At 29.7% G+C, this 57671-nt stretch carries 52 protein-coding genes and 1 other annotated feature (1 of these 53 running past the window's edge); of the genes, 48 read left to right on the forward strand and 4 right to left on the reverse strand.

Annotated features, from left to right (window positions below; translation table 11 throughout):
- On the reverse strand, positions 1 to 102 hold a 102-nt coding region (locus tag H8S10_RS08435; protein ID WP_347707662.1), incomplete at its 3' end, for an IS1 family transposase.
- Between the two features lie 125 nt (positions 103 to 227).
- Here H8S10_RS08435 and H8S10_RS08440 point away from each other — a divergent pair.
- Genes H8S10_RS08440 through H8S10_RS08450 form a run of 3 tightly spaced genes read left to right on the forward strand, consistent with a single transcriptional unit; the run spans position 228 to position 3054 of the window.
- Positions 228 to 1256 (forward strand): C4-dicarboxylate TRAP transporter substrate-binding protein, encoded by a 1029-nt coding sequence (locus H8S10_RS08440; RefSeq protein WP_055264520.1) that lies wholly within the window; start codon positions 228 to 230, stop codon positions 1254 to 1256.
- Between the two features lie 10 nt (positions 1257 to 1266).
- Positions 1267 to 1758, forward strand: coding sequence for a TRAP transporter small permease (locus tag H8S10_RS08445; protein WP_186838566.1), 492 nt, complete (start codon positions 1267 to 1269; stop codon positions 1756 to 1758).
- A gap of 12 nt (positions 1759 to 1770) precedes the next feature.
- Positions 1771 to 3054: a TRAP transporter large permease gene (locus H8S10_RS08450; protein WP_186838567.1), complete on the forward strand. Its 1284-nt coding sequence runs from the start codon at positions 1771 to 1773 to the stop codon at positions 3052 to 3054.
- Between the two features lie 169 nt (positions 3055 to 3223).
- On the opposite strand, the gene H8S10_RS08455 is transcribed toward H8S10_RS08450, so the two are convergent.
- Entirely contained in the window at positions 3224 to 4102 is an 879-nt protein-coding gene (locus H8S10_RS08455) for a LysR family transcriptional regulator (RefSeq protein WP_055264515.1), read from the reverse strand.
- A gap of 184 nt (positions 4103 to 4286) precedes the next feature.
- On the opposite strand from H8S10_RS08455, the gene H8S10_RS08460 reads away from it, so the two are divergent.
- The 4 genes from H8S10_RS08460 to H8S10_RS08475 are packed head-to-tail and all read left to right on the forward strand — an operon-like array spanning position 4287 to position 9043.
- Positions 4287 to 5756, forward strand: a complete 1470-nt coding sequence (locus H8S10_RS08460) for a DASS family sodium-coupled anion symporter (protein WP_186838568.1) — start codon at positions 4287 to 4289, stop codon at positions 5754 to 5756.
- A gap of 35 nt (positions 5757 to 5791) precedes the next feature.
- Positions 5792 to 6517, forward strand: coding sequence for a hypothetical protein (locus H8S10_RS08465; protein ID WP_186838569.1), 726 nt, complete (start codon positions 5792 to 5794; stop codon positions 6515 to 6517).
- Position 6518: 1 nt separating this feature from the next.
- Positions 6519 to 7763, forward strand: coding sequence for a 2,3-bisphosphoglycerate-independent phosphoglycerate mutase (apgM, locus tag H8S10_RS08470; protein WP_055264511.1), 1245 nt, complete (start codon positions 6519 to 6521; stop codon positions 7761 to 7763).
- Positions 7764 to 7786: 23 nt separating this feature from the next.
- Entirely contained in the window at positions 7787 to 9043 is a 1257-nt protein-coding gene (locus H8S10_RS08475) for an MBL fold metallo-hydrolase (RefSeq protein WP_186838570.1), read from the forward strand.
- 101 nt (positions 9044 to 9144) lie between these two features.
- Here the strand turns inward: H8S10_RS08475 and H8S10_RS08480 are convergent, their stop codons facing one another.
- Positions 9145 to 10077 carry a helix-turn-helix domain-containing protein gene (locus H8S10_RS08480; protein WP_055264507.1) on the reverse strand — a complete coding sequence of 311 codons (933 nt, stop codon included), beginning with the start codon at positions 10075 to 10077 and terminating at the stop codon, positions 9145 to 9147.
- A 189-nt stretch (positions 10078 to 10266) separates the two neighbouring features.
- Here H8S10_RS08480 and H8S10_RS08485 point away from each other — a divergent pair, with 189 nt between their 5' ends.
- From H8S10_RS08485 to H8S10_RS08535, 11 genes are all read left to right on the forward strand, one after another.
- Complete coding sequence (locus tag H8S10_RS08485) at positions 10267 to 12081, forward strand: sugar-binding domain-containing protein (RefSeq protein ID WP_186838571.1); 1815 nt, start codon at positions 10267 to 10269, stop codon at positions 12079 to 12081.
- Positions 12082 to 12118: 37 nt separating this feature from the next.
- A complete protein-coding gene (locus H8S10_RS08490; protein ID WP_186838572.1) occupies positions 12119 to 13159 on the forward strand; it encodes an aldose epimerase family protein in 1041 nt (346 codons plus the stop codon).
- A gap of 215 nt (positions 13160 to 13374) precedes the next feature.
- On the forward strand, positions 13375 to 14019 hold the full coding sequence (locus H8S10_RS08495; RefSeq protein WP_186838573.1) for a pentapeptide repeat-containing protein: 645 nt from the start codon (positions 13375 to 13377) through the stop codon (positions 14017 to 14019).
- A 150-nt stretch (positions 14020 to 14169) separates the two neighbouring features.
- A complete protein-coding gene (gene recQ / locus H8S10_RS08500) occupies positions 14170 to 15936 on the forward strand; it encodes a DNA helicase RecQ (RefSeq protein WP_186838574.1) in 1767 nt (588 codons plus the stop codon).
- A gap of 162 nt (positions 15937 to 16098) precedes the next feature.
- A complete protein-coding gene (locus tag H8S10_RS08505) occupies positions 16099 to 18021 on the forward strand; it encodes a PrkA family serine protein kinase (RefSeq protein ID WP_055264497.1) in 1923 nt (640 codons plus the stop codon).
- 5 nt (positions 18022 to 18026) lie between these two features.
- Positions 18027 to 19211: a sporulation protein YhbH gene (gene yhbH / locus H8S10_RS08510; RefSeq protein WP_055264550.1), complete on the forward strand. Its 1185-nt coding sequence runs from the start codon at positions 18027 to 18029 to the stop codon at positions 19209 to 19211.
- Positions 19201 to 20571, forward strand: a complete 1371-nt coding sequence (locus H8S10_RS08515) for a SpoVR family protein (RefSeq protein WP_186838575.1) — start codon at positions 19201 to 19203, stop codon at positions 20569 to 20571. Before yhbH ends, H8S10_RS08515 begins: the two co-directional genes overlap by 11 nt.
- A 138-nt stretch (positions 20572 to 20709) precedes the next feature.
- On the forward strand, positions 20710 to 21252 hold the full coding sequence (locus H8S10_RS08520; protein WP_186838576.1) for a rubrerythrin family protein: 543 nt from the start codon (positions 20710 to 20712) through the stop codon (positions 21250 to 21252).
- 11 nt (positions 21253 to 21263) lie between these two features.
- Positions 21264 to 21686: a hypothetical protein gene (locus H8S10_RS08525; protein WP_055264491.1), complete on the forward strand. Its 423-nt coding sequence runs from the start codon at positions 21264 to 21266 to the stop codon at positions 21684 to 21686.
- Positions 21655 to 22740 carry a calcium/proton exchanger gene (gene cax, locus H8S10_RS08530; protein ID WP_186838577.1) on the forward strand — a complete coding sequence of 362 codons (1086 nt, stop codon included), beginning with the start codon at positions 21655 to 21657 and terminating at the stop codon, positions 22738 to 22740. Before H8S10_RS08525 ends, cax begins: the two co-directional genes overlap by 32 nt.
- Before the next feature lie 10 nt (positions 22741 to 22750).
- Positions 22751 to 23173, forward strand: coding sequence for a hypothetical protein (locus H8S10_RS08535; RefSeq protein ID WP_070205651.1), 423 nt, complete (start codon positions 22751 to 22753; stop codon positions 23171 to 23173).
- A 95-nt stretch (positions 23174 to 23268) separates the two neighbouring features.
- Here the strand turns inward: H8S10_RS08535 and pssA are convergent, their stop codons facing one another.
- On the reverse strand, positions 23269 to 23790 hold the full coding sequence (gene pssA / locus H8S10_RS08540) for a CDP-diacylglycerol--serine O-phosphatidyltransferase (RefSeq protein WP_055264487.1): 522 nt from the start codon (positions 23788 to 23790) through the stop codon (positions 23269 to 23271).
- A gap of 216 nt (positions 23791 to 24006) precedes the next feature.
- Between pssA and H8S10_RS08545 the strand changes: the two genes are divergently transcribed.
- The 30 genes from H8S10_RS08545 to H8S10_RS08690 form a co-directional block, all read left to right on the forward strand.
- Positions 24007 to 24888, forward strand: a complete 882-nt coding sequence (locus H8S10_RS08545) for a YegS/Rv2252/BmrU family lipid kinase (protein WP_186838578.1) — start codon at positions 24007 to 24009, stop codon at positions 24886 to 24888.
- Positions 24889 to 24956: 68 nt separating this feature from the next.
- Positions 24957 to 25598, forward strand: coding sequence for a hypothetical protein (locus H8S10_RS08550; protein ID WP_186838579.1), 642 nt, complete (start codon positions 24957 to 24959; stop codon positions 25596 to 25598).
- A 494-nt stretch (positions 25599 to 26092) separates the two neighbouring features.
- Positions 26093 to 27349, forward strand: a complete 1257-nt coding sequence (locus H8S10_RS08555) for a CBS domain-containing protein (protein ID WP_055264481.1) — start codon at positions 26093 to 26095, stop codon at positions 27347 to 27349.
- 65 nt (positions 27350 to 27414) lie between these two features.
- Positions 27415 to 27652, forward strand: a binding site (T-box leader).
- A gap of 112 nt (positions 27653 to 27764) precedes the next feature.
- Positions 27765 to 28673, forward strand: a complete 909-nt coding sequence (gene cysK, locus H8S10_RS08560; protein WP_055264479.1) for a cysteine synthase A — start codon at positions 27765 to 27767, stop codon at positions 28671 to 28673.
- 218 nt (positions 28674 to 28891) lie between these two features.
- Entirely contained in the window at positions 28892 to 29482 is a 591-nt protein-coding gene (gene epsC, locus H8S10_RS08565) for a serine O-acetyltransferase EpsC (RefSeq protein WP_186838580.1), read from the forward strand.
- A 2-nt stretch (positions 29483 to 29484) separates the two neighbouring features.
- A complete protein-coding gene (queG, locus tag H8S10_RS08570; RefSeq protein ID WP_186838581.1) occupies positions 29485 to 30471 on the forward strand; it encodes a tRNA epoxyqueuosine(34) reductase QueG in 987 nt (328 codons plus the stop codon).
- Between the two features lie 52 nt (positions 30472 to 30523).
- On the forward strand, positions 30524 to 31168 hold the full coding sequence (gene nth, locus H8S10_RS08575) for an endonuclease III (RefSeq protein ID WP_055264473.1): 645 nt from the start codon (positions 30524 to 30526) through the stop codon (positions 31166 to 31168).
- Between the two features lie 211 nt (positions 31169 to 31379).
- On the forward strand, positions 31380 to 32978 hold the full coding sequence (locus H8S10_RS08580) for an amidohydrolase (RefSeq protein ID WP_186838582.1): 1599 nt from the start codon (positions 31380 to 31382) through the stop codon (positions 32976 to 32978).
- A gap of 257 nt (positions 32979 to 33235) precedes the next feature.
- Positions 33236 to 33742: a ferritin gene (locus H8S10_RS08585; RefSeq protein ID WP_055264469.1), complete on the forward strand. Its 507-nt coding sequence runs from the start codon at positions 33236 to 33238 to the stop codon at positions 33740 to 33742.
- Between the two features lie 128 nt (positions 33743 to 33870).
- Positions 33871 to 34788: a D-alanine--D-alanine ligase gene (locus H8S10_RS08590; RefSeq protein ID WP_186838592.1), complete on the forward strand. Its 918-nt coding sequence runs from the start codon at positions 33871 to 33873 to the stop codon at positions 34786 to 34788.
- A gap of 169 nt (positions 34789 to 34957) precedes the next feature.
- On the forward strand, positions 34958 to 35677 hold the full coding sequence (locus H8S10_RS08595; RefSeq protein WP_186838583.1) for an ABC transporter ATP-binding protein: 720 nt from the start codon (positions 34958 to 34960) through the stop codon (positions 35675 to 35677).
- A complete protein-coding gene (locus tag H8S10_RS08600; protein ID WP_055264465.1) occupies positions 35677 to 36699 on the forward strand; it encodes an ABC transporter permease subunit in 1023 nt (340 codons plus the stop codon). The genes H8S10_RS08595 and H8S10_RS08600 overlap by 1 nt, the downstream gene beginning before the upstream one ends.
- A gap of 168 nt (positions 36700 to 36867) precedes the next feature.
- Positions 36868 to 37332: a GNAT family N-acetyltransferase gene (locus H8S10_RS08605; protein ID WP_055264548.1), complete on the forward strand. Its 465-nt coding sequence runs from the start codon at positions 36868 to 36870 to the stop codon at positions 37330 to 37332.
- 208 nt (positions 37333 to 37540) lie between these two features.
- Positions 37541 to 38107 carry a methyltransferase domain-containing protein gene (locus H8S10_RS08610; RefSeq protein ID WP_186838584.1) on the forward strand — a complete coding sequence of 189 codons (567 nt, stop codon included), beginning with the start codon at positions 37541 to 37543 and terminating at the stop codon, positions 38105 to 38107.
- Positions 38108 to 38401: 294 nt separating this feature from the next.
- Positions 38402 to 39814, forward strand: coding sequence for a PTS system trehalose-specific EIIBC component (gene treP, locus H8S10_RS08615; RefSeq protein ID WP_186838585.1), 1413 nt, complete (start codon positions 38402 to 38404; stop codon positions 39812 to 39814).
- 101 nt (positions 39815 to 39915) lie between these two features.
- Positions 39916 to 41580, forward strand: coding sequence for an alpha,alpha-phosphotrehalase (gene treC / locus H8S10_RS08620; RefSeq protein ID WP_055264459.1), 1665 nt, complete (start codon positions 39916 to 39918; stop codon positions 41578 to 41580).
- A 34-nt stretch (positions 41581 to 41614) separates the two neighbouring features.
- On the forward strand, positions 41615 to 42322 hold the full coding sequence (gene treR / locus H8S10_RS08625; RefSeq protein WP_186838586.1) for a trehalose operon repressor: 708 nt from the start codon (positions 41615 to 41617) through the stop codon (positions 42320 to 42322).
- A gap of 271 nt (positions 42323 to 42593) precedes the next feature.
- Positions 42594 to 43535 carry a glycoside hydrolase family 25 protein gene (locus H8S10_RS08630; RefSeq protein WP_186838587.1) on the forward strand — a complete coding sequence of 314 codons (942 nt, stop codon included), beginning with the start codon at positions 42594 to 42596 and terminating at the stop codon, positions 43533 to 43535.
- A 334-nt stretch (positions 43536 to 43869) separates the two neighbouring features.
- A complete protein-coding gene (locus tag H8S10_RS08635; RefSeq protein WP_243175854.1) occupies positions 43870 to 45339 on the forward strand; it encodes a VanW family protein in 1470 nt (489 codons plus the stop codon).
- A 137-nt stretch (positions 45340 to 45476) separates the two neighbouring features.
- Complete coding sequence (locus tag H8S10_RS08640) at positions 45477 to 46319, forward strand: Cof-type HAD-IIB family hydrolase (protein WP_186838589.1); 843 nt, start codon at positions 45477 to 45479, stop codon at positions 46317 to 46319.
- A 65-nt stretch (positions 46320 to 46384) separates the two neighbouring features.
- Complete coding sequence (gene splB, locus H8S10_RS08645; protein ID WP_055264449.1) at positions 46385 to 47410, forward strand: spore photoproduct lyase; 1026 nt, start codon at positions 46385 to 46387, stop codon at positions 47408 to 47410.
- A gap of 111 nt (positions 47411 to 47521) precedes the next feature.
- Positions 47522 to 47983 carry a tRNA (cytidine(34)-2'-O)-methyltransferase gene (locus H8S10_RS08650; protein WP_055264447.1) on the forward strand — a complete coding sequence of 154 codons (462 nt, stop codon included), beginning with the start codon at positions 47522 to 47524 and terminating at the stop codon, positions 47981 to 47983.
- 19 nt (positions 47984 to 48002) lie between these two features.
- Positions 48003 to 48839 (forward strand): DegV family protein, encoded by an 837-nt coding sequence (locus H8S10_RS08655; RefSeq protein ID WP_055264445.1) that lies wholly within the window; start codon positions 48003 to 48005, stop codon positions 48837 to 48839.
- A 139-nt stretch (positions 48840 to 48978) separates the two neighbouring features.
- Positions 48979 to 50352: an RNA polymerase factor sigma-54 gene (gene rpoN / locus H8S10_RS08660; RefSeq protein ID WP_186838590.1), complete on the forward strand. Its 1374-nt coding sequence runs from the start codon at positions 48979 to 48981 to the stop codon at positions 50350 to 50352.
- Between the two features lie 182 nt (positions 50353 to 50534).
- Positions 50535 to 51581, forward strand: coding sequence for a sugar-binding domain-containing protein (locus H8S10_RS08665; RefSeq protein WP_055264441.1), 1047 nt, complete (start codon positions 50535 to 50537; stop codon positions 51579 to 51581).
- A gap of 45 nt (positions 51582 to 51626) precedes the next feature.
- Positions 51627 to 52646, forward strand: coding sequence for a type I glyceraldehyde-3-phosphate dehydrogenase (gene gap, locus H8S10_RS08670; protein WP_055264439.1), 1020 nt, complete (start codon positions 51627 to 51629; stop codon positions 52644 to 52646).
- A gap of 153 nt (positions 52647 to 52799) precedes the next feature.
- Positions 52800 to 53978 carry a phosphoglycerate kinase gene (locus H8S10_RS08675; protein ID WP_055264437.1) on the forward strand — a complete coding sequence of 393 codons (1179 nt, stop codon included), beginning with the start codon at positions 52800 to 52802 and terminating at the stop codon, positions 53976 to 53978.
- A gap of 325 nt (positions 53979 to 54303) precedes the next feature.
- The gene (gene tpiA / locus H8S10_RS08680; protein ID WP_055264435.1) at positions 54304 to 55050 is read left to right on the forward strand and encodes a triose-phosphate isomerase; all 747 of its coding nucleotides are present in this window, start codon (positions 54304 to 54306) and stop codon (positions 55048 to 55050) included.
- A gap of 496 nt (positions 55051 to 55546) precedes the next feature.
- A complete protein-coding gene (gpmI, locus tag H8S10_RS08685) occupies positions 55547 to 57085 on the forward strand; it encodes a 2,3-bisphosphoglycerate-independent phosphoglycerate mutase (RefSeq protein WP_055264433.1) in 1539 nt (512 codons plus the stop codon).
- Positions 57086 to 57358: 273 nt separating this feature from the next.
- Positions 57359 to 57671, forward strand: the 5' portion of a protein-coding gene (locus tag H8S10_RS08690) for an alpha-galactosidase (RefSeq protein ID WP_186838591.1). 1877 nt of this gene lie beyond the right edge of the window; the window shows 313 of its 2190 coding nt (coding positions 1-313); the start codon lies at positions 57359 to 57361; its stop codon lies beyond the right edge, outside the window.

The raw sequence follows: 57671 nt of genomic DNA on the forward strand, positions 1-57671 counted from the left end.
ACACTGCTTACATTGATACTTTTGTTTAGCCTGCTTATTCATACCAAACTTGTATAGTTTATCAGAATTACAGCGTGGGCATTTTATATTAGTTTTGCTCATTGTTCTTCTCTCCTTTTCGAAGGGGGTATTATTTAGTCTTGCAAACCTATTGTATTTCCTTGGGTTGAGAAGAGCAATGTTCATATAACTTAACAGATCGAATTATTAGCTTAGGGGGAAACAAAATGAAAAAATGGGGGAGCATAGGGAGACGGGTTGTATTATCAAGCATCTCAGTATTGATGATGTTAAATCTAGCTGCTTGTGGAAACAAAAACATTAATGATGAAGACTACAAATTAACTTTAAGACTAAGCCACGTATTCTCACCAGATGAACAGTTAACAAAAACTATGGATTTGATAGCTGAAAGAATTTATGAGAAGACAGATGGAGCTATTGAAATTTTAACATTTCCACAAGGGCAATTAGCTACATATAAAGATGGCCTTGAATATGTTGTCCGTGGAGCACATTTTATATCTGTTGAAGATCCATCATATTTAGGAGATTATGTTCCAGACTTTAAAGCTTTAGTAGGACCTATGCTTTATACTTCTTTTGAGGAATATAGTGAGATGATACAAACAGAGCTTGTGCAAGATATGATAAAAAAGGCTGAAGAAAAGGGGATAAAGATATTAGGTCTTGATTATATTTTTGGTTTTAGAAACTTAATGACTAATAAAGTTATTGAAACTCCAGCAGACCTTAAGGGAGTTAAGCTTCGTACACCTGGAAGTAAGTTATTTATTGATTCAATAAATGCCATGGGAGCAACTGCAACATCCCTAACTTTCGGGGAAACAATATCAGCAGTACAACAAGGGGTTGTTGATGGATTAGAAGGCTCAGAGTTTTCTAATATAGGAACTAAATGTTATGAGGTTGTAAAGAATGTTGCATTAACTAAGCATTTTCTAGGAACTTGTGGAGCTTATATAAACTTAGATCTTTTTAATAGTATTCCAGAAAAATACCGTAATATTATAGAAGAAGAGTTTGCTTATGGAGCACAGGAAATGATAGAGATAATGAATGAATCATATGAGCAGACCGTAGCAGATCTTGAATCTTTTGGCGTTCAATTTAATGAAGTGGATACTGAAGCATTTTCAGAAGTAACTAAGGTCGTTTATGAAAATATGGATGGAGTAACTCCTGGTATTTACGATATGCTTCAAGAAGAATTAAAAAAGATGAGAGATAACTAAGGGGGAAACTATGAAAGAACAATCTTTATTCAAACGTATATTGAGTAATTTTGAAGAAATTATTGCTGGTACTTTTATAATGATAACAACTGTGCTTGTTGTTATAAATGTATTTTTGAGATACTTTATGAAAACAGGTTTATATTGGTCTGAAGAGGTAGCAACTATATGTTTTGTATGGAGCGTATTCATTGGTGCAGCAGCTTCATATAAAAGAGGGCAACATATAGGTGTAGATATAATTGTAAACAAGCTACCAAAGACAATTAGAAATATAGTCATAATTTTAGTAGATTTAATATTAATACTTTTAAATGGATATATTACTTACATTGGAATTATTTATATAAGTCGTTCGTATATTAAACCTACAGCAGTACTTGGAATTTCGTCTGCATATGTTTCTTCATCATTAGTTATTGGATTTGCATTGATGACAATGTACTCGATAATCTTTTTGGTAAGAGATTTTAAAAAGATTAAAGAAGAAAATAATTCATAGGAGGAAAGTATTATGGCATTTTTACCGATATTAATAGTATTCTTATTATATTTCACAGGAATACCAATAGCTTATGCTTTATTTGGAGCAACTCTTAGTTATTTTACATTCCTAGACCACGGAGCACCTGTTGATTTAATATTACAAAAGTTTATAACTAGTGCACAGTCATTTCCATTGTTAGCAATTCCCTTCTTTATATTAGCTGGGTCTATAATGAACTATGCTGGAATCAGTGGAAAGCTTATGAAGTTTGCTGAAGTTTTAACTGGGCATATGAAAGGTGGATTAGGACAAGTTAATGTTCTTTTGAGCGTATTAATGGGAGGGGTATCTGGTTCAGCAAATGCTGATGCAGCTATGCAGTGTAAGATGCTTGTTCCAGAAATGGAGAAGAGAGGGTATAAAAAAGCTACTGCAGCTGCTATCACAGCGGCATCATCAGCGGTAACTCCAGTAATACCTCCGGGAATAAACTTAATAGTTTATGCTTTAATAGCAAGTGTATCAGTTGGTAAGATGTTTATGGCTGGATACATTCCAGGAATTTTAATGGCTGTAGCATTAATGATTACAGTTAATATAATTGCAAAAAAGAGAGGGTACATGCCAACCCGTGAAAAGTGTGCTACTCTTGGAGAAATAGCAAGACAAGCCTTAGATTCTATATGGGCTTTATTATTTCCTTTTGGAATTATAGCTGGACTTAGAATGGGAGTATTTACTCCATCAGAAGCAGGGGCTGTAGCTGTAGTTTACTGTATTATAGTAGGAGTATTTATTTATAGGAATTTAAAGGTTTCTCATATTCCAGCAATAATAAAGGAAACAGTTTATGGAACAAGTACGGTTGTATTAATAATTATTGCAGCATCTGTATTTGGGTACTATATGACATGGCAAATGATTCCTCAACAATTGACAGGTTTATTATTAGGAATAACAAGTAATAAATATTTAATGTTACTTTTAATCAATATATTATTATTACTTTTAGGTATGTTCCTAGAAGGTGGAGCAGCATTAATAATAATTGCACCTCTTTTAGTGCCGGTAGTTACTAAGCTAGGGGTAGACCCAATACACTTTGGTCTTATAGCTATAGTTAATATCATGATTGGAGGAATCACACCACCATTCGGCTCTATGATGTTCACCTGCTGTTCAATGACAGATTGTAAGTTAGAAGATTTCATACGGGAGTCCATACCATTTATTATAGCAATGCTGATATCGTTGCTATTAATAACATATATACCGCAGATATCATTGTTACTACCTAATTTATTGTATTAAAACTAAGTATATTAATTTAAGAAATTTGGCTGCTGATAGTATTTATGAGTAAATTTAATTAATCTTATATTTAAAGTTTCATGATGTGATTTCAGAAAATGATAGTATAGTAAGCTATAAAATTTAATAATAAAAAGAGTATTGATGGAATGTCAATACTCTTTTGTTTTTATAGCGACTGTATGAAATTTCTCTCCATTGAAGTGAAACGCTTATTTTTTTTGTAAGCAATAAACAATTTTCTAGTAAAGGTTAAATCTTTTATAGGGACTTCCACTAATAATTTATGATTGAGTTCAGTAATAATTGCCTCTTTAGGAATTATAGAAATACCATGACCACTTAGGATAGACTGTTTTATCCCTTCAATATTATACAAATTATTGATATTAGTAAGAACTATACCTTTTGAATAAAGTTGCTTTTCTATAAAGTTTCTAACAGCAGAATTAGGTTGGGATACTAAAAAGGTTTCATTCTTTAACTCATCTAAATTAATGTATTGTCTTTTAGCCCAAGGATGATTATATGGTACTGCAAGTATAAGTTCATCATCTCTAAAAAATTCCGTTTCTATATCGGGATAATCATTAAGTAAATTAGATTCAGATATAAAAGCAAATGAGAATTTATTAAATTGAAGCATTTTTAAAATATTAGGTATAAAATCAATTGTAAAAGAAAGTGATGCTTCAGCATTAGCTTCTTTAAATCTACTTATTTTAGGCGTTATTATATGTACTCCAATAAAATTAGTTGCCCCAAAGGAAATCACAGGAGAAAGAGAACTGTTGATTTCTATAATTTCTCTATTCATTTCAGCAATTTCATCTAAAATTCTTTGTGCATATTTATAGACTATTTGTCCATTTGAATTTAATGTTATCTTTTTACCATCACGATCAAAGAGTGAGAAACCGATTTCTTTTTCGAGAGATTTAATCTGTTTTGAGATGGCAGGCTGACTACAGAATAATTCTTCAGATGCTTTAGAGAAACTGTCATATTCTACTACCTTACAGAAACTTTTTAGTTTTTCTATGTTCATAAATATATCTCCTAAATTCATTAATAATTATTTATTATAACAAAAAGTTATAAGGTGAGTAAATAATGGAATTAGACTAGAATACGATTTCTTAATATAATCTTAAAGGAATAATATTAAATTTTACATTTAAATTTAAATTAATTCCATAACTAAAAAGTTATATAAAATTTGGGAGGATATTATGAAGACTACATCTGTATCGAAATCATCTAGTACAAAACGTGACTGGATGAAAATTTTAGGGATTCCAGTGGCGTTACTTGTTTTTGGTTTAATAATAACAATGAAGACGCCTGTTGGAATGACTTTCCAAGGGAAGACTGCTTTAGCAACATTCCTTATGGCACTAGTACTTTGGGTTTCACAAGCAATTCCTACATATGCTTCAGCTTTATTAGTTGTTGTTATATTAGCACTTACTGGTGGCTGGGATCAAAGTTCAATATTTAGTGTTTTAGGTTATGACGTTATTTGGTTAATGTTATCGGCATTTGTTATCACTTCAGGGATGGAAAAGTCAGGATTTGCAAAGCGTTTAGCATTATTCGTAGTTTCTAAATTTGGTAAAACTGCAAAAGGTGCACTTTTATCATTAATATTTGTTAATTTCTTATTAGCATTTGTAATTCCATCAACTACAGCTCGTGCTGCATTATTATTACCAATCACTATGATGATTTGTAAAATATACAATGCTGTACCAGGTGAAAGTAATTTTGGACGTCAAATGATGCTTCAAGAAATACATGTTAACAATATAGCTACTTCTGGTATATTAACTGCAACAGCAGCTCAAATAATGGCGGCTGGATACATAAAGGATTTAGCAGGAATAGAAGTAACATGGGGTAAATGGTTTATAGCAGGTATGCCTATAGCTATTTTAACTATGATTGCTTCATTCGTAATAGCTCAAGTTTTATTCCCATTAGAAATAAAAAAACCATCTTTAAGTACAGAAAGCGGACAAGAAAAATCTCTTGCTGAGCAATATAAAGATCTAGGTAAAATGTCTAAGAATGAAATAAAAGCACTTATTATATTCGCTATTACAGTATTCTTATGGTGTACTGATGGATACCATGCAAACATATTTGGAGTTCAAATAAGCTTAGCAATGGTAGCTGTTGTTTCAGCAGTATTATTCTACTTACCATATATAGGATTCCTTAACTGGAAAGAGACTAAGATTCCATGGGAATTAATGATATTTTCTTGTGGAGCTTATGCTGGTGGACTAGCATTAGATAAATCAGGTGTTGCGGCATTCTTATTAAATAAGGTATTTGGTACTCTTGATTTATCAGGAATGAATCCATTTATTTTATTCATGATAGTTATGTTTGTAGCGAGTTTCAGCCATATGGTATTTACAAGTAAAACAGTTAGAACAGTTATATTAATTCCAACTACTATTACTTTAGCAACTGCGGCTGGTGTTAATCCATTATTATTTGCACTTCCTGCATCATTAACTATTTGTGATAGTATAACTCTTCCACCACACTGTAAACCAAACTTAATATTCTATAGTACAAATTACTTTACTATCAGTAATCAATTAGTATATGGATTATTAGTTTTAACAGCTAAGTGGTTAATTATGGGAGTATGTTACTTCACATGGTTCCGTATTATAGGTCTTGTTTAATAAAAAAACAAAGAAATGAGATAAGGAGAACATTTATGAATAAATATATTAGCAAATTCATGGTAACGCTTGCTGTAGCTGTAGCAGCTATATCATATCCAGTTGTTGCGGAAGCTTCAGTTGAAACTTTCACTATTAGTAAATATAGCGAGTCATTTGTACCAGCAGAAAATAGTGATGCTATTTTAAATATAGAAATGACTGCTAAAACTTCTGATGAAGGTATAGTGTATATTCCAGTAAGTGTAGAAGATTCAGAACTAATAAATGCTTCTATAGATGGACAAGCAGTTGATGGAGAACTTACTAAAGTAGGTAGTGTTTCATACTTTACATTAAACTCAGAAATGCCAGAAACAGAAGTAAATGTTATAGCTGAAGTTATCTGTAAGGATTTTTATGCAGTTGAGAATGATGATCCAGAAACCGGTATACCAACAGCTTTAATGGAATACAAGTTTACTAACAAGAGCTCAAATAAAATAGAATCTTATAATTTAACTATAGCCCTTCCTAATGGAATGGAGCCAATAAGTGTTATGACTCCAAGTAATGTAACAAAGTATACATTAAGTGAGAATGAAGCAGGACAAAGAACACTTTCTTTAAATGGCGGAGTTGCAGTAGCTGGAAGCTCAACTTTTAAGTTTACTTTTGGGAAACCATTTACAAATAGCACAGTAGCAGTAGTTGCTATATGGGTAGTTGTAATAGGAATTTCAGCATTCGTAATAAAGGAAAGATTAAAGGAGGCGAAGTAAAATGGGGAAGGCTAAAGGAATTTATCTTATAGCTGACGGTTTAGGAGATCGCCCTATAGCAGAATTAAATGGATTAACACCATTAGAGTATGCTAATACGCCAACTATGGATTTATTATGTAAAGAAGGTATGACAGGACTGGTACATCCATACCGTCCAGGGTGCCGTGTAGGAACAGACTGGGGGCACATATGTCTTTTTGGATATAATCCAGATGAACATTATACTGGCCGTGGAGCTGTTGAAGCTTATAGTGCTGGATTAGAAATGAAAAAAGGTGATGTTGCTTTCCGTGGAAATTTAGGAACTGTAGATGATGATTTAGTAGTTATAGACAGAAGAGCAGGACGTATTAAAGATAAAGAAGATATAAAAGCATTAATAGAAGCTGTTGATGGATATGAAGTTGATGGATGTACGTTTAAGATTCTTTCACTTACAGAACATAGAGTAGCTGTAGTTATGAGTGGAGAAGACTTAGATTGGCATATAGTTGATACTGATCCAGGAACAGCTTGTGAAGGAAGCAAGATGATATGTCCTATACAAGAAAATAACTATCAAAAGAGTGCAGAAGCGCTTTGGAAGTTCCAACTACACGTAAAAGAGGTTTGGGATAAACATCCTGTAAATATAGAAAGAGAAAAGAAGGGCTTACACAAAGCAAACTTTATAATAACAAGAGGAGCAGCTGCTGCAATGGTACTGCCTCCGATTGAAAGTATATTCCCTAAAGTAAAGGTTAGTGTAATTGCTGGAGATGAAACTATAACTGGTATAGGAAAGATGTGTAACTTCGACTATGCAACAGATGAAAGCTTTACTGGAGGATTTGATACAAATTACTTAGGAAAAGCACAGAAGGTTCTTGATGAACTTGAAAATCATGATTTAGTTATAGTTCATATTAAGGGAACAGACCTTTGCGGGCATGATAATGAACCATTAAAGAAAGCTAAAATAGTTGAACAGATAGATGCTATGTTTACTTATTGGTTAACTAAAATAGATAAGGATAATACTTATTTAGCTTTAGCAGCAGACCATTCAACACCATGTCATGTTAGAGATCACAGTGCAGATCCAGTACCTGCATTTTTATGGGGACCTAATGTTAGGGTTGATGAATGTACTTCATGTGGTGAAAGAGCAATAGCAAAAGGTATCATAAATGGATATACTGGTGCACAATTTATGAGTACAATAATGGATTACTTAGGGCATACAAAGAAATATGGAGCTTAAGTTGAGAAAAGCGGGAGGAAACGATGATTAAATTATATTCATTAGGCGGTAGTGGTGAAAATGGACGTAACTGCTATGCTATTGAATGGTCAGAAGGTGTCATTTTATTAGACTGTGGTGTAAAAAGAGAGATTAATGAAAATGGTGTAGGTGATTATCCTGTTTTAACAAAGGAATTAGTATCTAAACTAAGATTTGTATTATTATCTCATGCACATGAAGATCATAGTGCTTCACTGCCTTTAATATATAGTATGGGATATAGAGGTAAAGTATATGCTTCGAGCCCAACAGCAAATTCAACACCAAACTTTATGAATAAGTGGAAAAACTTTGTTAAAGAAAATAATGGAGTAATTCCATTTAGTGAAGAAGATATAACAAAGGTTGAATTTGAAACACTTAATATAGGATTAAATAATATTGACGGCGTAGAGATAACAGTTGGACGTAGTGGGCACGTTGTAGGTGGGATATGGTTTATAGTAAATGTCGAAGGAAAGAAGATATTCTATTCTGGAGACATAGTATCAGAACCTATGCTTCTACATAATGATAAACCACATGAAGTTGATGCAGCAATTCTTAATTGTGCCTATGCAGGAAAGATACTTAAGCAATCTCAGCAGTATGAAATATTATTAAATTCAGTTAAAGAAACTTTATCAATAGGGGGAAAGGCTGTGTTACCATTACCTCCAAATGGACGTGGATGTGATATATATAAATTCCTTTGTGAAAATATAAAAGACATGCCATTATATGTTGATAAAGAAATAATAGATAATTATAAAAAATTATCAGATATGACAGATTGGGTTAAGAATATAGAGGGAAGCTTAGACTCTGGAAATGTTGTATGTATTGATACAATGGAAGATAGAGAAGAAGTATGTTTAAAAGATGAGCCATCTGTGATATTAACTCAAGACGGAATGCTTACAGCAGTTCAGGGAAAATACTATTTTGAACGTCTTAAAGAAGACAGTAGAAATAAAGTTATAATTACAGGACATGCAGCAAAGGGAACTATAGGTGCTGAAATATTTAATGATGAATATTGTAAAAACAATTTAGTAAAATTACAAAAAGGCCATGTAATTTTTAAAGTTCACTTTGATGATGTAGATGTAGTTGAGTTTAATGAATATCTAAAAGCTAAAACAATAATCCTTTTCCATTCAAATAAAGATAAAACAGTTAATGTTATATCAAATTTAGCTAATACTGGAGTTAGTGCGATGTGTCTTTCTCCTGGTGAAAGTTATAATTTAAACTAACTTGAGAAAATATACTATAGAATTATTTTATTATTACTACACCCTAGTAAGAGTTTACTAGGGTGTATATTTTTGAAAATATTATGTAAAAAACAATAGGGTTACTTGTTATAATGACATTTAACTTTAATATTTTGATCAAAATTACCAAAGTTTTTTCCAAAGATATTTATACCACCCGGATTATGGGTATCAGCAGGGCATTCTATTTTAAATAATAGGGCATCATTATCTTCTTTTAAAAATTCACTTAAAGGTGTTGAAGAAAGTTTAATACCATCTAGATATACTCCAGTATTATTTATTTTAATTGTTTTTAGTAAACCATATTCACTTCCAAGATTCCACCAATTAGGTGTAAACACACCTTTTCTATCACCAAAATCACCAGGACTTATCCATTTTCCTAAAGGAATGTTATTTAAGTAAAAATAAATATCCGACTTAAAAGAGTTGTTATATCCAGGGAATTCAGAACAAATCTCTAGAGAAATTTCCATCTCAACTAAGTTGTTGAAATTAATATCATAAGTAGGTATAGGATATTCTAAATATCCAGATGTAAACCATATTAAAGATAAGTCAATTCTATTAGGTGCAGCAAAATATCTAGGATCATCTAAAACTCCAAATAATTTATCTTTTAATGATAAGCCACAAGGTGGAGATATTTTGAAAGAAGAATAAGCTCCAATAGGAATATCTATTTCAATAAAGTTTTTATTAATCTCTTCATAATTATTATTTAATATAATTTGGACTTCATTAGTTTTTATTTTACATAATTTAAGTAATCCTCTTACTCCAGGTTGAGAGTATGACTCTATAATATCAACTTCTTCTAATATGTTTATATGTTTTGTAACTACAGCAGATGAAATATTAAGAGCAGAGCTTAATTCTTTAATTGACATTTCTTTATTTTGAAGTAAAGATATAATTTTTAACCTTGTATCACTAGCAAGTGCTTGGAAAAAAGGTAAGTTTTTATTTAAAGCTTTAATGTATTTTTTTTCAACATAGCGATTATCCATGCAAACAGTCCTCCATTTCATATAGTTATTATAGCATAAAGATTTATCTGTATTATTAAATAAAGCAGCATTAGAAAACGTTGACAAAAGATAGTAAATTAAATATATTTATATTATAAAAAGTAACTAAAAAGTTAATAGAATAACTAAAAGATTAATTAAATATGTGTAAGAATTCATAGTTGATTAATGTTTAAGCTAATCTTATTGGGATGGGAGAGGATTATTATTTTAGATAAGCTACATTATCCAAGACCTCAATTTGTAAGAGAAAATTGGATTGATTTAAATGGAGAATGGAAATTTGCATTTGATGATGAAAACGTAGGTGAGTTAGATGAACGTTTCATGGATGATACATTTTATAGTATGAAAATTAAAGTACCATATAGTTATCATACTAAGAATTCAGGAATTGAATTAAATGAAGATCATCAAATTGTATGGTATAAAAAAGAGTTAAAAATAGATATAAAAGCAAATAAGAGATATATATTAAATTTTGGAGCAGTAGATTATAAATGCGATATATGGATAAATAGAAATCATATGGCCACACATGTAGGAGGACATACTCCTTTTAGTTTGGATATTACAAGATATATTAAAGAAAATAACTCAGTAATTATAAGAGTTGAAGATAGAAATGAGTGCACTCAACCTATAGGTAAACAATCATGGAAAAAAGAAAATTTCTTATGTTGGTATACAAGAACAGTAGGTATATGGCAGCCAGTATGGATTGAAGAAGTAGGAGATACATATTTAACTGATGTTAAAATGACTCCACAGATAGATAATGCATCATTAGATTTAGATATAAGAATAAATCAAGATGATAAAACTGTAGATCTTTTTGGAGAAGTTTATTTTAAAGGAGAGTTTATAACTAGATTTGCGACTGCATTTAAATCCAAGAGAGCAAGATTAACTATAGATGTAAGTTCTGAAGATCCAGATTTTAGATTGAACTTCTGGACCCCAAATACGCCAAATCTTTATGATATAAAATTTAAATTATGTAGAAAAGAAGAAACACTGGATAAGATAGATAGTTATTTTGGTATGAGAAAAGTTGAATCTATAGGAAGAAAGATATACTTAAATAATCAAGAATTTTACCAAAAACTAATATTAGATCAAGGGTATTTTAAAGATGGTGGATTAACTGCTACACCAGAAGAATTAAAGGATGATGTATTAAAGATTAAAGAAATGGGCTTTAATGGAGCTAGAAAGCACCAGAAGATAGAAGATAATAGATATATGTACCTATGTGATACATTAGGTCTTGTTATGTGGGCAGAAATGCCAAGTACATTTGAATATAGTAATATAACAAATGAAAATGTGACAAAGGAATTATATTCTTTTATAGACAAGCATTATAATAATCCTTCAGTTATAGTCTATACACTTTTAAATGAATCATGGGGAATAAACGAAGTATATAGTGATAGAAAACAACAAAACTTTGTAAATGCCTTAGTTTACTTAATAAAATCTTTAGATAATAGTAGATTAGTAGTTGGTAATGATGGATGGGAACATACTATATCAGATATATTAACTATTCATGATTATAATTCAGATAAGGACACTATGGCCGAAAGTTACAAAAATATAGAGGAAGCAGCAAATGGTTCACCATCTAAGACTAGTACAAGAAAATGTTATAGTGAGGGCTATAAGTATAATAATGGGCCAATAATTATAAGTGAATATGGTGGGATTGCATACGATATTGATGAAAGTAATTCAGATAAATCGTGGGGATATGGAGAAAGATTACAAGATCAGAATTCTGTAATAAATAAGATAAATGAGCTAACTCAAGTTGTTATGGATATAGAAGACGTATGTGGGTTCTGTTATACACAACTTACTGATGTAGAACAAGAAGTAAATGGATTATTAGATCATAATCATAAATATAAGTTTGAACCTGATAAAATTAGAGAAATATTAGAGTATAAACACAACTTAGGATTTATTTTTAAGTAGAAATATTAGAAACAACATAATTTAGTGGGGGATAGTAATGAGAATAACAAAAAGAGAGTTTGGAATAACTAAAGAAGGTATCGCAGTACATGAGTTTAAGATTGAAAATCAAATAGGAGAGTATATTACAATATTAGATTATGGATGTACATTAACATCAATAAATGTATTAGACAAAAATGAAAATTTAGTAGATGTATGTCTAGGATATAAAACTTTAGAAGAATATGAAAATAATATATCGTATTTAGGAGCTATTATAGGAAGACATGCAAATAGAATAAAAGAAGGTAAATTTATTTTAAATGACACTAAATATGAATTAGCTATTAATAATGGACCTAATCATCTTCATGGAGGAAAAAAGGGATTTGATAGATATATTTGGGATCATATTATTAATGGAAATAGTATAACTTTTTTTAGAGTTTCAAAGCATTTAGAAGAGGGGTATCCAGGGAACCTTAGTATAGAAGTAAAATATGAATTTAATGATGAAGGTGAACTAATAATAAGCTATTATGCAACTACTGATAGAGAGACTATAGTTAACTTAACAAATCATTGTTATTTTAATTTAAATGGTGAAAATAAAGGTAATATATTAGGACATAAGTTAAAATTAAATGCAAGTAAGTATACTGAAAATGATGAGCATTGCTTACCAACAGGAAATATATTAAATGTAGAAGAATCTCCATTTGATTTTAGAGAAGGTAAAAAAATAGGAAGAGATATAAACGATGAAGACATTCAATTAAAGAATGGATTAGGATATGACCATAACTTTATATTAGACTCCGAAGAAAATATGAAGTATGTAGGAGAGCTTGAAGGAGATGAGAGTGGTATAGAAATGAAAATATATACTACATGTCCTGGAGTTCAGTTTTATAGTGGAAATGTATTAGATGGAGAGAACGGAAAGAGTAATACTGTTTATAATAAGAGAGCTGGATTATGTCTTGAAACTCAATATTTCCCAAACTCACTAGAGTGTTCAAATTTCCCATCAGTAATATTAAAAGAAGGAGAAAGTTTTAAAGAAAAGACTATATATAAATTTTCGACTAAATAAATCTAAAAAACTTACTAGATAAAAAAGTTAATACTAAAATTTAAAAAATATAAACTACCTCTTAAATAATTTTAAAATGTTTAATGGGTAGTTTATTTATTTAGAAGTATAAAAATAGTTATAATTTATATAATAAATATATTTTTAAAGAAAATTATAGATATTTGTTGTATTATTAATTTAATAAATATTTTGGTATTAAAGAGGAGAGTATTATGGCTAAGTTAATAAAAGTTCAAAAGCCTAAGTTTATAGATGATTTTGAAGAAATTGAAGATATATACGATGAAATGATTTATGAAGAAAAGATTCAAAATAAAATTATTGAAGATAGAGATATAAGAGAAAAAAATGATGTTGGAATTACTATTGATTCGTGTATATTTAGAAATGTAGCATTTGAAGATTGCGATTTTACTAGAATAGATTTATTAGATTCGAGATTTGAAAATTGTGATTTATCTAATGTATCTTTTTCTGGTGGAGGTTTACATAGAGTTGAATTTGTAAATTGCAAGCTTATGGGTGCTAATTTTTCAGAGTGTTCTATTAAAGATGCAACTTTCCAAAATGTAATGGGAGGTTATGCAACATTCTCTTTTAGTAAAATAAAGAATGTAAACTTTATTGAATCTAATTTAAAAGAAGCAGTATTTCAAGAAGTAAAACTGGATAAAGTAGTTTTTGAAGAATGTGATTTAACTAATGGATATTTTAATAAAACATTCTTAGGAAAACAAGATTTTACAAGTTGTGATATTGAAGGAATAGATGTCGATATAGAAAATATATATGGAGCTACAGTAACAGCAATGCAAGGATTAGACTTAACAAGATTAATGGGACTTAAAATCAAGTAATAAATATCATTTCAACTATAATAATTTATTACTTAATTTGAGGTGATTCTATACTAAAGGAAAAAAATCTGTTGAACAGATTTTAAAATATAAAGTAAGAAACTATTAACTATAAACTTTTAACTCTTAACTAAAGAAAGGGGTGATGATATGAATGTTGTATTTGAGGCTTTAAAAAGGTATTACGGTTATAGTTCTTTTAGGGAAGGGCAGTATGAGATAATTACTAATATTTTAAAGGGTAGAGATAGTTTTGGGGTTTTACCTACTGGTGGAGGAAAATCAATATGCTATCAGATACCAGCAGTTATATTTAAGGGTATGACAATAGTTATTTCACCTCTTATTGCACTTATGAAAGACCAAGTTGATAGTTTAGATTATAATGGAATACCGGCACAGTACATAAATAGTAGTCAAAGTTTAGAAGAGATAGATAACATAATTTTAAAGTGTAAAAGTGGAGAGGTAAAATTATTATATATAGCACCAGAGCGATTAGAAAATGATTTTTTTAAAAAGCAATTAAGAAGATTGAAGATAAGTCAAATAGCTATAGATGAAGCACATTGTGTATCTTTATGGGGGCATGATTTTAGAAAGAGCTATAGGGAAATAGCGCCATTTATAAATAGTTTACCTAATAGACCGGTAATAACGGCTTTTACAGCAACTGCAACAGAAGTAGTTAGAGAAGATATAATAAAGCTTTTAGATTTAAGAAATCCATATAAATATCTTGGTAGTTTTGATAGAGATAATCTTATTATAAGTGTACATATTGAAGAGGATAAATTAGAGTTTGTAAAAGATATTATACGAGAAAATGAAGATAATGCAGGGATAATTTATTGTGCTACAAGAAAAGAGGTAGATAATCTTTATTATTATCTTAAAGATTTAGGATATGAGGTAGGTAAATATCATGGAGGATTAAAAGATAATGAAAAGGTATATTATCAAGAGGAATTTCTTAAAGAAAATATAAATGTAATGATAGCTACTAATGCTTTTGGAATGGGAATAGATAAACCTAATGTAAGATATATCGTGCATTTTACTATTCCTAAAAATATAGAAAGTTATTATCAAGAAATAGGAAGAGCAGGAAGAGATGGTGATATTTCTAAATGTTATTTATTATTTAATAGAAGTGATATAAGAACTTTAGAATATTTAATTTATACTACAGCGTCTCTTAATAGAAAGGAAGTTGAGATATCGAAACTTCAAAGAATGATAGACCTTTGTGAAAGTAAAGAATGCTATAGGGCTTTTGTACTGAATTATTTTGGTGAGAAAAATGTAAGAGGTTATTGTAATAGCTGTAGTAATTGTTTAAATAATGAGGAGCTTAGAGATTATACAATAGAAGCTCAAAAGATACTTTCTTGTGTTTATAGAAGTAGGGAGAAGTATGGTATTTCTGTCTTAGTAGATGTATTAAGAGGAATGAGTGGGCCTAAAATAGCTAGTGATGGATTAAATAAATTAACTACTTATGGAATAATGAAAGATTATAGCAGTAAATTTATAAGAGATTTGATAAAAACTCTTTTAGAACTTGGCTATGTTGACTTAAAAGAAGGAACATATTCTATGCTAAAGCTTAACGATAAATCTTATAAGGTATTAAAATCAGGATTAAAGGTAATATGCAAACTAAGTGATGATTTAGAGGTTAAGATTTTAAACAAAGAATTATTTGATAGTCTTAGACTATGGAGAAAAGATAGAGCTATGAAAGAAGGAATTAAGCCATATATAATTTTTTCTGATTCAACATTAATAGAAATTACTAACAAACATCCTAAAAATAAAGAAGAGTTATTATCTATAAGAGGTATGGGTGAGAAGAAGTTTGAAAAGTATGGTGAAGAATTGTTAGATTTGATGAGGCACGAAAAGGTGCAATAAAATATTTTAAAAGAATTAAATAATAGATAAAAAAAGGTTAGGAATTGAGAAAATAATTCCTAACCTTTTTTTATTTAAATAATATGTAGTCATTTTAATATAAAAAATAGTCATATATATATTCAAGACAATAATATACTAAATTATAAAGGGGGAGTAGTTATGGATTTTAAGGAATTTATTCGTACAGATAGAGAAAGCAGAAATGGAGATAAGTTTGAAGGCACATTTCTAGATTACTTGGAAATACTAAGAGAAAATCCTGATGTAGCTAAGCTTGCTCATAAGAGAATATATGACACTATTATGAGTAAAGGAGTTGAAACTTTAAAGGGAGAAGAGAACCCTAGAATAAAGAAAATATACGGAAACGAAACCATAAAGAAATATGGATTCTTTAGAGATGAATTTTTTGGTATTGATAATGTAATTATGAAGATAGTAAATTACCTACATTCTGCATCAATGAAAGGTGAAGAATCTAGACAAGTATTATATCTTGTAGGTCCTGTTGGAGCAGGTAAATCTTCATTAGTAGAAGCTTTGAAAAATGCATTAGTTCAATGTGAACCTATATATGCAATCAAAGGTTGTCCAATGCATGAAGAACCTTTACACCTAGTGCCAAATCATTTAAGACCAAAATTTAACGAATTATTAGGTGTTCAAATTGAAGGAGACTTATGTCCAATATGTAAGTATAAATTATTGAATGAATATAATGGTGAATATGAGAATGTTCCAGTAGAAACAACAGGATTTTCTATTCGTTCAAGAAAAGGTATAGGGGTAGTACCACCTGTAGACCCTAATAACCAAGATACTTCAATACTTACTGGAGCTATAGATATCTCTAAGATGGATATTTATCCAGAAGATGACCCTAGAATATTCTCATTAAACGGTGCATTTAACGTTGGTAATAGAGGATTAGTTGAATTTATAGAAGTATTTAAAAATGATGTTGAATATCTTCATACTATAATAACAGCTACTCAAGAAAAATCTATACCATCACCTGGTAAAGGATCAATGATTTATTTTGATGGTCTTATAATAGCTCACTCTAATGAAGCTGAGTGGAATAGGTTTAAATCAGACCATACTAATGAAGCTATTTTAGACAGAATAGTTAAGGTAGAAGTACCTTACTGCTTAGAGCTTGCAGAAGAAGTGAAAATATATGAAAAGATATTAAATAAGAGTAACTTTAAAGCTCATATTGCACCACACACTATTGAAATTGCAGCAATGTTTGCTATACTTTCAAGATTAACTCCATCAGCTAAGGTTGACCCTATAACTAAGTTAAAGATTTATAATGGTGAAGATTTAGTTGAAAAAGGAACAACAAAACGAATTGATATTAGTGAACTTAGAGAAGAAGCTGGTCCTTATGAAGGAATGAAAGGTATCAGTACAAGATTTATAGTTAAAGCTATAGATAATGCTTTATCAAATTCAGAATATGATTGTATAAATCCGTTAAGCATAATGGAAAGCATAATAAAATCTATTAAGGAACTTGATATTGCAGCTGAAGATAAGAAGAGATATCTTGCATTTATTCAAGATACAATAAGAAAAGAATATAATAAGATTCTTGAAAAAGAAATTACTAAGGCATTTATACATTCATTTAGAGAACAAGCTGAAAGTTTATTCAATAATTATATAGATAATGCAGAAGCTTTTGTTAATAAGACAAAAATCAAAGATGCTTCAACTGGAGAGGAATTAAATCCAGATGAAGATTTTATGAGAAGCATAGAAGAGCAAATTGGAGTATCTGAAGCATCAGCTAAGGGCTTTAGAGCAGATGTAACATCATATATGTTCTACTTAGTTAGAAATGGATCAAAGATAGACTATACTTCTTATGAGCCATTAAAAGAAGCTATCGAAAAGAAACTTATGGCATCAGTAAAAGATTTATCAAGAATTATAACTAAGTCAAGAGTTAGAGATACTGAGCAAGCTGAAAAATACAACGCGATGGTAGAAGAAATGCAAAATAATGGATACTGCTTACACTGCTGTGATGTAATCTTAAAATATGCTGCCAATAATTTGTGGAAGGATTGATAGCTATGGCAATCTTTAGAGATAATAGCGATAATCCTATTGAACACGATAGAAGTATAGAAGATAGAAGAAGACACAGACAATTAGTAGAGAAGTCTATAAAAGAAAATATTGGCGACATATTATCAGAGGAAAGTATAGTAGGTGAAACTAAAAATAAGAAGTTTAAAATACCTATTAGAGGAATTAAAGAGTATCAATTTATTTTTGGTAAAAATAGTACTGGAGTAGCATCTGGTACTGGTGAAGAAAAAAGAGGGGATAAAGTCGGCTCAGCAGATGGTAGTGGAAAAAAAGGAAATAAAGGAGCAGGGCAAGGCGAAGGTGATGATATTTATGAAACAGAAATCACTATGGAAGAATTATTAGATTATATAGTAGAAGATTTAGACTTGCCTAATCTAGATAGAAAGAAGTTTTCAGAAGTTTTAACAGAAAGTGCTTCAAGGAAGCGTGGATATCAAAAGTACGGAATACGACCAAGGTTGGCAAAGAAAAAAACTGTTATGTCTAAGACAGCAAGAAAACAAGGTAAGAAGAGAGCTTTAATGGAAAGTGGTATAGATCAGGAGTTAGAAAGATTCCCATTTAGAGAAGATGATTTAAGGTATTACAAAGTTAAAAAGAAACCTAAAAAGGAAAGTAATGCAGTTTTAATATTTATAATGGACGTATCTGGGTCTATGGATACTACTAAAAAATATCTTGCAAGGTCATTCTTCTTTGTACTTTCTAGATTTATAAAAAGAAAATATAATAATATAGCTTTTGAGTTTATTTCACATACTACTGTGGCTAAGAACGTAAATGAATATGAATTTTTCCATAAAGCTGAATCAGGAGGAACTTATATATCTAGTGGATTAAATTTGGCATTAAAGATAATTGAAGAGAAGTATTCTCCAGAGGTATGGAATATATATCCTATATATGCTAGTGATGGTGATAACTGGTCAGAGGATAATGAAAGAGCAATAAATGCAGTTAAAAATTTATGTGAAATAAGTAATATGTTTGGATATGCTGAACTTTTACCATCAACTTATTCAACTACTATGTATTATCGTTTTAATAAAGAGATACATGAAAAGAACTTTGTATCTGTAATAATTAAGGAAAAGAAAAATCTTTGGGATGCTTTAAAGATAATGCTTAGTAAGGAGCTTAAGGAGGGAAACGATGGAGTATAATTTAAATGATTTACAAGAATGGAATGTAAAAATAGAAGAAAAAGCTAAAAGCTTTGGTTTAGACTATTATCCTCAAGAATTTGAGATAATTGGATATAATGAAATGATTGGATATGAGGCATACGTAGGTATGCCCTCTAAATATCCACATTGGAGCTATGGAAAAGCATACGAAAAAAACAAAACATTATATTCTCTTAATTTAACTGGATTACCATATGAGATGGTTATTAATTCAGACCCATGCTTAGCATATTTGATGAGAGAAAATTCATTGTTATTACAAATACTAACAATGGCACACGTATATGGTCATAATGATTTCTTTAAAAATAATAGATTATTTAAAGAAGGAACTAAGGCTTATTATACTTTAGAGATGTTTAAGCTAGATGCTGAAATAATAAGAGGATATGTTAATGATCCTAATATAGGATATGCAAAGGTAGAAAAGATATTAGATGCAGCTCATGCATTAAAGTTTCAAATACCAAGAGTAGTAGGTGTTAAGGAGTTAAGTCAGGAAGAAATAAAAGCTAATCTAATGAATGAGTATAATAGAAAGATTGAAGGTAGATATGTTTTAGACCAAGATGAAGAAATAGAACTTCCTGATTTAAATAAAATACCACTTGAACCTTGTGATGATGTTATAGGATTTATAATTAAATATGGATATCTAGAAGAATGGGAAAAGACTGTATTAAAAATAGTTAAGAGAGAAACTGAATATTTTATGCCACAAATAGAAACTAAGATAATGAATGAGGGATGGGCAAGCTATTGGCACTACACAATTTTAAACTCTTTGGAATTGCCAGAAGGACTTCATTTTGAATTCTTAAAAAGACATAATGATGTAATAGCGCCTATACTTGGTGGACTTAACCCTTATTATATGGGATTTAAGATATTCCAAGATATTGAAAAGAGATATGGAAGAGAAAAGCTTTTTGAGGTTAGAAGTCTAGAAAGAGATAATTCATTCTTAAGAAAATATTTAACACAAGATTTATGTAATGAATTGAATTTGTTCCAATATGCTAAAAAGAGCTTTGATTTTGTAATCGAAGAAGTTTCTGATGATGAAGGATGGAAGATTATAAGAGATACATTATCATCTACTTGTGGAGTAGGTGGAATACCATATATCAGAATTGTTGACTTAGACAGAAAAGATGGTACTTTAACATTAGAACATGTATTTGATGGAAGAGAACTAGAACTTTTATATGCTAAAGAGACATTAAAGTATTTATTTGATTTATGGGGAAGAAAAGTACTATTAAAGACAAAAACAAGGGAAGGTAAAAATATAGAAATCTTATGTGATAATGATAGAAAAGTTTATATCAATTAATGATAATGGATAATGGTAAATTAGAAATAAGAGAGCAGTTTGAATGAATTAAGTTCAAGCTGCTCTCTTATTTCTTAAAGGCACATATTAAATCCTTTTGAATATTTTAATAGTGTAAATATTTTTTAGGAGAAGACTATGGATTTAAAAGGAAGTAATACAGAAAAAAATCTTTATAGAACCTTTGCAGGGGAAAGTAGAGCAAATACTAAGTATACATTATTTGCTGAGAAGGCAAGACAAGAAGGATATCAATGGGTAGGAGAAATATTTGATAAGACAGCTAAAAATGAACTAGCTCATGCTAGGAGAGTATATGGACAATTCTTAAAAGATGTGAATTCTACTTGTGAGAATTTATTAGATGCTATTATGGGGGAAAACGAAGAATACAAGAATATTTATAAAAAGTTTGAAGATGAAGCAAGGAGAGAAGGGTTTAATGATATAGCTGATTTCTTTAAAGAATTGCAAGAAGTAGAAGAATCACATTCTGAACGATTTAAGAAGCTATATGACAAATTAGAAGATGGAACAATGTTTAGTGGAGCAAAAGAATCTAAGTGGTGTTGTATGAATTGTGGATATATACATGAAGGTACTGAAGCTCCGTTAATTTGTCCACTTTGCAAATATCCAAGGGCATATTTTAAACCATGCTGTGAAATTAAAGATGCATAGGAGGAAAAGTTATGTATATATCAATGCCTAGGGACTTTTTTGTTCCTGTTATGTATGATTATAAGGAAAATTTAGGGTTGTTAGATAAACGCACAACAGAAATGAATCGAGAGAGTACTGGTGAAGAGAAAGTTAATCAGGAGTATTATAAAGCATTACAAAATAAAGAGGCCACTTATATAAAGCCTGGTAGTAAAGAAACAAATGGACAAGAAGTTGATGAAGAATATTATAAGGCATTACAGGAGAAAGAAGCTACTTATGTGGAGGCAACTATGTACAACTCTATAGATGATGAGTATATAAATAGTGCTACAAATAATAAAGATAAATATATAAATAAAGGAGAAACAAAAGAAAATTATAAAGGATCAAATAGTAGAAGTGTATATAGTGATATAGATGATGAGTATGCTAGAGGCTTTAAGAGATAGGAAAACAAGAGATAGCATAATTCTATTTATAATTTCATTAGGGTGCTTCTTTATTAATACAACTAATATAGTATTAGGATTAGTAATACATTCAATTGCAATGATTCCCCTTGCCTTTATGCTTGGGGAATTCACTTCTAGTATTTCAGAATATATAGGAGAAAAAAAAGGAGGATTATTAACAGCTACTTTAGGTAATTTACCTGAAATAATAATGGGAATATGGTCATTGAGATTAGGGCTTATTTCTATGGTACAAGCTGCTATGATAGGATGTATAGTTAATAATATGCTCTTAGTACTTGGAGTTTCAATATTATTAGGTGGATTAAAATATAAGCAACAAACTTTTAATAAGAATAATGCTAAAACAAACTTTAGTATGTTGTTATTAGCTATGTCATCTATGGTAGTAATGGCTTGCATAAATAATTATTCAAGTATACCATCTGAAACAGTAATAAAAATAAGTGCTGTAGTATCAATAATTTTAATATGTGTATATTTATTAGGGTTAATATATTCATTATATACACATAGTAATTTAATATTAGGAGATGACAAAACTGAAAAAATAGAGGAGAAGAAATCAGATAAGATAGAGTTAGTTATCTTACTAATAAAAATATTTGTTATAAGTTTGGCTATATACTTTTTGTCAGAAAAGGTAATAAATGATGCTAATATTATTATAGAGAATTTTAATATATCCGAAGGATTTATGGGGATAATATTAATTCCTGTTTTGGGTAATATAGGAGAGAATATTTCAGCTATTATGTGTGCTGTAAGAAATAAAGTAAATTTAAGTTTGGAGATAGCTATAGGTTCAGGAATACAAATAGCATTATTTGCAACTCCAATTCTAGTATTAACAGCTTTTTTACTAGGAATACAAATGGCCTTAGTTTTTTCAGTACTAAATATAATAATAGCAGGACTAGCTATTTTTATGTCATATATAGTCTTCGTTGATGGTAGTACTAATTGGTTTGAAGGAATAGTATTAATAGCGGTATATGTAATCATAACTATATGTTACTTTTTTGTGTAGGAGGTAGCTAATGGGATATAACAAATTAATACACGAGTATTATATAAATTTAAGTAATTTAGCTAGTTTATTAAAAACATTAACAGACTCCTATAGACTTTTAATTGGAGGTGCTTTTGAATTGAATAATATACCAGAAGCAAGGACAAAATATGTCAAAGAAGCTGTTAATAGAGCAGATAAACTAGGAGATGAAATTGATCATTTGATAGATTTGCTTGAAGAGTGTGGGGAATCGTACTATAAGTATGTAGCAGTTATGAATGATTATATACTGAAAAATGGTAATACTGACCTTATTTTAACTGAGGTGGATAGTGATTTACAATTTTCAAACTCACCAGGAGTTACTAGTTCAGGAGGATTTAACAGCTCACCTGGAGGTAACTATGGACCTAGACCTAAAGAAGAGCCTAAAAAAGATAAGAATTAATGGTTAATAGAAATAATTAATACTTTAAGTTTTATAGTGATTTATGTTTAGATTATTAATTATAAAAAGCTGTGCATATGCACAGCTTTTTATAATTAGAATTTTTTTAATTTAAAATTACTAACCATTAAATAAGAAAATACAATCATAAGAAGCATTGGTATAACTGCAGACATATTTACGTTTATAGTAAGTAAAATAAATAAAGCCATAAAGCATCCAGCAATAGTTATTGGCACTCCTGCAAATACACCATCAAAGGTAGATACATTATACCTAGCTAGTCTAAAAGCACCACATATTGGAAACGTTAGTAGTACTATAAATCCAATTAGGCTTGTAGGTCCTACACCTTTAAAATTAAATAATAAAAAAGATAGAATTGATGGTGCTACACCGAATGAAACTAAGTCAGCTAAAGAATCTAATTCCTTTCCAAGCTCACTACTTGCATTAAGAAATCTCGCAATTCTCCCATCATATCTGTCTATTAATCCTGCTAAAAGTATAAAAATGCTTGCTAATGCGTAATTACCGTCTATTGTGGATAAAATTGAACATATGCCTAAAGATAAATTAATAAAAGTAAAAGCATTAGGAATATAAGATCTTTTCATATAATCACTCCCAAAATAATTCCAAATTAATGATATATAATTATAACATAATACCTAATAAAATATAATACTATAATTTGTAATCATATAGAAAAGCTATATTTATATAAAGATTATTTACAAAATATTATTAGTAATATAATGATTTATAAAAGTTAAGTATGTTATAATTTAATATATGTAATATTTTAGTAAAGATACTAGGGAGGTAGAGCTGTGAGATATGTAAAGTTTATTTACAATCCTTACTCAGGTGAAAATTTAATTCTTTCTAAGGTAGATAAGGTTATAAGTATTCATCAAGATGCTGGATATACTATAGTTCCGTATAGAATAAGTAGAGACGAAGATGTTTCTGAGGCTTTTAAGGATGTAAAAGATTTTGATTATAAATATGTTTTAGTAGCTGGTGGAGATGGAACAGTTGATTCAGTTGTTAATGCGATGGCAAAGCAAGGTATATCAATACCTATAGCAATTTTACCAGTAGGAACAGCAAATGATTTCGCTAAGTTCTTAGGTATACCTTCAGATATAGAAGAAGCATGTAATAGGATTATAAATTCACATATAACTACAGTAGACTTAGGAAGTATAAATGATAAATACTTTGTTAATGTAGCAAGCACAGGGCTTTTTACAGATGTATCACAAAAAACAGATGTAAATATAAAAAATACTATAGGTAAATTAGCATATTACCTAAAAGGCTTAGAGGAGTTACCAAACTTCAGAAAGCTAAAGGTTAAGATAAACTCAGAGAATGTTAACTTTGAAGGTGAGATGTATTTCTTATTAGTATTTAATGGCCAAACAGCAGGTAACTTTAAGCTTGCTACAAAGTCTGATGCTAAAGATGGATTGTTAGATGTGATAATATTTAAGGCAATACCTATAATGGAATTAATACCTCTATTTATAAAGGTATTAAAAGGGGAGCACTTAGACTCAGAAAATGTAATATATTTCAAATCTAAGGAAATTCATATTGAATGTTATGAGGATATAGTTACAGATATTGATGGAGAAAAAGGTCCAGATTTCCCATTAGATATTAAGTGTATAAAAGGTGGACTGAAAATTTTAGGTGTAAAATAGATTAATAAAGAATAATTTACAAAATAAAATAATAATTATAAATAACAGCACTATGAAAGGAACATATTATGTTAAATTTTGCTTACCTTTTAACTCTGATATTTATAATTATTTTTATTTTATATTTACTAATAATAAATAAAAATAAATGTCCTAAAAAAGTGAAAACATTTTTCTGTATTACATTTGCATTATTATTTATGAGATATATAGCAGTTTTAATAGGGACATTAATAGAATCACAGACAATAGTATATTTTTTAAGAGGTTTTATCTTACTTAATTATCCTGCTATACCGTTAGTAGCATTAGGTACAGCATATATATTTTTAAGAAATGAAGGTACAACATTTGATTATAATTTTATATTTATGGCTATTTTATTATTACTATATATAGGCGAATTATATTTGTACAAGGTAAACATAAATATTAATAATTCATTTGGATTTATAATAACTTTCAAAAATAGTTTAACACCAAATCTTATTTATTTAATTATAATTGCATCTATTGCAATAGTAGCACTGCTATGTGTAGACAAGCCGTATTGTAATAAATGGGGAATGAAACTACTTACAATAAGTCTTATGATTACTATAGCTGAATTCATTATTTTCCTAGGTGGAATAAAGGTATTTCCTTATCCGTTTATAGGAGATATATTAATTTTATTAGTTAACTATAAAGCGTTAAGAACTTTTAAATAATATAGTATATTTTAAATAATGAAAAAGAGGTATCGTAATAAAAAATTATCACGATATCTCTTTTTTAGAATAGATATAAAAAATAATATAATAAATTAAATAGGTAATATAAATATTTCAAATATAAATCAAAATTTGTTGCCTTTCAAGGTTTCTATAATATAATATTAGTATATGAAATGCCCAGCTAATGGGCATTTTTAATTGCATTTAGAATAGCACTTAATATGCAAATGTGCTAATAAAAACTTTATTGTTTAGTATATAAAAAATTTGAGGCTAATTCAGAATCAGATTATATACACATATTGTTAAAATACTACTAGCTAAGTTGCTAGAGATTTATTTAGAAAATTTACAGGTGGTGAATTTAAGATGGAGGGTGTCCCTCAGAGTATTAAGTTAGAAAAATCAAATAATAGTATAGAGGGAATTACTTTAAGTTTTAAATTATTTGAATAAAGTTATTCTCTCTAAATATAGGAGGAAACTTTATGAAAAAATTATCAGTACTACTATTTAGTAGCATTTTAGACAAGAAGATATATGACGAATTTGATGAGGTATTAGGTACATTAAAGGATATTTATGTAACTACAGATGAAGGGTATCCAAGAGTTATAGGATATAAAGTGAAAAGAGATAGGTCAACATTTCATTATGAATTTAGAAGTGTAATCTTTTTACAAAATGATAATAAAGTAAAGATAATGACTAGAGGGAGCAAAGAGATACTGCCGAGAAGATACTCTTATCTTTTATCAGAGCATCTTTTAGATAAAAAAATTGTAGATATAAATGGAAAGCAAGTTGTAAGAGTTGATGATTTAAGAATTGCTGAGATAGCTGGTGAATATAGAGTAATAGCGGTAGAGACTGGGCCAATGGCTAGAGCAAGAAGATTTGGACTTTTAAACGTTGGAAAGTTAATATATAAAACACTTCATAAGGATTTTGAAGATAAGGTTCTTATGTGGGATGATGTTGAATCTTTAGAAATGGTAAATAATAATTTACAAATTGCTATACCATATAAAAAACTATCAACATTACATCCAGCAGATTTAGCAGATATATTAGAGGACTTAGATTCAAATTCAAGAAAGAAAATTTTTGAATTCATAGATGAAGATTTAGCAGCGGATGCCTTAGAAGAAATAGATCCTGAATATAAAGGTGCTATAATTAAAGATATAAGTGAAGCTAAGGCTGCAGAATTATTAGAAAATATGCCTAATGATGAGATAGCAGATTTCTTAGATGAACTAGATGATGATGAGAGAGAAAAGATTCTTATAAATTTGGAAGCTGAAGATGCTAATGAAGTTAAAGAACTTTTACAGTATGATGATGAAACTGTAGGTAGTATAATGAGTAAAGAATTTATTTCTTTCAATATAGATATAACAATAGGTGAAATTATTGAAATTCTTAGAGAGACTGAACCAGAAGATGAGCAGTTAAACTCAATATTTATAACAGATGAAGATGAAAGAGTGTTAGGAATATTAACACTTAAGGATTTGATAATGAATACTCCTGAGACAAAGGCTAGAGAAGCTATGAATGAAAACACTAATGTTATAAGACATTTTGTTGATATAAATGAAGCTATAGAAATAGTATCAAAATATGACCTATTATCTATCCCTGTAGTTGATGACAATGATGTCTTAATTGGATCAGTAAATACTCATGACTTAATAGATGAGTTTTTATACCCAATGTGGAAAAAGAAAAATAAATTTTAAAAAAGTGTTTACAAAATTTGAGAAAAGCATATAATAAAAATATAAAACAGAGTTAAATAGTAAGAATTGAAACTGTGAAAAAGGAAAGTAGTATAAAGGAAGGTTACAGAGAGAAAAGGATGCTGAGAACTTTTTGCCAGTAATTTATAACGAAGTGCCCTTTGGAGTTTAAGCCTGAAATAATAGTACGGTGTTACGGGTTCACCCGTTATAGTGAAGAGGTATGATTGTACCTTTATTGAGTGGGATTATTTTTATATAATCCAAGTAGAGTGGAACCACGGATATTTTATCGTCTCTAAGTTATAGAGGCGTATTTTTTTTATAAAAATTCCTAGGAAAATTATTATTATATAATAAAAGAAATTAATTTTAAATATATATAAAAGATATGTGTAGAGAAAGGGGAATAATTATGATTTATAATTCAATGCTAGATTTAATAGGAAAAACACCAATTTTAAAGCTAAACAATATGGTAGGAGAAAATAGTGCTGATGTATATGTTAAGTTAGAAAAGTTTAATCCAGGTGGTAGTGTTAAAGATAGAGCTGCTTTAGGGATGATTGAAAAAGCAGAAGAGTTAGGAATATTAAAAGAAGGATCTACAATAATAGAACCTACAAGTGGAAATACAGGTATTGCAATTGCTATGATAGGACGAGTAAAAGGATATAAAGTAATTATAGTTATGCCTGAAACTATGAGTAAAGAAAGAAGAGATTTAATCAAGGCTTATGGAGCAGAACTAATTTTAACTGAAGGAGCAAAGGGGATGAAAGGGGCTATAGCAAAAGCTACTGAGTTGGTAGATAACTATGGATATTTCATGCCACAACAATTTGAAAATATAGCGAATCCAAATAAACATTATGAAACTACAGCAGATGAAATATTAGAAGATATTAAAGATTTAGATGCTTTTGTAGCAGGAGTTGGGACAGGAGGTACTATTACTGGAGTAGCTAAAAAATTAAAAGAAAATATAAAAACATTAAAGGTTGTAGCTGTAGAGCCAGAAAAATCACAAGTACTGGCAGGAAAAGGACCAGGAGCTCATAAAATTCAAGGAATAGGTGCAGGATTCATTCCTTCAATTTACAAAGGAGAATATGTTGATGAAATAATACCAGTTTCAGACCAAGATGCGATAAATACAGCAGTTGAATTTGCTAGGAAAGAAGGAATACTAATAGGGATATCATCAGGAGCGGCACTTTTTGCAGCATTACAAGTAGCTAAGAAATTAGGAAAAGGCAAAAAAGTACTAGCTATAGCTCCAGATGGAGGAGAAAAATATATATCTATGGGAATTTATGAGTAAAATACAGAGTAATTAGGAGAAATGTTCGGCTTTGCTTAAGAGAAATATATGCTAAAAGCAGGAATAAATGTTTGACTAAGTAAAAGAGAAATATGTTTTTGTATTATGGAAAAATGTCTCATTGAATAAATGAGAAACATATATGCTAGAGGCGTATTTCTCTGGCAAAGTGATATTTATATTTCGAGAGTAGCTCATACCAAAGGAGGGGTATTAGATTGTTTAAGAATTTGAGTCATGATTTGAATAATATAATGGAAAAGGATCCTGCGGCTAGAAGTAAGATTGAAGTATTTTTGTTATATCCGTGTGTTCATGCACTAATTTCATATAGAATAGCTCATTTTTTATACTCTAAAAAGTTTTTCTTTATGGCAAGACTTATATCACAATTAGCAAGATTTTTTACTGGCATAGAGATACATCCAGGTGCTAAAATTGGTAGAGGGTTGTTTATAGATCATGGAATGGGTGTAGTAATAGGAGAAACTACTGAGATAGGTGATAATGTTACTATATATCATGGAGTAACTTTAGGGGGAACAGGAAAAGATAAAGGTAAGAGGCATCCAACTATAGGAAATGATGTTGTGATAGGATGTGGAGCTAAAGTCTTAGGTCCAATTACAGTAGGGGATGGAGCTAAGATTGGAGCTAATGCTGTAGTTTTAAAAGATGTTCCAACTGGAGTTACAGCAGTAGGAAAAGCAGCAAAAAATTTAGTTAGAGTTGTTAAAAGCAACCCGGAGATAGAAACAGAAAAAAATAATGAAAGTAAAAAAAATATCTATAATGATATGGTGATTTAAGAATGATTAAAGAAAAAATAGTTAAGTATTGTAATTCGATAGGTTTAGATACTATTGGTTTTGTAAAGTGCAGAGTTTTTGAAGAGTTACGTGAGTTTTATTTAGACAGAAAAGAAAAAGGTCTAGAAAATGAATTTGAAGAAAATGATATAGAAAAAAGGATTAATCCTAATGTATATATGGAAGATGGGAAAACTATTATTTCTATAGCTTTCCCATATTATATGGGAAAAGAGGATGTTGATAATGGATTTTCTGTTTATACAAAGGGATATGATTATCATAGAGTAGTTAAAAGCTACTTAGATAAAATATGTACATATATAAATGAATTAGGAGGAAAAGCTATTCCTTTAGTAGATAGCAATTCACTTCCAGAAAGATATATAGGATTTTTAGCTGGACTTGGTATAATAGGAAAGAATAATATGATTATAACTAAAAAGTATGGTTCATATGTTTTTTTAGGTGAGATAATAACAGATTTAGAAATTTGTTGTAGAGATGCAGGAACTTTTGAGGATATTCAAAAGTATAATGGTTGTAATGAATGTAAAGTTTGTATAGATAATTGTCCAACAAAAGCAATTATGACAGGAAGAAAAAATCCTAATATATGTTCATCATACATAACTCAAAAAAAGGAACTTTCTAAGATAGATTATAAGCTTATCAAGAATAGAATTTTTGGTTGTGATATTTGTCAAAATACTTGTCCTTATAATAAAGAAATTAGCTTTTCTAATTTAGAAGAATTTAAGTCATTAGACTTTATGAATACAGCTGATATAAAATATTATGCTGATTTAAACAATAAAGAGTTTAAAGAAAAAATATCTAAAACCTCTTGTGGATGGAGAGGTAAAAACGTCATAAGAAGAAATGCAATAATTAGGTTACATAATGAAGGAGAAGACATTGAAAAATATAAAGGAGATTCTCTAATGATAAATAATTGCATTGATGAGATTAAAAGAATTAACAATTAGGAAAGATAAAATTATTATTTTTAACTTTTAAGTTATTAGAAAGGTGATTATTATGAAGCAAAGAACTAAAGCAATTTTAGATATATTAAAAGAATTATACCCAGATGCCAAATGTGAATTAGAGCATAATTCACCATTTCAACTATTAGTAGCAACTATACTTTCAGCCCAAACTACAGATAAAAAGGTTAATGAAGTCACTGAAACTTTATTTAGAGATTACCCAGATTTAGATGCTTTTTTAACATTATCTATAGATGAACTTGAAGAAAGAATAAAACAAATAGGACTTTATAGAAGCAAGGCTAAAAATATAATGATAATGTGTAATCAACTTAAAAATAATTTTAATGGTGAAGTTCCTAAAACTATGGAAGAGATAGTGACTTTAGCAGGTGCAGGGCGTAAAACTGCAAATGTAGTTTTATCAAATGCTTTTGGAGTTCCTTCAATAGCTGTAGATACACATGTATTTAGAGTTTCAAATCGTTTAGGATTAGCAGACTCGGATAATGTTTTAGAGGTTGAAAAGCAACTACAAAAAGAATTACCTAAAAAGGAATGGAGTCTTGCACATCACCTTCTAATATTTCATGGAAGAAGATGTTGTATTGCTAGAAACCCAAAATGTGGAGAATGTAGGCTGCAAAGTAGATGTAAATATTACAAGGAATTGAAAAAGAATGGAAAGTTTTAAAAAGAATACTATTATTAAGAAACACTTTTTGTAAAGAAGTGTTCTTGTTTTTATAAGTATAAATTAATAGATTAATTACAATTTGTTCTTACCAAAAGTAGTATAATTCAAGTAGGTAAGTTATTTAAGTTATATTAGGAATTTAAGGGGAAGATATTAAAAAGAGAAAGTAAAAATACATATAGGTATATTTTACTAAGGAGGATTTAAGATGATAAATAATGAAAAGTTATATTTCAATGGTGACATATTGACTCTTGAAGATGATTTATATGTTGAAGCTATTCTAGTTAAGGATAGTAAGATATATAAATTAGGAAAAAAAGATGATTTAATTAAGGAAGCAAGTAAAGAGGTAGAACTAATAGATTTACAGGGAAAAACTTTAATGCCATCATTTATAGACCCACATAGCCACTTTTCTGGATATGCAAGCTCTTTTTCGCAAGTAGACCTTAAAGAAACTACAAGTTTTGCAGAAGTTGCAGCAGCTATAAAAAAGTTTATTGAAAAAAATAATATACCTGCAGGTAAGTGGATTCAAGGTGATGGATATGACCAAAACTTTTTAGTAGAGAAAGAGCATCCAACTAGAAGATTATTAGATAAAGCAGCACCAGATAATCCAATTATAGTAAAGCATAAATCAGGTCATATGGGAGTTTTAAATACTATGGCTTTAAATGAATTAAGAATTACTAATGATACTCCAAATCCAGAGGGTGGAGTAATTGGCAAGAAGGATGGAGAACCTACAGGATATATAGAAGAAGCTGCTTTTATGGAATATATTCAAAAGCTTCCTATGATGTCTAATGAAGAGTTTTTCGGTAATTTAATGAAGGCTCAGAATTCATATGCAAGTAATGGAATAACAACTGTTCAAGAAGGGTTTGTAGTAGAACAGCTAGCTCCTATTTATCAATTTTTAATACAATCAAAGATGCTTAAAGTAGACTTAATAGGATTCTTAGACATATCTAATGCTAGTGCATTAAAAGAAAAGTTTGCTAGTTGCTTGAATAAATATGATAATCACATAAAGATGGGTGGATACAAAACTTTCTTAGATGGTTCACCACAAGGACGTACAGCTTGGATGAGAACTACATATTTAGGAGAAGAAAAAGACTATTATGCTTATGGAACAAAAAAAGATGAAGAATTAAAGCAATATTTAGAATTAGCATTAAAAGATAATATGCAGATTTTAGTTCACTGTAATGGTGATGCTGCATGCCAACAATACATAGATCAATTTGAACTAGCAAAGCAAGAAACTCAATCATCAAATGATATAAGACCTGTTATAGTTCATGCACAATTATTAGATAGAGATCAATTAGATAATGTAAAAAAACTTGGAATGATACCATCATTTTTTGTTGCTCACGTATATCATTGGGGAGATATTCATATTAAGAATTATGGTATGGAAAGAGCGAGCAGAATAAGCTTAGCTAAATCAGCTCAAGATAAGGGAATAATTTATACATTCCATCAGGACTCACCAGTTATAGAGCCGAATATGTTAGAAACTATATGGTGTGCAGTTAATAGAATAACTAAAAATGGAGTTTTATTAGGTAATGATGAGAGAATAAGTCCATTAGATGCTTTAAAAGCTGTAACTAAGAATGCAGCATATCAATATTTTGAAGAAGATATTAAAGGGACATTAAAGGAAGGAAAGCTAGCAGACTTAGTTATATTAGATAAGAATATCTTAAAAGTTGATCCAATGAAAATTAAGGATATACAAGTTGTAGAAACTATAAAAGAAGGAGAGACTATCTTTAAGAAAAGATAGTTTTAATAGCGAGAGTAAGCTATATAAGTAAAGTGTATAGCTTACTTTGTTCATGAAAGTTGTTATAGTTCAATTAATAATGAACTATATAAGTAATCTTTATTATATAAAAATTAAAATTATAAGAGTATGTTTATCATTTAATGAATATGGTATATAATAGTAACAGATAATGTTATAATTTTTTATTAAATTAACATAATATTTATTATATACAATAGTTAAATTAATCGTTAAATATAAGGGGGTTAAAAGAAATGTTAAATGAAAATTTATTAAAAGCTCTTAATGAGCAAGTAAATTTTGAATTCTATTCTTCTTACACATATCTTGCTATGGCTGGATACTGTGAATCTTTAGATTTAGGTGGATTTGCAAACTTCTTCAGAGTCCAAGCTAAGGAAGAATTAGATCATGCAATGAAATTATACGATTACGTTTATCAAAAAAATGGTTCAATTGAATTAGAGCATATAGATAAACCACAGCCAAAGTACGATGGAATAATTGATGTTTTTGAAAAGGGATATAAGCATGAGCAACTTGTAACTAAAAAGATTTATGAGTTAACAGATATTGCTTATGAAGAAAGAGAGCATGCTACAATTAGCTTACTTAAATGGTTTATAGATGAGCAGGTTGAAGAAGAAAATAACTTCAATGCTTTACTTAAAAAGGTTAGAAGAGTTGAAGGAAATCCAGCTGCATTATATCTAATGGATGATGAGCTTGCTAAGAGAGTTTATGTTCCTGCAACAGTATAATAATATTGAATTTTGATGAAGTAGCACAATGTTTACTTCTATTAAATAATATATAGTGTTATAATTATAAAGACTTGTAAATACAGGTCTTTATTTTATAAGTAAGTTTAAATTTGGAGGCAAAAATGATTAAAGTTGGTGTTATTATGGGTGGTATTTCTTCAGAAAGAGAAGTATCATTAAAAAGTGGAAATTCGATAGTTGAGAATATAGACAGAAGCAAATACGAAGTTGTGCCAATAGTTATAGATAATAAAGATGATATAATAAATAAAGTTAAAGGAATAGATTTTGCTTTATTAGCATTACACGGAAAGTTTGGTGAAGATGGAACTGTTCAATCAGTACTTCAAACTTTAGATATACCATATTCAGGATGTGGACCAATAAGCTCAGGTGTATGTATGGATAAGGACCTTACAAAGAGAATATTAGTAGCTAATGGAATAAGAACTGCTAGATGGATAAATGTTTCATCAATAGAAGAAATAGATTATGACAAGATAGAAGAAATGGGATATCCTGTTTTCGTTAAGCCTACAAATGGAGGATCAAGTGTTGCTACTTTCAAAATAACAAAGAAAGAAGATATAGAGAATGCTGTTTTAGAAGGTTTAAAATGGGATACAGAAGTTATGATAGAAGAATTCATAAAAGGTGATGAAATAACTTGTCCTGTATTCGACAAGAAGATGTGGCCAGTTATAGCAATAAGACCTAAGGAAGGAGCAGATTTCTTTGATTTTACTCAAAAGTATTCAGAGGATGGAGCTGAAGAAGTTATAGTAGAACTTGAAGAAAATCTTCATAAAGAAGTTGAAAAGATGGCTATAGGTACTTACAGAGCATTAAAGTGTGAAGTTTATGCAAGAGTAGATATGATAGTAACAAGTGAAGGAGTTCCTTATATATTAGAAGTTAATACATTACCAGGAATGACGGCTGCTTCGCTTTTTCCAAAGAGTGCCAATGCTGTTAATGTAAGCTATTCAGGGCTTATAGATATGATTATACAAACATCTTTAAAGGTTAAGAGAGCTATATAAAATAGTAAATTAGATATAAAAGTTAAAAATGCGCAGATGGGAGATTGACGCAAAAAATCAGCATGGCTAACTTTAGCTAAAAATATTTAAAGAAGTTGCTATGCTAGTTTTAATGTCAATTTACATTTGCTCTTTTTTTGTACTCATAATTAAGTATGGAGGTTAACTTATGAATAAAACTGTTTTAAAAGTTGAAGGCTTAAGTAAGTCTTTTAAAAAGAGAAGAATAGTTGATAATGTTTCTTTTGAAGCTAAAGCAGGAGAAATTCTAGGGTTTTTAGGAGCTAATGGAGCAGGAAAAACCACTACAATAAGAATGATAACAGGACTTATAAGTGCAGATAGTGGAACGGTTATAATAGATGGACATAATATAAAAAGTAACTTTGAAAAGGCTATGGATAATGTAGGAGCGATAGTTGAAATTCCATTTTTATATGAATATATGACTGGAATGGAAAATATAAAGCTTTTTGCTAAGCTTTATAAAGCATCAGAAGAAGGGGTAAATGAGGCTATAAAGGTTTCTGGACTTAAGGATAGATTAAATGATAAGGTTAAAGAGTATTCTTTAGGTATGAAACAAAGAATTGGCCTAGCTGTAGCTCTTATGAAGCAACCTAAATTATTAATTTTAGATGAGCCTACTAACGGTTTAGATCCAATGGGAATAAAAGATTTAAGAGAATTCTTAAAGGATTTATCACATAATAAAAATATTTCGGTAGTGGTTTCAAGTCATATATTAATGGAAATGGAACAACTATGTGATAGAGTTGTTATTATCTCAGATGGGAAAGTTATATGTACTAAAACCATGGATGAAATTAATAAAGAGTCTTCTTTAGAAGAAGTATTTATAAATTCTATAAAGGAGGCTGAAAAATAATGAACGATGTTTTATATTTAAGTAAACTAGAGTTTAGTAAGATGTTTAAAAGTAAAATAGCTAAAGTTGGAATAATATTATCTTTTATAATTATGATTGGATTAACTATATCTGAATATAGTGATATGAAAAGAGTAAGGGAATACGAAAGTACTAATGGAACTTCAACGACTTTTGATTGGAGAGAGAGGGAAGAATATCTTATATCGCAGAAGGATGTTATGTTGAGTGATCCATATTATGATGAGATTCAAAAAGATGAGATAAATAAGAGAATTGAAATTGCAGAATATAGATTAGAGCATAATATTACAAAGGATTATGAAAAAAATATATGGTGGTTCTTTGCTGATAATTCTTTTAATTGGGTATTTAGATTTATAATTTTAACAGTAGTATTAGTTGGAGTATTTAATGTAGCTAGTGAATATAACAATAAAACTATAAATATGTGGCTTGTATCACCATATAAACGTTGGAAGGTGCTTACATCAAAGTATTTAGCAATTTTAATTTATGGATTAGAAATATTAGGAATAGTTCTTGTAATGGGATTATTGTCTGGAATAATAATTCATGGATTTGATAGGATATCTAGTCAAACTATACTTTATGGAGTGAATGGACCGTATGTTATTAGTACAGCTCTATATTCAGTTATTATAGTATTATTAAAACTTGTTGAGTTAATATTCTCAATAGCTTTAGCATTTATGATAGCTGTACTTTTAAAGTCAGTATCATTTGCTACAATAACATCTATAATAACTATATTCTTAGTATCACCAGTAGTTTTATATGCTGGGAAGATGAGTAGATTAATAAACTATTTACCATTTAATCATTTAGATTTTAGAAAGTTTTTAGATTATGGAACAGTATTACCACAAATAAATAATGATTTTCAAAGTATTGTAATTCAAGGATTTACACCAGTAATTGCCGCTTTAATAGTAGGTGCTTATATTGCTTTATTTATGGCAATTACTTATGGAGTGTTCTGCAAGAGAGATGTTATTTAGATGAAGTTCAGTTTTATAGGGAAATATTTATCAAGTGAGATAAAGTGATAATACAACATTAAATTGTTTGAATCAACGATTTAATGTTGTATTTTTTTATTGAGAAGAAAGTGAATAAATGGTAATATTTTTTAAAGCATATAGTATTTACCGGGAGATAGGATGGGTATGATAGAGATTAAAAATATCAGAAATAATAATGAAAAGTCAAGAATTACAAATTATATATTAAGAGAGTTACCAGAATGGTTTGGAATTGAAGAGTCAATAGTAGAGTATGTTGAAGAAGTTAAAAAGTATGATTTTTATGGAGCATATAATAATGGAAAAGCAGTAGGATTTATAAGTATAAAATATAATAATAAGTATACAGCAGAAGTGTATCTTATAGGAATACTAAAGGAATATCAAAATCAAAAGATTGGTAGAAAGTTAATTGAAATTACTGAAAAATTATTAATTGAAGATGAAATTAAATTTTTTATGGTAAAAACTTTAGGGGAATCTCATCCAGATGAAAATTATAAAATAACTAGAGAGTTTTATAAAAAACTAGGTTTTTATCCATTAGAAGAAATCAAAGAGATATGGGGAGAGAGTAATCCGTGCTTAATTATGGTTAAGACTTTATAAAGTGTGATATATGGGGAGGGTAGTATGTACAATATTAAGTTTAAGGGAAAATACAAAGATGAAGAAACACTCGTATGATGATTTTAGGTGGCATTGGAGATTATCTTAATATATATAATACTATTAAGTAGGTACCTAAAGGTGCAAAGGCTATGTGTTATGGATTTAATTTATATTGGTTTGATTAAATAGAGATAGGAGATAAATAATGGAGTATATGGGAGATAAAAATTATTGGGATAGTAAATTTGAAATTAGAGGAGATAGCCTATTAAGTCCTGAAAAAGCTTTGGTTAATAATATAGGATATTTAAAGACAGGAACTGTGCTTGATGTCGCATGTGGAGATGGAAGAAATACTTTGTATTTACTTCAAAAGGGATTTGATGTAACTGGCATAGATTTTAGTAATAGAGCCCTTGAACGATTAAATGCTTTTGCTACGAGGGCTGGGTACGAAGTTGAAACAAAGCAGGTTGATTTAAGTGGTAGTAATTCTTTAAATGAGTTGAAGAATTTTGATAATATAGTAATTAACCATTATAGAGCAAGTAAAGAAGTATTAAAAGACATATCAAAGCACATAAATGATGAAGGAATTTTGTTTGTATGTGGTTTCGGGTATAAGCATAAAGTAGATTTTAAAATTAGACAGGAAGATTTAATTTTGGAAAGTGATTTTGAAGAAATAAAAAATATGTTTAATTTAATTAAGTATGAAGAAAATGAAGATGAAAGAGGATTTTTTGTAACTTATATTTTAAAAAAGTATTAATTTACTAATTAAGCAATAGAGAATTAAAAGATAAATATCATATATTTGAAAAATCGATGTAATAAATACATCGATTTTTTTGCTAAAAGATAAATAAAAAGGTATTATTTGAGGCATTTAAGTTAATGATAGCTTTAATAATGAAGTATTGTCAGAAATTGCTTATGAAAAGAATTACACAAAATTGTTGACAAAGATGTACGTACAAGTTATTATAAAGACATAAAACATGTACGTACAAGTTTATGTAAAGGTATAAATGTGTATGTATAGAATAAAACAGGAGGCACTAACATGGGAAAATATATTGATGATTCAAGAGCTTTACTTGAATATGTAGGTGGAAAAGATAATATTGGTGCAGTTACACACTGTGTAACTCGTATGAGATTTGTCCTAAAGGATACATCATTAGCAAATAAGGATAAAATTGAAAGCTTAAAATCTGTAAAAGGAACATTTGTACAAGCTGGACAATTTCAAGTTATAATAGGGAACACTGTTGGAGAGTTTTATAATGATTTTATAAAGGTATCTGGAGTTGAAGGTACTAATAAAGATGACGTGAAAGATGCAGCAAAATCTAATATGACTTTTATTCAAAGACTTATGGCAAATTTAGCTGAAATCTTCTCACCACTTATTCCAGCAATTATAGTTGGTGGTTTAATATTAGGATTTAGAAATTTAATTGGAGATGTTAAGTTTTTTGAAGATGGTACAAAAACTTTAATAGAAATATCTCAATTTTGGGCAGGAACACATAGTTTCTTATGGTTAATAGGAGAGGCTATATTCCACTTCTTACCTGTAGGTATTACATGGGCAATAACTAAGAAGATGGGAACAACCCAAATATTAGGTATAGTTTTAGGGATTACTTTAGTATCACCTCAGCTTTTAAATGCTTATGCAGTATCAGGGGGAGGAGATATTCCTTTCTGGGATTTTGGATTTGCACAAGTTAACATGATAGGTTACCAAGCACAAGTTATGCCAGCTATACTTGCAGGTTTCACACTAGTATATCTAGAAAGATTCTTTAGAAAGATTACACCTGCATCAATCTCAATGATAATAGTTCCATTCTTTGCTTTAGTACCAACTGTACTTATTGCACATGTTGTGTTAGGACCAATAGGTTGGACAATAGGGTCATGGATTTCAACTGTTGTATATGCAGGATTAACATCATCATTTAGATGGTTATTTGCAGGAATATTTGGTTTTGCTTATGCACCATTAGTAATTACAGGATTACATCATATGACAAATGCAATAGACCTTCAGTTAATGGCTCAAGTTGGTGGAACATCATTATGGCCAATGATAGCTTTATCAAATATAGCTCAAGGGTCAGCGGTTTTAGCGATGATATACTTACAAAGAAAGAATGAAGAAGAAAAGCAAGTTTCAATACCAGCATGTATTTCAGCATACTTAGGTGTAACTGAACCAGCATTATTCGGTGTAAACTTAAAATACGGATTCCCATTCATATGTGGAATGATAGGATCAGGTATAGCAGCTATAATATCAGTAGGTTCTGGAGTTATGGCAAATGCAATAGGAATTGGTGGTCTTCCAGGAATACTTTCAATTCAACCAAATAGCATACCAATGTTTGCAGTAGCTATGGTTGTTGCGATAGTAGTACCTTTTATACTAACAGTAGTAGTAGGTAGAAAAAAATTAAATGTAGCATAACTTGAAATAGTAAATTTAGTAGCAAAGGTTGGATAATATATATTCTTAAAGAATGAATCATATATTATCCATTCTTTGGTTGATAAAAGGAGATAGATATAATGAAAGATTTTAGAGAAAGTGTTGTTTATCAAATATACCCTAAATCATTTAATGATTCTAATGGAGATGGAATTGGAGATATAAACGGAGTAACTGAGAAGTTAGATTATTTAAAGACATTAGGTGTAGATTACATATGGTTAACACCAGTGTATGTATCTCCACAAAAAGATAATGGTTATGATATTGAGGACTATTATAAAATAGACCCAAGAATGGGAACTATGGAGGATTTTGAAAGATTAGTTGAAGAAGCTAAAAAGAGAGATATAGATATAATGCTTGATATGGTATTTAACCATACTTCTACAGAACATTGGTGGTTTAAAGAAGCATTAAAAGGAAATGAAAAGTATAAGAATTTTTATATTTTCAAAAAAGGTAAAGATAATGAACCACCTACAAATTGGATTTCGAAATTTGGCGGAAATGCTTGGGAGTACGTTGAAAATATGGACGAGTATTATCTTCATTTATTTGATGTAACTCAAGGGGATTTAAATTGGGAAAATGAAGAAGTAAGAAACGAGATATATAAAGTAGTTAACTTCTGGATTGAAAAAGGAGTTAAAGGCTTTAGATTAGATGTAATAAACCTTATTTCTAAACCGGATGAATTAGAAAATGACTATATTGGAGATGGAAGAAGATTTTATACTGATGGGCCAAGAATACATGAGCATCTAAAAGAATTAAATGAAAATACCTTTGGTAAACATGAGGATATAATTACTGTTGGAGAGATGTCATCAACTTCAGTTGAAAACTGTATTAAATATTCTAATCCAGATGAAAAAGAGCTTTCTATGGTATTTAATTTTCATCATTTAAAGGTGGATTATGAAAATGGTGATAAGTGGACCTTAATGGATTTTGACTTTAAGATGTTAAAAGATATCTTTAAGAAATGGCAAGAGGAAATGCAAGAAGGTAATGGATGGAGTGCGTTATTCTGGTGTAATCATGATCAGCCTAGAGCGATATCTAGATTTGGTAATGATAAAGAGTACTTTAATGAAAGTGGTAAAATGTTAGCAACTGCTATACATATGATGAGAGGAACTCCTTATATTTATCAAGGTGAAGAGTTTGGAATGACTAATCCATATTTTGAGTCTATTGAAGATTATAGGGATGTTGAATCAATAAATTACTATAATATATTAAAAGATAACGGTGAACCAGTTGATAAAATATTAGATATACTAAAATCTAAATCAAGAGATAACTCTAGAACTCCTATTCAGTGGAATGATAAAGAAAATGCAGGATTTACAACTGGAGCTCCATGGATACCTATAGGAAAATCATATGAAAAAATAAATGCAGAAAAAGCAGTTAATGATAGCAATTCTATATTTAATCATTATAAAAAGTTAATACAATTAAGAAAAGAATATGATGTAATTTCTAAAGGTAATATAGAGATGATATTAGAAGATCATACTGAAGTTTTAGCTTATTTAAGAAATTATGAAAATAAGAGTTTAGTAGTATTAAATAATTTCTATGGAAAGCAGGCTAAAGTGAATATTCCTGAAAGTATATTAAATGGTATTAAAGCTTCTAATATATTACTATCAAACTACTCAGATTCAGCTAAGTTAGGAGAAGAAATTATCTTAAGACCATACGAATCGATTGCTTATTATATTGAGAAATAGCATTTAGTTATGTTAAAATATTTCTGGTGATAAAATGGATAAGAAATATTTGAACATATACAATATATTGGTAAATAAAATAGAGAATAATGAGTATCAGGCAAATGATAAACTTCCTTCAGAAAAAGAAATAATGAATGATTACAATGTGTCTAGGGATACTGTAAGAAAGGCTCTGAATATGTTAGAACAGAATGGATATATTCAGAAAACTAAGGGAAAAGGATCTTTTGTACTTGATATAGGTAAATTTAATTTTCCTGTATCAGGGGTAGTTAGTTTTAAGGAGATTTCAGGGAAACTAGGAATGAAGGTAGAAACTATAGTTGAAAGTTTAGAATGTATAGTTCCTAAAAAAAATATTGCAAGAGGGTTGGAGCTATCTGGAGATGATAAGGTCTGGAGAGTAGTAAGAGCGAGATCTGTAGATGATGAAAAAATCATTTTAGATAAAGATTATATCGTGCAGAAGTTTGTTGAAAATCTTACTTATGATATCTGTAAGGAATCTCTATATGACTATATAGAGGGGGAGCTAGGACTGAAAATTGCATATGCAAAAAAAGAGATAACAGTCCAGAATGCAACAGAAGAGGATAAAAAGTACCTAGATATGAAAGGTTTTGAAATGATAGTAGTAGTAAAAAGCTATACATATTTAGATGATACTAGTTTATTTCAATATACTGAATCTAGACATAGGCCAGATAAATTTGTTTTTGTAGATTTTGCTAGAAGATGATATAAGGATAGTTAATAATTTATTTATTAAAGTAATAAATAGTACTTGTAATAGATTATTTAGGTTATATATTACTGAATTAATGTTAGAATATTAAAAAGATAAAAAGTAAGTTAGTGTAAACTAGCTTATTTTTTATTTTTAGTAAAGATATTAATAAGAATCAACACTAAGTGTAATACAGTTATTTTTAATGATTAAATTTATAGTAACCATTTATAAAGTTTAATAATATCCTATATATTAAGGAAAACTTTATTTTGGAGGAACTATGCAAAATAAAAATGACAAAAGTCTATTTGGAGTAGATATAAACGAGTATACGCAAAATGTTGATTTTACAGTATTAGCTACAAAAATAGATTTTTTATACCTAAGAGCCTCAGGTTCAGCATCAGGAAGATTTAGAAGAGATAATAAGTTCTTAGAATTTGCACAAAAATCGAGAGAGTATGGGATACCAGTTGGGGCATATCACTTTGGCGTTCCTGCTGATGATTTAACTACTGCAGATGCTCAATGTGATGATTTTATCGAAGTTTTACAAGACGGATTTGGGAAAAAAGATTATGGAGATTTATTTCCAGTCATAGATGTAGAAGTACCTACAGATAAATCACTTGCAGTAGAAACTGTAGTAAATTGGATTGATAGATTTAGAAAGAGATTTGAAAAGAAAACTAGAAGAAGGATAATGTTATATACAGGAACTTTCTATGTTGAACTTTATAATAATTTCTTTATTCCGGGTAGAGGCTATCCTTTAAAGAATATGATTCTTTGGATTGCAATGTATACAGCCATTCCAGGAAATCCAGCATATCCACCAGATGTAGGCGGATGGACAAGATGGAGAGTATGGCAATATAGTGAAAGTGCAAATGTACAAGGTATTGGCAATCCTGTAGATGCTAACTGGGGACCAAATAGTATTGACTATCTAATTCAACCTAGAAGCGTAACAGGGCTTAGAGCTACTAAGAGAGGAAATACTATAAATATTAGATGGAACGCAAATACTGATGCAGATTTACTAGGATATAATTTGTTTGCAAATAATTATTGGATAGGAACAGTAGATGCTAATGATACAGAGTTTACTATTCCAGTATCTTCATTGCCATTTACTCAAAGTGGACCAATAAAAATAAGTATTGAAGCATTTGATTTAGATGGTGAAACATCAAGAGTAAGAACCACAGTAACAGTTTAAAATAAAGCACGAAACACCTTTTAAATTAAGAGTTAAGAGTTAAAAGTGAAAAATTAAGAATAAAATTGATACTCAGTTTCTAAATTTATAGGTATTTAAAGTCATCTAAGGTGACTTTATTACTAAACTCTTAACTCTATACTCTTAATGTTCAACTAAGAAAATATTATTTGTAATATTTTTCGGTATGGGAAATAATTGTAAGGGTTTTGTAATTGTAATAAGAGGGAGAATAGTCTATAATTATAATAGATATTGTAAAAATATCTGTTTTTATATTGTACTAATAGCATAATTTTATATTTTATGTAAAAAGTGGGGAGGAATGAAGCTTTTGAGCAATAATAATTCTAATGGAACTAAAGACTTTTTTACTAAACATAAGAAAGTTATTGCAATTTCAGGAATAGCAGTTTTAGCAGTAGCTGCAACTGTTGGAGGAGTAATGGCTAACATCAATAATAAAGTAAAGTCTTGGGAAGATAAAGTTTATCCTGGGGTACATGCTTATGGAGTAGATTTAAGTGGTAAGACTAAGGATGAGGCAGTTGCAATTTTAAATGATCAATTAGCTACATTAGTTAATGATAAAAGTATAACAGTAACTGTTGGTGACAAAAGTTTTAATATCAAGTACGCAGATATAGGTTCAACTATAAATGCGGATAAAACTGCAGAAGAAGCTTTAGCTTATGGAAAAGAAGAAGGGATGTTTAAAAAGAACTCTTACATAAAAGATGGAGTTGATACTGAAGTTAATACTGAACTAACTTATGATGAAGCTAAGCTTAAAGAATTCGAAGATAAGATAAATACAGAGGTAGAAATTCCTGCCGTAGATGCTTCGATAACTATAAGTTATGGAGAGAAGTATATAACTCCAGAAGTTATAGGTAAGAAAATAAATGCAGAAGAATTACATACAAAATTAGTTGACTGTATAGATCCTGATCCAAATAAAGTAGAAACTGTTTCTTTAGAGTTACAAGATTATAGTCCTAGAATAACTGCAGAAGAATTAAATAAAATTGATGGAATAATAGGAAGTTTTAGTGGCTCTTACACTAATGATGGAACTGGAAGAGTTACTAATATGCAATTAGCTACAGGTTATATAAACGGAACTCTTTTAATGCCAGGAGATGAATTTAGTTATAATAAGACTATATTAGATACAACTCCGGAAAATGGATATAAGGAAGCTAATACATATGTAGGAAGTGAAGTAGTTCCTAATTATGGAGGAGGAGTATGTCAAATATCTACTTTCCTTTATAGAGCAGTAATAACATCTAACATAAGATCTACAATAAGATATAACCATTCAATGATGGTTGGTTATTCAGAGCCAAGCCTAGATGCTACAGTTTTCGAAGGAGATATAGATTACAGATTTATAAATACATATAATTCTCCAATATATATAGAAGGCTATATGGGTGGAAGCACAATTACATTCAATGTATATGGAAATACTTCTGAAAAAGGCAATAAGACTTATGAGCTTGTCAATAATGTAATAGAAAAGTATGACTATACTACAGAATATGTAGATGATCCTACTTTAGAAGAGGGTAAGACTAGAACAAAGCTTAATGGAGCTCCAGGATATAAATCAGAAGGATATTTAATTACTTATGAAAATGGTGTGGAAGTTAATAGAGAATTAATATCTACAGATGTATATCAACCTATGAATGCAATAGTTTTAAGAGGAACTAAAAAGGTTGAAGCACCAAAACCAGAGGAAAAACCAGAAGAGAAGCCAACTGAAAATACAGAAGGACAAACACCAGCACAATAATAGAAAAAAGGAGCTTTTTAGCTCCTTTTTTTAAATTTTTGCTATATTCTTAGTAAAAATTTAGAATATTTTATGTAATTCTTAAGAGTTAGATGGTATTATATATTATAGCTAGTATTTGAACAAAGGAGTTAAGTATGAAATACAAAATGGTTTGCATTGATATGGATGGAACTTTACTTGGAAAGAGAAAAAAGATTTCGGAATTTAGTAAAGACATTATAAAAAAGGCGCATGATATGGGTGTAGAAATTGTTGTTACAACAGGAAGGCTATATAATAATGCAGCATATTTTTCACAGCTTTTAGGTGTGGACTCTCCAGTGATTGCAGCCAATGGGGCAATTGTTATAGATCAAAAGACTAATGATATTATATATGAAAGCGCAATACCAGAAGTAGAGTGTATGAAGGTGTTAAAAATATTAAATAAATATAAAGTACCGTTTCATTTTCATACTACCGACACTATATATTGTAATAACTGGTTCAGTAAACTGGGCACTCAAGTTTATATGACAAAACAAGTTTATTATGAACATTTAAATATAAATTACTATACTGTAAAGACTGAAAAAGAATGGGCTGAAATTTTTAAAAAAGAAAATGGACGAATGGCTAAATGTATAGCATTTTCACCAAGTAGTAAAGATATTTTAAAAGTAAGAAAAGAATTAGATAGCTTAGAAAATATAGTTTATTTTGGTTCAGGTAACCATAGTACAGAGATAAATTTTAAGGGTGTATCTAAAGGAAATTCAGTAAAAGTTTTAAGTGAAAAATATGGAATAAAAAGAGAAGAAATTATTTGCATTGGTGATAATGAAAATGATATATCCATGATTAAGTATGCTGGTCTTGGTATTGCTATGGCAAATGCTATTGATGAAGTAAAGTCAGCAGCTCAATATATTACAGATTCAAATAAAAATGATGGAGTAGCTAAAGCTATTAAAAAGTTTATATTAGATAAAGAATAGAAAATCACATTCCTAAGAATTATATTTTTAAATATACAGAAAATAATTCTAAGGAGTGTGATTTTATGTTTATTCCCAAAAGAATTATATTTGAAAAAGGCTCATTAGATTATGAAATAGGACAGAATGTATACAATTATTTTAAAGATAATACTAAAGTAGAGAAAATTATACTCACATCTAATAAAGTTAAACAAAACATTCCTTATAATGATTATTTGCCTGAATTCTACAAAGAAGGAAAGAGAACATTAGTAGTAGGAGTAAAGAAAGGGCTGAAATTTCAATCTTGTAAACCGTCAGCTCATTATCAGTTACCTTTATATTCAGGATGCATGGGACAATGCCAATATTGTTATTTAAATACCAATTTAGGAGATAAACCATATGCTAAAATAAATTCAAATATTGATGATATATTAAAGCAAGCTCAAAAATATATTGATGAGAGGTTGCCTAGTATTACCATATTTGAAGGATCAGCTACATCTGACCCACTACCAATGGAACCTTATGCTGGATCGTTAAAAAAGACTATAGAATTTTTTGCTAACAATACTAATGGCCGATTTAGATTTGTAAGTAAATTTAATGACGTGGATACTTTGTTAGATATAAAACATAACGGCAAAACAGAGGTGAGGTTTACTTTAAATACAGATAAAGTTATTAATGAGTATGAAAATGCTACTGCATCTATCACTTTACGATTAGAAGCGTGTGAAAAAATAGCTAATGCCTGTTATCCTTTAGGGTTTATAATTGCACCGGTATTTTTATATAATAACTATAAAGAAGATTATAAAAAACTTTTATTAGACTTAAGAGAGAAATTACCGAAGAGTATGAAAAATCCACCATCATTTGAGGTAATATCTCATAGATATACAACAAGAGCAAAAAATGTAATAATGGAAGTTTTTCCAGAAAATACATTACCGATGAATGATGATGAGCGTAAATATAAATATGGACAATTTGGTTATGGAAAATATGTATATAAGACGGAAGAACTTGATGATATGAAGGAGTTTTTCAAAAAAGAGATAAGTGAAATTTTTCCGGAAAGTGAAATAAAATATATTATTTAACAATCTGTAAAAAACTTTGACTATTAAAATTGGATATAGTATTATTATTTTTATAAGAGATTATAGAGTAAGGTGTTTATCATCTTGCTTTTTGTTTTGGAGGGAAATTCCTTGAATTTGAATATTGTATTATATCAACCAGAAATTCCACAAAATACTGGAAATATAGCAAGAACATGTGTGTTAACTAATTCAACATTACACTTAATAAAGCCGTTAGGATTTAGTATTGATGATAAGGCAGTAAAAAGATCAGGATTAGATTACTGGAGTGAGTTAAAGTTAGAAGTTCATGAGTCATATGAAGATTTTATAAATAAGTATGGAGATAGAAGAATATTTTTAGCATCTACTCATGGTGGTAATTACTATAATGAGGAAAGTTATAAGCCGGGTGACTTCATAATGTTTGGAAGAGAGTCAAAAGGTGTACCACAAGAAGTACATGAAGCTCATACAAATATAAGAGTGCCGATGATTAAGACAAGTACTAGAAGTCTAAACCTTTCTAATACAGTTGCAATTATAGCATATGAAGCATTAAGACAAATGGACTTTCCGGATATGAAATAATGGATGGGGAGGAATTGTTATGCAAAAGATTAAGATAATAACTGATAGTACTCTTGATATACCAGTAGATTTAATAAAGAAGAATGACATAGAAGTTATGCCTTTATTAATTAATTTTGGTGAAGATAGTTATTTAGATGGAGTTGATATTACTCCAACTGAAATGATTGAAAGAATAAACAGAGAAAATGTTTTACCAACTACAGCACAAATTACTCCAACTAGATTTGAAGAAACTTTTAAAAAGTATTTAGATCAAGGATATAAAATAGTAACTTTAGTGCTTTCTTCAGAAATGAGCGGAACATATCAATCAGCTTGTATAGCTAAAGATATGCTTGAAACAGAAGATATAGTTGTAATTGATTCTAAAAATGTTACATCAGGATTAGGATTATTAGTTTTAAAAGCTTGTAGATTAAGAGATAATGGAGCTTCAATTAAAGAAATTGAAGAAGAAATTCTAAAGACTAGAGATAAGGTTAAATGTACACTTAATTTTGAATCATTAGATAATCTTGTAAGAGGTGGAAGACTACCAAAAGTTGCTGGAGCTATAGGAACAGCTTTAGGTTTAAGACTTATACTAGAAATAAAAGATGGTAAGATGGCTGTTAAGGATAAAGTAAGAGGAAGTAAAAAAGCTTTTAAGAAATTAATATCTGATTTTGAAAGTGCAGATGTTGATTTTAAAGAACCAGTTATATTAACAGACTTATTAAATGAAGATGTATATTTTGAATTAAAGAAATACTTAGAAGAAAAAGATATAGAATACGTAGATGCAAAGGTTGGATGTACAGTTGGTATACACTCTGGAATTAAACCTTGTGGATTATTCTTTATTGTGAAATAATAAAAGGCTTGTGCTTATGCACGAGCTTTTTTTATAATTTTTTCAGTAAACTTTTACAAAGAATATATTGGAATATATTAAAAATAAAGGTATACTAAAAGTGTGGTATTTATAAAAGAAAACAAAAGAGGGATGTTATATGAAGTTAGATTTTAATCTGAATTTATCTCAGCAGCAAAAACTTGTAATGACACAAAATATGCAATTATCAATAAATATTTTACAGATGTCAGCTTGTGAGTTAAGAGAATTTATCAATAAAGAATTAGAAGAAAATCCTATTATTGATAGTGATTTTAATTTAAAAAAGGATACTGAAATTGAGCAATATAAAAAGATGATAGAATCTATGGAGTATGATAATAGTATTTACAATTCATATTCTAAAGGAGAGTATGATGAAGAGGGAGTATCGCCTTTAAATTTTGTGTCTGAGAAAAAGACTTTGAAAAGTTATTTGTATGAGCAATTACATACTAATAAAGAAGTAAAGAACTTAAGAATTATTATAGATTACATGATTGAATCTTTAGATAGTAGAGGGTACCTTGACGAAACTGTAGAGAACATATGTAATAAATTTAATATTTCGGAAGAAAAATGTGTACAAGCGCTAGAGATATTACAAGATTTAGAACCAGCAGGTATTGGGGGAAGAAATCTAAAGGAAAGTCTTTTAATCCAATTAAAAAGAAAAAAGAAATTAGATTTAAATCTGGAGAATATAATAAATAATTATTTAGATTTAGTGGCTGATAATAAATTTAAAGATATAGCAAAATATTTAAATATATCTCAAATAGAAGCTCAAAATTATGGAGATATAATAAGAGAATTGGAACCCAAGCCATCTAGAGGGTATTATACAGGTGATGACGTGAAATTTATAACTCCTGATGCTTATATAAAAAAGATAGATAAAGAGTATATAGTTATTATGAATAATGATATAGTACCCCAATTATCTATTAATGGAGTATATAAAAATTTACTTCTTCATGGAAGTGATAAAGAAGTTGAAAGTTATATTAAAGAGAAAATTGGAAGTGCTATGTTTTTAATAAAAAGTATTAATAATAGAGAAAATACTTTAAGAATAATCTTAGAAGATATAATAAAAAGGCAAAAAGAATATTTAGACAAAGGAAAAAAATATTTAAAGCCAATGATGCTCAAAGACATAGCAGAGGATATAAACATGCATGAATCTACTGTAAGTAGAGCTATTAAGGATAAATATATTTTAACTAGTTACGGAACTGTTAAGATAAAGGACTTATTCACAGTTGGATATAGTACAAGAAGTTCTTCAGATGGAAAAGATGTATCTGCGAAGAATATTAAAGATATAATAAAAGAGATTATTGATAGTGAAGATAAGAAAAGACCTCTTTCGGATGAAATGATATGTACAGAACTTTCTAAAAAAAATCTGAATATATCAAGAAGGACAGTGGCAAAATATAGAGAGGAAATGGGAATAAAATCTTCTAGCAAGAGAAAAAGGATATAGCAGACGTAGGGAAGACAGGATTTTGGAGAAGAATATTCCTATTTCTATTTTTCTCAATTATAAAAATATTATAAAAAATTTACAGAAAGCCTTTTAAATTTAGTAAAGATGCTTTATAATGAAATAGGTGGGACATGAAAAGATAGTAGTGGGACATAAATGGTCCAAAAGGAGGGTTAATAGTGCAGGAAATATTAAGCTTACAAAAAAAGATAGTTCCTGAGCTAGTTGAAGTTCTTGAAAAAAGATATAATATTTTAAGAACTATCTATTATAACCAACCAATTGGAAGAAGAGTTTTAGCAAGTGAACTTAATTTAGGTGAGAGAATAGTAAGAACTGAAATAAGTTTTTTAAAATCTCAAGGCTTAATAGAAGTGAATACTCCAGGTATGAGTGTTACTGAAGATGGGAAAGTAATAGTCAAAAGACTAAAAGAGTTTATACATGAACTTAAAGGTCTTGCTGATGTTGAAGAGTGTTTAAGATCTTGTTTAGGATTAAAAGATGTTATAATAGTCCCGGGAGATGTAGATAGTAATCCTACTGTTTTAAAAGATTTAGGAAAAGCAGCGGCAACTTATGTTAAGAAAATTTTAAAAGATAATAACATAATTGCTATAACTGGTGGATCTACGATTAAAGAGGTTGTAGAAGCATTTCCTAAAATCAATAATGTTTCCAATGTATTAGTAGTACCAGCTCGTGGTGGTATGGGGCGAAAAGTAGAGAGCCAAGCTAATACGCTAGCAGCTTCTTTAGCTAAAAAAATTAATGCATCATATAAACTTCTACATATTCCAGAGAATGTTAGTGCAGAAGTTCTTGATGGTTTACTTAAAGAAAGTCAAGTTAAGGATGTAATTGAGTCAATTCAAAAGGCAGATATACTTATCTATGGAATTGGTAATGCAATCCATATGGCTAAAAAAAGAGAAGCATCCGATGAGTTTATAAAAAAACTTGAGGACATGGGAGCTATAGGAGAGGCTTATGGATGTTATTTTAATAAAGATTGTCAGATGATATCTGAAAATAACTCTATAGGAATAAATTTAAACAATGCTAAAAAAATTAGAACACATATTGCAGTTGCTGCTGGGAAGAATAAGATTGATGCGATAATTGCAACAGAAATGTATAATCGTAATGCTGTATTGGTTACAGACGAAAATACAGGAAAAGAAATATGTGAGATAATAAAAAGCAACAATTTAAACAAGCTTTAAAATTTAATTTTAAATATAAATATCTAATTTTAGGAGGTAACTTTAATGGCAAATGTTAGAGTAGCAATTAATGGTTTTGGACGTATTGGACGTCTTGCATTTAGACAAATGTTCGGTGCAGAAGGGTATGAAGTTGTAGCAATCAACGACTTAACAAGCCCAAAAATGTTAGCACACTTATTAAAATATGATTCAGCTCAAGGTAGATACGAATTAGGTGATACAGTTGTTGCTGGTGAAGATTCTATCACTGTTGATGGAAAAGAAATCAGAATCTACGCTGAAGCTGATGCTAATAAACTTCCTTGGGGAGAAATCGGAGTAGACGTAGTATTAGAATGTACTGGATTCTACGTATCAAAAGCTAAGTCTCAAGCTCACATCAATGCAGGTGCTAAGAAAGTTGTTATATCAGCTCCAGCTGGAAACGACCTTCCAACAGTTGTATTCAACGTAAACCAAGATATATTAACAGCTGAAGATACTATAATCTCTGCTGCATCTTGTACAACAAACTGTTTAGCTCCAATGGCTAAAGCTTTAAATGACTATGCACCAATTCAATCTGGTATAATGTCAACTATCCACGCTTACACTGGAGATCAAATGATCTTAGACGGACCTCAAAGAAAAGGTGATTTAAGAAGAGCTAGAGCTGGTGCTGTTAACATAGTTCCAAACTCTACAGGAGCTGCTAAAGCTATCGGATTAGTTATTCCAGAATTAAACGGAAAATTAATCGGTTCTGCACAAAGAGTTCCAGTTCCAACAGGATCATCTACAATTTTAGTTGCTGTAGTTAAGGGTGAAAATGTAACTGTTGAAGGAATCAACGCTGCTATGAAAGCTGCTTCAAACGAATCATTCGGTTACACTGAAGAAGAATTAGTTTCTTCAGATATCATCGGAATCAAGTACGGTTCATTATTCGATGCAACTCAAACTATGGTTTCTGAATTAGGAAATGGTTTATACCAAGTTCAAGTTGTTTCTTGGTACGACAACGAAAACTCATACACTAGCCAAATGGTTAGAACTATTAAATACTTCTCTGAATTAGCTTAATATTTAATAGTTAATTAAATACGGATTAGATGCCTATAAAGGCACTTTTATAAGATCCTAAAAAACGGGTCCGGTCTCTAAGGTATACCTATAGGACCGGGCTCATTTTAAAATTAGGAATAAAATTATTTATAAAATTATGAGGTGAAGAGAATGAACTTTAATAAGAAGACTATCGAAGACGTTCAAGTAAACGGTAAAAGAGTTTTAGTTAGATGTGACTTTAACGTTCCACTAAAAGATGGAGTTATAACTGATGAAAATAGATTAGTTGGAGCTCTTCCAACAATCAAATATTTAGTAGAAAATGGAGCAAAAGTTATACTTTGCTCACACTTAGGAAAAGATGCTTCTAAGACTTTAGCACCAGTAGCTGTAAGATTAAGCGAAATGTTAGGTAAAGAAGTAGTATTCGCTAGAGACGAAGAAGTTGTTGGCGAAAACGCTAGAAAAGCTGTTGCTGATATGAAAGACGGAGACGTTGTATTATTAGAAAACACTAGATGCAGAAAAGAAGAAACTAAAAACGGAGAAGAATTATCTAAAGAATTAGCTTCTTTATGTGATATCTACGTTAATGATGCTTTCGGAACTGCTCACAGAGCTCACTCTTCAACAGAAGGTGTTACAAAATTTGTTGACACTGCTGTTTGTGGATACTTAATTCAAAAAGAATTAAAGTTCTTAGGAGAAGCTGTAAATGCTCCAGTTAGACCTTTCGTTGCTATATTAGGTGGATCAAAGGTTTCTGATAAGATAGCTGTTATCAACAACTTATTAGAAAAAGTTGATACAATAATCATCGGTGGAGGAATGGCTTACACATTCTTAAAAGCTCAAGGATACGAAATCGGAACTTCTTTATGTGAAGACGATAGAATGGACTACGCTAAAGAAATGATAGCTAAAGCTGAAGCTAACGGAGTTAAATTCTTATTACCAGTAGACCACAGAATTGCTGATGGATTCAAGGATGTTGAAGCTACAGTTACTGAAGATCAAAACATTCCAGCAGGATTCATGGGATTAGATATCGGACCAAAGACAGAAGCTTTATATGCTGATGCTATAAAAGATGCTAAGACTGTTATCTGGAACGGACCAATGGGAGTATTCGAATTCGAAAACTTCAACAAAGGAACAATAGCTGTTGCTAAGGCTATGGCTGATGCAGATGCTACAACAGTTATCGGTGGAGGAGACTCAGCTGCTGCTGTTAACATCTTAGGATTTGGAGATAAGATGACTCACATCTCTACAGGTGGTGGAGCTTCATTAGAATTCTTAGAAGGTAAAGTATTACCAGGAATCGCTGCTTTAAACGATAAGTAAGAGCCAAAATCTTCGATTTTGTAGCTCGCACTTATGCAGGGCTAAGTAAGAGTCCAAATTTTAATTTGGGTACTCGAACTTACACCTACGAACATATGTGAGTAGGTGTTTCCTTAAGCCACTAAATCTCTGATTTAGTGAGGCGAACTTAACTGATAATCAAAATTTTATGTTTTGTTATTGGAAGTTATACAAGTGTGTACACCTACACACGTATGTGAGTAGTGTGCTACCTTAAGTGAAAATCCAAATTTTAATTTGGTTATTTGAACTTACTCCTCCGATAGGAGGAGTTTCATTAAAAAAATTGTATGAGGTGATTATAATGAGAAAAGCTATTATTGCTGGAAACTGGAAAATGCACTACACTCCAGAAGAAGCTGTTAAATTAGTAAATGAATTAAAGCCATTAGTAAAGGATGCTACTTGTGATGTAGTAGTTTGTCCTACTTTTGTTTGCTTAGACGCTGTATTAAAAGCTGTAGAAGGATCAAACATCAAAGTTGCTGCTCAAAACATGCACTTTGAAGAAAAAGGAGCTTTCACTGGTGAAATCGCTCCAAGAATGTTAGAAGCTATGGGTGTTGACTATGTTGTTTTAGGACACAGCGAAAGAAGAGAAATGTTCAACGAAACAGATGAAGCTTTAAACAAGAAAGTTAAAGCTGCTTTTGCTCACAACTTAACTCCAATTCTTTGCTGTGGAGAAACTTTAGAGCAAAGAGAAAACGGAACAACTAACGAAGTAGTTGGAGCTCAAATCAAAGCTGACTTAGAAGGTTTATCAGCTGATTTAGCAGAAAAAGTTGTTATAGCTTACGAACCAATCTGGGCTATCGGAACTGGTAAAACTGCTACTGATGAACAAGCTAACGAAACAATAATGGCAATCAGAGGAATCGTTGCTGAAATGTTCGGTAAAGAAGTTGCTGATAAAGTAAGAATCCAATACGGTGGATCTGTTAAGCCAGGAACTATAAAAGCTCAAATGGCTCAATCTGATATAGATGGTGCTTTAGTTGGTGGAGCTAGCTTAGTTGCTTCAGACTTTGCTGCAATAGTTAACTACTAAAATAGATATAAATTATAAAGAGATAACTCTAAGTGGGTTATCTCTTTTTTATGCAATTTATTAGATTATTATATATAATTGATTTTGGAAATTTAGGAACAGTTAAAATTACATTTGTTAAAGATTCTATTTTTTTATAGAACCAGCTTAGAAAATATATAGTTTTTAGAGGACCTAAAAATAAGTATTAAAGTAAAATAGAAGTAATTTATACAGTGTAATTAACAATGATGTAAAGATAAGAAAAAAGGTCAAATATTATAAAATTTACTAAAGAAATTTCATAGGAAAAATTTTCAACAAACGTTTACAAGAATAGCTATTTAGTTGTGAAGGTTATATAATTATAGTATAATAAAAAAGAATTTGATTAAAGATATATATATTATACCAATTATATCTTAAAGCGAAGAAATTTGTTAAAATGATGCTTTATTTCAAATTCAGCTTTTACGAGTCAAAATAGATGAAATTTTTATATAACTTGGAGGGAATTATGGCGAAGAAACCTGTAATGTTAATGATATTAGATGGATTTGGAATAGCTCCAAATGGTGATGGTAATGCTGTAGAAAAAGCTAAGAAGCCAAATTACGATAACTTACTTGCAAAATATCCACACACTGAAATACAAGCAAGTGGTATGTTTGTAGGATTACCAGATGGACAAATGGGTAACTCAGAAGTTGGTCACTTAAATATAGGTGCAGGAAGAATTATATACCAAGAATTAACAAGAATAACTAAGGAAGCAAATGAAGGCGGATTCGCAAAGAATGAAGCTTTATTAAAGGCTATAGAAAATGTTAAGAAGAATAATTCTGCATTACATTTAATGGGATTATTATCAGACGGGGGAGTACACTCTCATATAGAACACTTAAAAGGATTATTAAAGTTAGCTAAAGATATGAACATAGAAAAAGTATATGTTCACGCATTCATGGATGGAAGAGACGTTCCACCATCATCAGGAAAAGATTTCATAGTTGAATTAGAAAAAGCTATGGAAGAAATCGGAGTTGGTGAAATAGCTACAGTATCAGGAAGATACTATGCTATGGATAGAGACAACAGATGGGAAAGAGTTGAACTTGCTTATAATGCAATGGTATTAGGTAAAGGTGAAACTGCTTCTTCAGCTGTTGAGTGTATGGAAAAATCATACCATGATAATAAGACTGATGAATTCGTATTACCATGCGTTATAGAAAAGAATGGAGCTCCAACAGCTACAATTTCTAACCATGATTCAGTAATATTCTTTAACTTTAGACCAGACAGAGCTAGAGAAATAACTAGAGCTATAAATGATAAGGTATTTACTGGATTTGAAAGAGAAAACTTAGACTTAGTATTTGTTACTATGACTCAATACGACAAGACATTAGAAGGTGTTGAAGTTGCTTACAAGCCACAAAGTATAAATAATACTTTAGGAGAATTCGTTGCGTCTAAAGGATTAAAACAATTAAGAATAGCTGAAACTGAAAAGTATGCTCACGTTACATTCTTCTTCAATGGTGGAGTTGAAAAAGAAAATGAAGGTGAAGATAGAGCTCTTATTGCATCTCCAAAAGTTGCAACTTATGACTTAAAGCCTGAAATGAGTGCTTATGAAGTAACTGAAGAATTAATAAATAGATTAGACCAAGATAAATATGATATGGTTATCTTAAACTATGCTAACCCAGATATGGTTGGACACACTGGTGTTATGGATGCTGCTGTTAAGGCTATAGAAACAGTTGATGAATGTTTAGGAAAAGTAGTTAACAAAGTATTAGAATTAGATGGAACAGTATTTATAACTGCTGACCACGGAAATGCTGAAACTATGATAGACTACTCAAATGGTCAACCATTTACAGCTCACACAACTCAACCAGTTCCATTTGTATGGGTATCAAACCACACAGAAGGAAAGAAATTAAACACAGGTAAGTTAGCTGATATAGCTCCAACAATGTTAAGTGTTATGGGCTTAGAAGCACCAGAAGAAATGACTGGAGAAAACTTAATAGTAAGTAAGTAGTTTATAATAAATAAAAAAGAACTATCGCTGGATTAGGCGATAGTTCTTTTTGCTTTATAAATTATATATTTTTCTTGAATGAGAAGTATAAGTATTGGTAAAATATTGATATGTGTAAAGAATAGGAAATTTTAATTACAGAAAGATATACAAAAAATCAGTAATATTGACTAATATTATTAACTTTATAAATACTATGGAATAAAATAAATAACTATAATATCTTAAGGGTAAAAGATAAATAATAAATTATTTAATATAGGAGAATTTAATATGGGAATAAAATTTATTGAGGATAAGAAAATATTCAAACTAGATGCAAAAGATACATCATATATCATTTCTGTGATAGATGAAGAGCAATTTGTTGGACATGTGTATTTTGGAAAAAAGATAATTGACGAGGATGTAAATTATCTTTTACGTTTAGAGGAGTCACCATATGTACCATCAAAGAATAATCGTGATAGAGTATCATTCTATGATAGTTTCCCCACTGAATACTCCACTCATGGTATAGGAGATTTTAGAGAAAGTTGCCTTCAAGTGATGGATAAAAATGGAAATACAAGTTGTAGACTACAAT

Source organism: Clostridium sp. NSJ-49, from assembly GCF_014287725.1.
In the GTDB taxonomy this organism is placed as follows: domain Bacteria; phylum Bacillota; class Clostridia; order Clostridiales; family Clostridiaceae; genus Clostridium; species Clostridium disporicum_B.

What these genes read in the sequence shown, in the direction of transcription:
- H8S10_RS08440 (WP_055264520.1), top strand. Translation starts at nt 228, where the DNA reads ATGAAAAAATGGGGGAGCATAGGGAGACGGGTTGTATTATCAAGCATC.
- H8S10_RS08445 (WP_186838566.1), top strand. Translation starts at nt 1,267, where the DNA reads ATGAAAGAACAATCTTTATTCAAACGTATATTGAGTAATTTTGAAGAA.
- H8S10_RS08450 (WP_186838567.1), top strand. Translation starts at nt 1,771, where the DNA reads ATGGCATTTTTACCGATATTAATAGTATTCTTATTATATTTCACAGGA.
- H8S10_RS08455 (WP_055264515.1), bottom strand. Translation starts at nt 4,102, where the DNA reads ATGAACATAGAAAAACTAAAAAGTTTCTGTAAGGTAGTAGAATATGAC.
- H8S10_RS08460 (WP_186838568.1), top strand. Translation starts at nt 4,287, where the DNA reads ATGAAGACTACATCTGTATCGAAATCATCTAGTACAAAACGTGACTGG.
- H8S10_RS08465 (WP_186838569.1), top strand. Translation starts at nt 5,792, where the DNA reads ATGAATAAATATATTAGCAAATTCATGGTAACGCTTGCTGTAGCTGTA.
- apgM (WP_055264511.1), top strand. Translation starts at nt 6,519, where the DNA reads ATGGGGAAGGCTAAAGGAATTTATCTTATAGCTGACGGTTTAGGAGAT.
- H8S10_RS08475 (WP_186838570.1), top strand. Translation starts at nt 7,787, where the DNA reads ATGATTAAATTATATTCATTAGGCGGTAGTGGTGAAAATGGACGTAAC.
- H8S10_RS08480 (WP_055264507.1), bottom strand. Translation starts at nt 10,077, where the DNA reads ATGGATAATCGCTATGTTGAAAAAAAATACATTAAAGCTTTAAATAAA.
- H8S10_RS08485 (WP_186838571.1), top strand. Translation starts at nt 10,267, where the DNA reads ATGTTTAAGCTAATCTTATTGGGATGGGAGAGGATTATTATTTTAGAT.
- H8S10_RS08490 (WP_186838572.1), top strand. Translation starts at nt 12,119, where the DNA reads ATGAGAATAACAAAAAGAGAGTTTGGAATAACTAAAGAAGGTATCGCA.
- H8S10_RS08495 (WP_186838573.1), top strand. Translation starts at nt 13,375, where the DNA reads ATGGCTAAGTTAATAAAAGTTCAAAAGCCTAAGTTTATAGATGATTTT.
- recQ (WP_186838574.1), top strand. Translation starts at nt 14,170, where the DNA reads ATGAATGTTGTATTTGAGGCTTTAAAAAGGTATTACGGTTATAGTTCT.
- H8S10_RS08505 (WP_055264497.1), top strand. Translation starts at nt 16,099, where the DNA reads ATGGATTTTAAGGAATTTATTCGTACAGATAGAGAAAGCAGAAATGGA.
- yhbH (WP_055264550.1), top strand. Translation starts at nt 18,027, where the DNA reads ATGGCAATCTTTAGAGATAATAGCGATAATCCTATTGAACACGATAGA.
- H8S10_RS08515 (WP_186838575.1), top strand. Translation starts at nt 19,201, where the DNA reads ATGGAGTATAATTTAAATGATTTACAAGAATGGAATGTAAAAATAGAA.
- H8S10_RS08520 (WP_186838576.1), top strand. Translation starts at nt 20,710, where the DNA reads ATGGATTTAAAAGGAAGTAATACAGAAAAAAATCTTTATAGAACCTTT.
- H8S10_RS08525 (WP_055264491.1), top strand. Translation starts at nt 21,264, where the DNA reads ATGTATATATCAATGCCTAGGGACTTTTTTGTTCCTGTTATGTATGAT.
- cax (WP_186838577.1), top strand. Translation starts at nt 21,655, where the DNA reads ATGATGAGTATGCTAGAGGCTTTAAGAGATAGGAAAACAAGAGATAGC.
- H8S10_RS08535 (WP_070205651.1), top strand. Translation starts at nt 22,751, where the DNA reads ATGGGATATAACAAATTAATACACGAGTATTATATAAATTTAAGTAAT.
- pssA (WP_055264487.1), bottom strand. Translation starts at nt 23,790, where the DNA reads ATGAAAAGATCTTATATTCCTAATGCTTTTACTTTTATTAATTTATCT.
- H8S10_RS08550 (WP_186838579.1), top strand. Translation starts at nt 24,957, where the DNA reads ATGTTAAATTTTGCTTACCTTTTAACTCTGATATTTATAATTATTTTT.
- H8S10_RS08555 (WP_055264481.1), top strand. Translation starts at nt 26,093, where the DNA reads ATGAAAAAATTATCAGTACTACTATTTAGTAGCATTTTAGACAAGAAG.
- cysK (WP_055264479.1), top strand. Translation starts at nt 27,765, where the DNA reads ATGATTTATAATTCAATGCTAGATTTAATAGGAAAAACACCAATTTTA.
- queG (WP_186838581.1), top strand. Translation starts at nt 29,485, where the DNA reads ATGATTAAAGAAAAAATAGTTAAGTATTGTAATTCGATAGGTTTAGAT.
- nth (WP_055264473.1), top strand. Translation starts at nt 30,524, where the DNA reads ATGAAGCAAAGAACTAAAGCAATTTTAGATATATTAAAAGAATTATAC.
- H8S10_RS08580 (WP_186838582.1), top strand. Translation starts at nt 31,380, where the DNA reads ATGATAAATAATGAAAAGTTATATTTCAATGGTGACATATTGACTCTT.
- H8S10_RS08585 (WP_055264469.1), top strand. Translation starts at nt 33,236, where the DNA reads ATGTTAAATGAAAATTTATTAAAAGCTCTTAATGAGCAAGTAAATTTT.
- H8S10_RS08595 (WP_186838583.1), top strand. Translation starts at nt 34,958, where the DNA reads ATGAATAAAACTGTTTTAAAAGTTGAAGGCTTAAGTAAGTCTTTTAAA.
- H8S10_RS08600 (WP_055264465.1), top strand. Translation starts at nt 35,677, where the DNA reads ATGAACGATGTTTTATATTTAAGTAAACTAGAGTTTAGTAAGATGTTT.
- H8S10_RS08605 (WP_055264548.1), top strand. Translation starts at nt 36,868, where the DNA reads ATGATAGAGATTAAAAATATCAGAAATAATAATGAAAAGTCAAGAATT.
- H8S10_RS08610 (WP_186838584.1), top strand. Translation starts at nt 37,541, where the DNA reads ATGGAGTATATGGGAGATAAAAATTATTGGGATAGTAAATTTGAAATT.
- treP (WP_186838585.1), top strand. Translation starts at nt 38,402, where the DNA reads ATGGGAAAATATATTGATGATTCAAGAGCTTTACTTGAATATGTAGGT.
- treC (WP_055264459.1), top strand. Translation starts at nt 39,916, where the DNA reads ATGAAAGATTTTAGAGAAAGTGTTGTTTATCAAATATACCCTAAATCA.
- treR (WP_186838586.1), top strand. Translation starts at nt 41,615, where the DNA reads ATGGATAAGAAATATTTGAACATATACAATATATTGGTAAATAAAATA.
- H8S10_RS08630 (WP_186838587.1), top strand. Translation starts at nt 42,594, where the DNA reads ATGCAAAATAAAAATGACAAAAGTCTATTTGGAGTAGATATAAACGAG.
- H8S10_RS08640 (WP_186838589.1), top strand. Translation starts at nt 45,477, where the DNA reads ATGAAATACAAAATGGTTTGCATTGATATGGATGGAACTTTACTTGGA.
- splB (WP_055264449.1), top strand. Translation starts at nt 46,385, where the DNA reads ATGTTTATTCCCAAAAGAATTATATTTGAAAAAGGCTCATTAGATTAT.
- H8S10_RS08655 (WP_055264445.1), top strand. Translation starts at nt 48,003, where the DNA reads ATGCAAAAGATTAAGATAATAACTGATAGTACTCTTGATATACCAGTA.
- rpoN (WP_186838590.1), top strand. Translation starts at nt 48,979, where the DNA reads ATGAAGTTAGATTTTAATCTGAATTTATCTCAGCAGCAAAAACTTGTA.
- gap (WP_055264439.1), top strand. Translation starts at nt 51,627, where the DNA reads ATGGCAAATGTTAGAGTAGCAATTAATGGTTTTGGACGTATTGGACGT.
- H8S10_RS08675 (WP_055264437.1), top strand. Translation starts at nt 52,800, where the DNA reads ATGAACTTTAATAAGAAGACTATCGAAGACGTTCAAGTAAACGGTAAA.
- tpiA (WP_055264435.1), top strand. Translation starts at nt 54,304, where the DNA reads ATGAGAAAAGCTATTATTGCTGGAAACTGGAAAATGCACTACACTCCA.
- gpmI (WP_055264433.1), top strand. Translation starts at nt 55,547, where the DNA reads ATGGCGAAGAAACCTGTAATGTTAATGATATTAGATGGATTTGGAATA.